57 protein-coding genes and 1 pseudogene (1 of these 58 cut by a window edge) are annotated in these 55,081 nt (G+C 67.8%); 31 read left to right on the forward strand and 27 right to left on the reverse strand.

Going from position 1 to position 55,081, the window contains the following annotated elements:
- From ACFUTX_RS00005 to ACFUTX_RS00030, 6 genes and pseudogenes are all read right to left on the reverse strand, one after another.
- Nucleotides 1–962, reverse strand: a pseudogene (locus ACFUTX_RS00005) (hypothetical protein); the annotation flags it as partial.
- A 71-nt stretch (nucleotides 963–1,033) separates the two neighbouring features.
- Nucleotides 1,034–2,527 (reverse strand): SCO6880 family protein, encoded by a 1,494-nt coding sequence (locus tag ACFUTX_RS00010; RefSeq protein ID WP_378860147.1) that lies wholly within the window; start codon nucleotides 2,525–2,527, stop codon nucleotides 1,034–1,036.
- Entirely contained in the window at nucleotides 2,524–3,987 is a 1,464-nt protein-coding gene (locus ACFUTX_RS00015) for a hypothetical protein (protein WP_378860148.1), read from the reverse strand. The genes ACFUTX_RS00010 and ACFUTX_RS00015 overlap by 4 nt, the downstream gene beginning before the upstream one ends.
- A gap of 1 nt (nucleotide 3,988) precedes the next feature.
- Nucleotides 3,989–4,288, reverse strand: coding sequence for a hypothetical protein (locus ACFUTX_RS00020; protein ID WP_378860149.1), 300 nt, complete (start codon nucleotides 4,286–4,288; stop codon nucleotides 3,989–3,991).
- A gap of 29 nt (nucleotides 4,289–4,317) precedes the next feature.
- On the reverse strand, nucleotides 4,318–4,878 hold the full coding sequence (locus tag ACFUTX_RS00025) for a M23 family metallopeptidase (protein WP_378860150.1): 561 nt from the start codon (nucleotides 4,876–4,878) through the stop codon (nucleotides 4,318–4,320).
- 58 nt (nucleotides 4,879–4,936) lie between these two features.
- Nucleotides 4,937–5,671: a hypothetical protein gene (locus ACFUTX_RS00030; RefSeq protein ID WP_378860151.1), complete on the reverse strand. Its 735-nt coding sequence runs from the start codon at nucleotides 5,669–5,671 to the stop codon at nucleotides 4,937–4,939.
- Nucleotides 5,672–6,047: 376 nt separating this feature from the next.
- Between ACFUTX_RS00030 and ACFUTX_RS00035 the strand changes: the two genes are divergently transcribed.
- The 3 genes from ACFUTX_RS00035 to ACFUTX_RS00045 all read left to right on the forward strand — a co-directional run bounded on the left by ACFUTX_RS00035 (nucleotide 6,048) and on the right by ACFUTX_RS00045 (nucleotide 8,005).
- Nucleotides 6,048–6,365, forward strand: a complete 318-nt coding sequence (locus tag ACFUTX_RS00035; protein WP_378860152.1) for a hypothetical protein — start codon at nucleotides 6,048–6,050, stop codon at nucleotides 6,363–6,365.
- Nucleotides 6,366–6,581: 216 nt separating this feature from the next.
- Entirely contained in the window at nucleotides 6,582–6,818 is a 237-nt protein-coding gene (locus ACFUTX_RS00040; protein ID WP_378860153.1) for a helix-turn-helix transcriptional regulator, read from the forward strand.
- The gene (locus ACFUTX_RS00045) at nucleotides 6,818–8,005 is read left to right on the forward strand and encodes a tyrosine-type recombinase/integrase (RefSeq protein WP_378860154.1); all 1,188 of its coding nucleotides are present in this window, start codon (nucleotides 6,818–6,820) and stop codon (nucleotides 8,003–8,005) included. Before ACFUTX_RS00040 ends, ACFUTX_RS00045 begins: the two co-directional genes overlap by 1 nt.
- Nucleotides 8,006–8,455: 450 nt before the next feature.
- Here the strand turns inward: ACFUTX_RS00045 and ACFUTX_RS00050 are convergent, their stop codons facing one another.
- Both ACFUTX_RS00050 and ACFUTX_RS00055 read right to left on the reverse strand, forming a co-directional pair.
- Nucleotides 8,456–8,683 (reverse strand): DUF6671 family protein, encoded by a 228-nt coding sequence (locus ACFUTX_RS00050; protein WP_378861029.1) that lies wholly within the window; start codon nucleotides 8,681–8,683, stop codon nucleotides 8,456–8,458.
- Between the two features lie 599 nt (nucleotides 8,684–9,282).
- A complete protein-coding gene (locus tag ACFUTX_RS00055) occupies nucleotides 9,283–10,248 on the reverse strand; it encodes a sodium-dependent bicarbonate transport family permease (RefSeq protein WP_378860155.1) in 966 nt (321 codons plus the stop codon).
- A 93-nt stretch (nucleotides 10,249–10,341) separates the two neighbouring features.
- Between ACFUTX_RS00055 and ACFUTX_RS00060 the strand changes: the two genes are divergently transcribed.
- The gene (locus ACFUTX_RS00060; protein ID WP_378860156.1) at nucleotides 10,342–10,620 is read left to right on the forward strand and encodes a helix-turn-helix transcriptional regulator; all 279 of its coding nucleotides are present in this window, start codon (nucleotides 10,342–10,344) and stop codon (nucleotides 10,618–10,620) included.
- Nucleotides 10,621–10,683: 63 nt separating this feature from the next.
- Here the strand turns inward: ACFUTX_RS00060 and ACFUTX_RS00065 are convergent, their stop codons facing one another.
- The gene (locus ACFUTX_RS00065; RefSeq protein ID WP_378860157.1) at nucleotides 10,684–11,193 is read right to left on the reverse strand and encodes a hypothetical protein; all 510 of its coding nucleotides are present in this window, start codon (nucleotides 11,191–11,193) and stop codon (nucleotides 10,684–10,686) included.
- A 266-nt stretch (nucleotides 11,194–11,459) separates the two neighbouring features.
- Between ACFUTX_RS00065 and ACFUTX_RS00070 the strand changes: the two genes are divergently transcribed.
- From ACFUTX_RS00070 to ACFUTX_RS00095, 6 genes are all read left to right on the forward strand, one after another.
- Nucleotides 11,460–12,506, forward strand: a complete 1,047-nt coding sequence (locus tag ACFUTX_RS00070; protein WP_378860158.1) for a TerC family protein — start codon at nucleotides 11,460–11,462, stop codon at nucleotides 12,504–12,506.
- A complete protein-coding gene (locus tag ACFUTX_RS00075; RefSeq protein WP_378860159.1) occupies nucleotides 12,499–12,969 on the forward strand; it encodes a hypothetical protein in 471 nt (156 codons plus the stop codon). The genes ACFUTX_RS00070 and ACFUTX_RS00075 overlap by 8 nt, the downstream gene beginning before the upstream one ends.
- 2 nt (nucleotides 12,970–12,971) lie before the next feature.
- Complete coding sequence (locus ACFUTX_RS00080; protein WP_378860160.1) at nucleotides 12,972–13,502, forward strand: hypothetical protein; 531 nt, start codon at nucleotides 12,972–12,974, stop codon at nucleotides 13,500–13,502.
- A gap of 5 nt (nucleotides 13,503–13,507) precedes the next feature.
- Nucleotides 13,508–13,795, forward strand: a complete 288-nt coding sequence (locus ACFUTX_RS00085) for a zf-TFIIB domain-containing protein (protein WP_378861030.1) — start codon at nucleotides 13,508–13,510, stop codon at nucleotides 13,793–13,795.
- A gap of 57 nt (nucleotides 13,796–13,852) precedes the next feature.
- Nucleotides 13,853–14,716, forward strand: a complete 864-nt coding sequence (locus ACFUTX_RS00090; RefSeq protein ID WP_378860161.1) for a hypothetical protein — start codon at nucleotides 13,853–13,855, stop codon at nucleotides 14,714–14,716.
- A gap of 1,073 nt (nucleotides 14,717–15,789) precedes the next feature.
- Nucleotides 15,790–15,942 (forward strand): hypothetical protein, encoded by a 153-nt coding sequence (locus tag ACFUTX_RS00095; protein ID WP_378860162.1) that lies wholly within the window; start codon nucleotides 15,790–15,792, stop codon nucleotides 15,940–15,942.
- Between the two features lie 652 nt (nucleotides 15,943–16,594).
- On the opposite strand, the gene ACFUTX_RS00100 is transcribed toward ACFUTX_RS00095, so the two are convergent.
- A complete protein-coding gene (locus ACFUTX_RS00100) occupies nucleotides 16,595–17,959 on the reverse strand; it encodes a diguanylate cyclase (RefSeq protein ID WP_378860163.1) in 1,365 nt (454 codons plus the stop codon).
- 213 nt (nucleotides 17,960–18,172) lie between these two features.
- Here ACFUTX_RS00100 and ACFUTX_RS00105 point away from each other — a divergent pair, with 213 nt between their 5' ends.
- Nucleotides 18,173–18,889, forward strand: coding sequence for a TetR/AcrR family transcriptional regulator C-terminal domain-containing protein (locus ACFUTX_RS00105; RefSeq protein WP_378860164.1), 717 nt, complete (start codon nucleotides 18,173–18,175; stop codon nucleotides 18,887–18,889).
- Nucleotides 18,890–19,627: 738 nt separating this feature from the next.
- Nucleotides 19,628–20,179, forward strand: coding sequence for an alternate-type signal peptide domain-containing protein (locus ACFUTX_RS00110; RefSeq protein WP_378860165.1), 552 nt, complete (start codon nucleotides 19,628–19,630; stop codon nucleotides 20,177–20,179).
- A gap of 153 nt (nucleotides 20,180–20,332) precedes the next feature.
- Here ACFUTX_RS00110 and ACFUTX_RS00115 read toward each other — a convergent pair whose 3' ends face one another.
- Nucleotides 20,333–20,533 (reverse strand): helix-turn-helix domain-containing protein, encoded by a 201-nt coding sequence (locus ACFUTX_RS00115; protein ID WP_378860166.1) that lies wholly within the window; start codon nucleotides 20,531–20,533, stop codon nucleotides 20,333–20,335.
- Nucleotides 20,534–21,091: 558 nt separating this feature from the next.
- Here ACFUTX_RS00115 and ACFUTX_RS00120 point away from each other — a divergent pair.
- Nucleotides 21,092–21,424: an ATP-dependent DNA ligase gene (locus ACFUTX_RS00120; RefSeq protein WP_378860167.1), complete on the forward strand. Its 333-nt coding sequence runs from the start codon at nucleotides 21,092–21,094 to the stop codon at nucleotides 21,422–21,424.
- A 446-nt stretch (nucleotides 21,425–21,870) separates the two neighbouring features.
- Here the strand turns inward: ACFUTX_RS00120 and ACFUTX_RS00125 are convergent, their stop codons facing one another.
- Nucleotides 21,871–23,067 (reverse strand): hypothetical protein, encoded by a 1,197-nt coding sequence (locus tag ACFUTX_RS00125; protein ID WP_378860168.1) that lies wholly within the window; start codon nucleotides 23,065–23,067, stop codon nucleotides 21,871–21,873.
- Between the two features lie 1,339 nt (nucleotides 23,068–24,406).
- Here ACFUTX_RS00125 and ACFUTX_RS00130 point away from each other — a divergent pair.
- A complete protein-coding gene (locus ACFUTX_RS00130) occupies nucleotides 24,407–24,727 on the forward strand; it encodes a hypothetical protein (RefSeq protein ID WP_378860169.1) in 321 nt (106 codons plus the stop codon).
- A 49-nt stretch (nucleotides 24,728–24,776) separates the two neighbouring features.
- Here ACFUTX_RS00130 and ACFUTX_RS00135 read toward each other — a convergent pair whose 3' ends face one another.
- Nucleotides 24,777–25,598 (reverse strand): response regulator transcription factor, encoded by an 822-nt coding sequence (locus ACFUTX_RS00135; RefSeq protein WP_378860170.1) that lies wholly within the window; start codon nucleotides 25,596–25,598, stop codon nucleotides 24,777–24,779.
- A 325-nt stretch (nucleotides 25,599–25,923) separates the two neighbouring features.
- Nucleotides 25,924–26,352 (reverse strand): MarR family winged helix-turn-helix transcriptional regulator, encoded by a 429-nt coding sequence (locus ACFUTX_RS00140; protein WP_378860171.1) that lies wholly within the window; start codon nucleotides 26,350–26,352, stop codon nucleotides 25,924–25,926.
- Nucleotides 26,353–26,481: 129 nt separating this feature from the next.
- Here ACFUTX_RS00140 and ACFUTX_RS00145 point away from each other — a divergent pair, with 129 nt between their 5' ends.
- The 7 genes from ACFUTX_RS00145 (at nucleotide 26,482) to ACFUTX_RS00175 (ending at nucleotide 32,894) form a co-directional block, all read left to right on the forward strand.
- On the forward strand, nucleotides 26,482–26,913 hold the full coding sequence (locus tag ACFUTX_RS00145) for a hypothetical protein (protein ID WP_378860172.1): 432 nt from the start codon (nucleotides 26,482–26,484) through the stop codon (nucleotides 26,911–26,913).
- A gap of 741 nt (nucleotides 26,914–27,654) precedes the next feature.
- On the forward strand, nucleotides 27,655–27,999 hold the full coding sequence (locus ACFUTX_RS00150) for an ATP-dependent DNA ligase (RefSeq protein WP_378860173.1): 345 nt from the start codon (nucleotides 27,655–27,657) through the stop codon (nucleotides 27,997–27,999).
- A gap of 91 nt (nucleotides 28,000–28,090) precedes the next feature.
- Complete coding sequence (locus ACFUTX_RS00155; protein WP_378860174.1) at nucleotides 28,091–28,972, forward strand: helix-turn-helix transcriptional regulator; 882 nt, start codon at nucleotides 28,091–28,093, stop codon at nucleotides 28,970–28,972.
- 80 nt (nucleotides 28,973–29,052) lie between these two features.
- The gene (locus ACFUTX_RS00160; RefSeq protein ID WP_378860175.1) at nucleotides 29,053–29,910 is read left to right on the forward strand and encodes a helix-turn-helix transcriptional regulator; all 858 of its coding nucleotides are present in this window, start codon (nucleotides 29,053–29,055) and stop codon (nucleotides 29,908–29,910) included.
- 657 nt (nucleotides 29,911–30,567) lie between these two features.
- A complete protein-coding gene (locus ACFUTX_RS00165; protein ID WP_378860176.1) occupies nucleotides 30,568–31,482 on the forward strand; it encodes a hypothetical protein in 915 nt (304 codons plus the stop codon).
- A gap of 87 nt (nucleotides 31,483–31,569) precedes the next feature.
- Complete coding sequence (locus tag ACFUTX_RS00170; protein ID WP_378860177.1) at nucleotides 31,570–32,163, forward strand: 1-acyl-sn-glycerol-3-phosphate acyltransferase; 594 nt, start codon at nucleotides 31,570–31,572, stop codon at nucleotides 32,161–32,163.
- 140 nt (nucleotides 32,164–32,303) lie between these two features.
- Nucleotides 32,304–32,894, forward strand: a complete 591-nt coding sequence (locus ACFUTX_RS00175) for a hypothetical protein (protein WP_378860178.1) — start codon at nucleotides 32,304–32,306, stop codon at nucleotides 32,892–32,894.
- 90 nt (nucleotides 32,895–32,984) lie between these two features.
- Here ACFUTX_RS00175 and ACFUTX_RS00180 read toward each other — a convergent pair whose 3' ends face one another.
- The 5 genes from ACFUTX_RS00180 to ACFUTX_RS00200 all read right to left on the reverse strand — a co-directional run bounded on the left by ACFUTX_RS00180 (nucleotide 32,985) and on the right by ACFUTX_RS00200 (nucleotide 36,445).
- A complete protein-coding gene (locus ACFUTX_RS00180) occupies nucleotides 32,985–33,668 on the reverse strand; it encodes a hypothetical protein (RefSeq protein ID WP_378860179.1) in 684 nt (227 codons plus the stop codon).
- 62 nt (nucleotides 33,669–33,730) lie between these two features.
- Complete coding sequence (locus ACFUTX_RS00185) at nucleotides 33,731–34,222, reverse strand: DNA alkylation repair protein (RefSeq protein ID WP_378860180.1); 492 nt, start codon at nucleotides 34,220–34,222, stop codon at nucleotides 33,731–33,733.
- 189 nt (nucleotides 34,223–34,411) lie between these two features.
- Nucleotides 34,412–35,653, reverse strand: coding sequence for an RNA polymerase sigma factor (locus tag ACFUTX_RS00190; protein ID WP_378860181.1), 1,242 nt, complete (start codon nucleotides 35,651–35,653; stop codon nucleotides 34,412–34,414).
- A 25-nt stretch (nucleotides 35,654–35,678) separates the two neighbouring features.
- Entirely contained in the window at nucleotides 35,679–36,098 is a 420-nt protein-coding gene (locus tag ACFUTX_RS00195) for a YciI family protein (protein WP_378860182.1), read from the reverse strand.
- Nucleotides 36,099–36,199: 101 nt separating this feature from the next.
- The gene (locus ACFUTX_RS00200; RefSeq protein ID WP_378860183.1) at nucleotides 36,200–36,445 is read right to left on the reverse strand and encodes a hypothetical protein; all 246 of its coding nucleotides are present in this window, start codon (nucleotides 36,443–36,445) and stop codon (nucleotides 36,200–36,202) included.
- Between the two features lie 200 nt (nucleotides 36,446–36,645).
- Between ACFUTX_RS00200 and ACFUTX_RS00205 the strand changes: the two genes are divergently transcribed.
- From ACFUTX_RS00205 to ACFUTX_RS00215, 3 genes are all read left to right on the forward strand, one after another.
- Nucleotides 36,646–37,266, forward strand: coding sequence for a hypothetical protein (locus ACFUTX_RS00205; protein ID WP_378860184.1), 621 nt, complete (start codon nucleotides 36,646–36,648; stop codon nucleotides 37,264–37,266).
- Nucleotides 37,267–37,361: 95 nt separating this feature from the next.
- Entirely contained in the window at nucleotides 37,362–38,063 is a 702-nt protein-coding gene (locus tag ACFUTX_RS00210; RefSeq protein ID WP_378860185.1) for a hypothetical protein, read from the forward strand.
- 148 nt (nucleotides 38,064–38,211) lie between these two features.
- A complete protein-coding gene (locus tag ACFUTX_RS00215; RefSeq protein ID WP_378860186.1) occupies nucleotides 38,212–38,640 on the forward strand; it encodes a CBS domain-containing protein in 429 nt (142 codons plus the stop codon).
- Nucleotides 38,641–38,673: 33 nt separating this feature from the next.
- Here the strand turns inward: ACFUTX_RS00215 and ACFUTX_RS00220 are convergent, their stop codons facing one another.
- From ACFUTX_RS00220 to ACFUTX_RS00245, 6 genes are all read right to left on the reverse strand, one after another.
- The gene (locus ACFUTX_RS00220; RefSeq protein ID WP_378860187.1) at nucleotides 38,674–39,456 is read right to left on the reverse strand and encodes a LacI family DNA-binding transcriptional regulator; all 783 of its coding nucleotides are present in this window, start codon (nucleotides 39,454–39,456) and stop codon (nucleotides 38,674–38,676) included.
- Nucleotides 39,457–39,541: 85 nt separating this feature from the next.
- On the reverse strand, nucleotides 39,542–39,784 hold the full coding sequence (locus ACFUTX_RS00225; RefSeq protein ID WP_378860188.1) for a hypothetical protein: 243 nt from the start codon (nucleotides 39,782–39,784) through the stop codon (nucleotides 39,542–39,544).
- Nucleotides 39,785–39,880: 96 nt separating this feature from the next.
- Nucleotides 39,881–40,924, reverse strand: a complete 1,044-nt coding sequence (locus ACFUTX_RS00230; RefSeq protein WP_378860189.1) for a CorA family divalent cation transporter — start codon at nucleotides 40,922–40,924, stop codon at nucleotides 39,881–39,883.
- Between the two features lie 193 nt (nucleotides 40,925–41,117).
- Complete coding sequence (locus tag ACFUTX_RS00235; protein ID WP_378860190.1) at nucleotides 41,118–42,032, reverse strand: carbohydrate ABC transporter permease; 915 nt, start codon at nucleotides 42,030–42,032, stop codon at nucleotides 41,118–41,120.
- Nucleotides 42,029–43,009, reverse strand: a complete 981-nt coding sequence (locus ACFUTX_RS00240; protein ID WP_378860191.1) for a carbohydrate ABC transporter permease — start codon at nucleotides 43,007–43,009, stop codon at nucleotides 42,029–42,031. The genes ACFUTX_RS00235 and ACFUTX_RS00240 overlap by 4 nt, the downstream gene beginning before the upstream one ends.
- Nucleotides 43,002–44,312 carry an ABC transporter substrate-binding protein gene (locus tag ACFUTX_RS00245; RefSeq protein WP_378860192.1) on the reverse strand — a complete coding sequence of 437 codons (1,311 nt, stop codon included), beginning with the start codon at nucleotides 44,310–44,312 and terminating at the stop codon, nucleotides 43,002–43,004. The genes ACFUTX_RS00240 and ACFUTX_RS00245 overlap by 8 nt, the downstream gene beginning before the upstream one ends.
- A gap of 142 nt (nucleotides 44,313–44,454) precedes the next feature.
- On the opposite strand from ACFUTX_RS00245, the gene ACFUTX_RS00250 reads away from it, so the two are divergent.
- Genes ACFUTX_RS00250 through ACFUTX_RS00260 form a run of 3 tightly spaced genes read left to right on the forward strand, consistent with a single transcriptional unit; the run spans nucleotide 44,455 to nucleotide 48,236 of the window.
- Nucleotides 44,455–45,459 (forward strand): LacI family DNA-binding transcriptional regulator, encoded by a 1,005-nt coding sequence (locus ACFUTX_RS00250; protein WP_378860193.1) that lies wholly within the window; start codon nucleotides 44,455–44,457, stop codon nucleotides 45,457–45,459.
- A 42-nt stretch (nucleotides 45,460–45,501) separates the two neighbouring features.
- Nucleotides 45,502–47,349, forward strand: a complete 1,848-nt coding sequence (locus ACFUTX_RS00255; RefSeq protein ID WP_378860194.1) for a glycoside hydrolase family 2 protein — start codon at nucleotides 45,502–45,504, stop codon at nucleotides 47,347–47,349.
- A gap of 2 nt (nucleotides 47,350–47,351) precedes the next feature.
- Nucleotides 47,352–48,236 carry a phytanoyl-CoA dioxygenase family protein gene (locus ACFUTX_RS00260; RefSeq protein WP_378860195.1) on the forward strand — a complete coding sequence of 295 codons (885 nt, stop codon included), beginning with the start codon at nucleotides 47,352–47,354 and terminating at the stop codon, nucleotides 48,234–48,236.
- A 99-nt stretch (nucleotides 48,237–48,335) separates the two neighbouring features.
- Here ACFUTX_RS00260 and ACFUTX_RS00265 read toward each other — a convergent pair whose 3' ends face one another.
- A complete protein-coding gene (locus ACFUTX_RS00265) occupies nucleotides 48,336–48,656 on the reverse strand; it encodes a hypothetical protein (protein ID WP_378860196.1) in 321 nt (106 codons plus the stop codon).
- 111 nt (nucleotides 48,657–48,767) lie between these two features.
- Between ACFUTX_RS00265 and ACFUTX_RS00270 the strand changes: the two genes are divergently transcribed.
- Genes ACFUTX_RS00270 through ACFUTX_RS00280 form a run of 3 tightly spaced genes read left to right on the forward strand, consistent with a single transcriptional unit; the run spans nucleotide 48,768 to nucleotide 51,426 of the window.
- A complete protein-coding gene (locus ACFUTX_RS00270) occupies nucleotides 48,768–49,493 on the forward strand; it encodes an ABC transporter ATP-binding protein (RefSeq protein WP_378860197.1) in 726 nt (241 codons plus the stop codon).
- Nucleotides 49,490–50,788: an ABC transporter permease gene (locus ACFUTX_RS00275; protein ID WP_378860198.1), complete on the forward strand. Its 1,299-nt coding sequence runs from the start codon at nucleotides 49,490–49,492 to the stop codon at nucleotides 50,786–50,788. The genes ACFUTX_RS00270 and ACFUTX_RS00275 overlap by 4 nt, the downstream gene beginning before the upstream one ends.
- 17 nt (nucleotides 50,789–50,805) lie before the next feature.
- On the forward strand, nucleotides 50,806–51,426 hold the full coding sequence (locus ACFUTX_RS00280) for a TetR/AcrR family transcriptional regulator (RefSeq protein ID WP_378860199.1): 621 nt from the start codon (nucleotides 50,806–50,808) through the stop codon (nucleotides 51,424–51,426).
- Between the two features lie 4 nt (nucleotides 51,427–51,430).
- Here the strand turns inward: ACFUTX_RS00280 and ACFUTX_RS00285 are convergent, their stop codons facing one another.
- Complete coding sequence (locus tag ACFUTX_RS00285; protein WP_378860200.1) at nucleotides 51,431–52,567, reverse strand: L-dopachrome tautomerase-related protein; 1,137 nt, start codon at nucleotides 52,565–52,567, stop codon at nucleotides 51,431–51,433.
- Nucleotides 52,568–53,279: 712 nt separating this feature from the next.
- On the opposite strand from ACFUTX_RS00285, the gene ACFUTX_RS00290 reads away from it, so the two are divergent.
- A protein-coding gene (locus ACFUTX_RS00290) for a right-handed parallel beta-helix repeat-containing protein (RefSeq protein ID WP_378860201.1) crosses the window boundary here: on the forward strand, nucleotides 53,280–55,081 show its 5' portion. 646 nt of this gene lie beyond the right edge of the window; the window shows 1,802 of its 2,448 coding nt (coding positions 1–1,802); the start codon lies at nucleotides 53,280–53,282; its stop codon lies beyond the right edge, outside the window.

Here is a 55,081-nt window from a genome sequence, read left to right on the forward strand (position 1 = left end):
ACCACCGCCTGAATCCACGCCGTGGTGCACACCTGCGTCAGCTGCGCCACCAGATCCCCCCGCGCGAACAACTCGCTGGTATCGACAACGACGATGGGGGCGTCAGCGTCGAAAGCGACGGTGGATTCGTCTTCGAACAGGCCGGAGAGGTCGCCTTCGACAAATCGGCGCAGCACGAACCGGGGCTGCACCGCGGCTTCGGCGAGCCGGGTGTCGGCGCCGGGGTCGGTGGTCATGCGCCCGAGTGCGTCGTAGACGCCGCGCAGCGTCGGGTGATCGGCGGTGTCCTCGATGCACTGCTGCAAGGCGTCGTGAAGGCAGGCGTGCTCGACGGCGGTGAGGCGCTGTCCGCCGAGGGCGAGTTCGATCAGCGCAATCAGGGTGGCGATGCGGCGCTGGCGGACCATCTGTTCGTGCTGCTCGTCGGTGGCGTCGGAGCGGCGGGGTCCGCGGTCGAGGGGGTTGAGGCGGGCGGTGGTGCCGCCGCCGAGGGTGATGACCTTGCCGCCGGGGATCGCGTCGGCCACGATCGCCCACTCACCTTTGGCATCGCTGGGGACGACGGCTCGGTGGCCGAAGGCGAGGGAGCGGGTGACGAGGGTCTTCACGGCGGCTGACTTCCCGGCTCGGTATGCGCCGAGGACGAGGATGTTGGTGGATAAGGTGCCGCGTTCGGTGGCGTCGACGTAGGTCTCCCATGGGGAGAAGTGCCAGAGGGCGTCGGCGTTGAGGTCGACGCCGATGATGGGGCCGCGGTGGCCGAGGCCAGCGTCGGCGACGAACGGGTAGATCCCGGCGAGGTGCTGCGATGTCGCTTGATGTGCCGGCACCCACGCCGACGCGAGGTTCCAGTAGCCGCCCTCGATCAGTCCCGGTCCGAACGGACCGCGTACCGCCGGTTCGGGGAGGCTGCGGTCCCGGCGCGACTTCTTCCCGTGGTGGTCGGTCGTGTCGGCTGTCATGGCGCGTTTGAGAGCGCGGCGCTGTTTCCCGGTGAGACCGGCGGGTTCGAAAAACGGGGCGGGTCGGGGCATCACTTCATCCCCAGTCCGACCGGGAGGGCATTGACCATGAGGGCTTCGGCTTGCTGGCAGTACAGGATCTGCGCCTCCATCCCGGCGCGCGAGAGTGCGTTGCGCATCCCTGCGAGCGCCTGATCGAGCTGCTCCTCGTCGGGGGCGGTGACGGTGAGGTACGCGCCGTAGCGGAACTCGCCGTGACCGGCGACGATCTCCTGCTCCTGCTTCTCCAGTGCCTCCCAGTCCGCGGCATCCGCCGCGGATCCGTCGGCGCCACGCTTGGCGCGCAGCTTCTCGTTGCCCCGCCACACCTTCTTCTCATCCCGGATCCGCTTCAGCGCCTTCGAGACAGGGACAGGACTGAGGACGAGGGAGAAGATGTGGGTGACGGCCCCACCCGTGTGGGGGTGACGGGCGAACACCACCGGGGCGACGAACCCGACCGGCGCGTCCGACCGCGGCCATTCGTGGACCCACATGGTGGTGTGCACGCCGGAGTCGGTGATGACGATCCCGTTCTTGCCTTTCGGTTCCTGCAGGTGCATCGGTCCGAGCGCGGCCGGGTCGACGCCAGCGTGGGCGTCGTCACGGTTCTGCACAGCCGGCGCGAACTCCGGGTCGAATGTGACCCGGGCGAGGGCCGCCAAGTCGCGGGGGCTAAGCCACTTGCGGACGGTGACCTTCGCAGCCCGGAGTGCGTCGGCGAGGTTGCGGGCCTCGAGGTACGCGAGGGTCTGGATTGCGTCCTTTCCGCCGCCGAGGGACTTCAGTTGCGGGCCGAGGGCGATGAGGTCGAGGGTGAAGGTGAGGTAGTTGCGGTGGGCGACGGCGAACCGCTCGGACCCGTTCATCACATCCGCATAGTTGGACGCGACCGGGGAGGCGGCGTCGAGCTCCCGGCGGACACGGACGACGTCGTAGTGGTCCCGCGCGGCCCGGATGGTGGTGGGGAGGGTGCGTTCCTGCAGGGTGACGCGTTTGATGCCGGGGCGTTGGGTGAAGGATGCCAGGACCTGCGCCCACTGCTGGGCGAGGTCGTACCGGTCCGGGGTGTCGTGCATCAGAAACCCCTGCACCTCCAGCTCCGCGGTCACCGACACCGTCCGGTCATGCGGGTTGTACAGGCAGGCGACGTCGTTGACATCCCAGAACTGGATCGACGCCCGCACCCCCGGCAGATTCAGCGTCCCCACCAGCTCTCGCCGCTCCGGGCGGAACCGCTGCTCCGTCGCCCCGGTCAGATGCCTCAGCTGCTTCATCACCCACAGCGCCCCCATCCGTGGCGCAGAGATCCCATGGATGGTGGCCACGGCGGTGCCGCCGAGGGCGAGGTAGATCGGTGCGGCGTAGAGGAGCCCGGGAGGGCCGAACCGGTTCACCGCGATCAGGACGGTTGCCGCCGCGGCGGCGAGGAGGGTCAGCTGCCACCCATCCATCCCCATCACGATCCCCTGACGCGACCGGCGCGGCAGTCGGACGGGGCGGCTGAGATCGGGTGTCGTGGTCATGACGGTGTCCTCTCCACTTGAGGCGCCGACGGAGCGGCCGAGGCTACGGGCGGTTGCGCTGCTGGAGACGCCGCTCGTGCTGTCGAGGGTGCAGCGGTAGAAGCTACGGGTCGGTTCGCGGGCGCTCCTGCACCGCGGGGGACGGAGGCCTTCAATCCTGATGCGGGGCGTGTGGCGCTCGTGGTTGCTCGGGAGGTGCGGGAGGCTGCGCTCGTCGCGATGCCAGCGGGGGCGCTGCCGAGGCGGGTCGGGATAGCGACCGCAGTGCGGGCGGCGCGACCGCCGAGGTTGCCGGCATGGCTACCGAGGCGGGAGCCGACGCCGTCGGCGGCAACTGCGCCGACGAAGCTGAACAGTCCAAAGATCGCGAACGGGGCGAACGCGACCAGCGCGAGCCCGAACAGCAGCGGCCACGCCTGCGGATCCCATATCGTACTCACCGCCGACAGTCCATTGATGATGAGCGTGACGAACCCGATGGTCAGCGGTCCCGTCAGCAGGAGCACCACGACGGCCGAGACGTAGCGGACCACCCACTGCGGTCCGACGCCGCGGACCGGGAACAGCATCCACGCCACCGGGCCCACAGCGATCAGGGCGGCCAGCACGATGTTGCGGAACGTGAACACCAGCATGAGCAGAAGCATCCCGACCATCAACAGCCCATGGATGAGGAACGCGAAGAAGTAGTTCGCCTGCCCGCCCGCCCACATCACACCCTGCAACGTCGCGAACAGCGTCGTCGGACCGTCGCGGTTCATGATGTACCAGGTCAGGTCATCCACCGCGTTGAGCAGATGCCCCGTCGCCCACAACGTGATCGGCACCGCCGCCACCGCGACGAAGGATCGTCCGATGGCGCCGATGACCTCGCCACGGTCACCGGACACCACCGCGGCGGTCACCGCCCAGATCATCGACCCGAACGTGACGATCAGGATCGCCCACGCCCAGAACGACCACTCCCCGGTCGCGGCATCCCACAGCAGCGACGACGTATCGAACCGCATGTTCGCCGCGACCGCGTACATCATCGCCGTCGCCGACATCGCCATCCCGCGACCCGCGTTCTCGAACGTGACGCAGGCGACATCTCCGAGACTGCAGCCGTACTCGACGAGCGCGATCTTCCCGCCGTCTGCCTGGATGGCGGCAGCGTGGTCCTCGAAGGTCGTGCACACGGTCGTGCGTTCGCCGCTAACCAGCACTCCGAGGTAACAGGTCTGCGCGGTGACGTCGGCTGGATTGGCTGGAGTGCAGGTTACTTGGTTGCTGGCGGCGCGGCAGTCGACGGGATAAGCCGGGGCCGACCACGGCTCGTTGGTCACGGAGCTCGTCTCAGTCGCCATAGCTGCGGTCGGTGCCACTGTGTCGGCGACTGCCTGGGCCGGTGCGTGCGCGCCGATCGCCAGCCCCGCGCCGAGCGCGAGAGCAGCGAGCAGGATGCGCGCGGCGTGCATGTCAGAACCCGAAGTCGAAGTTGACGAAGAAGGCGAACAGGCCGCTCGCGGCGCCGAGGACAGCGGCGGCGAGGAAGATCCACATGATGCTTTCGCCCGCCCAGGTGCGGACGCGGTCGGAGGCGAGGCCGCGGAAGGCGAGGGCGGCGCCGGCGATGATCAGCATCACCAGGACGACCAGCATGGCTACGGCGAGGATCCAGGACGCGATGACTTGGAAGCCCTCGAAGAACGGGGCGGAGTAGTCCGGTTGGATGTCGGGGACATCGACATCCAGGGGGATGCGCAGTGGGGTAGCCATGATCGTTCCTTCCGGTTGGGACTGCTATCTCATGTCAGCGGCAGGCCGCGGGCGGCCATGAACGGCTGCGGGTCGACCGGTGCGCCGGCCTGCTGTACTTCGAAGTGCAGGTGGCATCCGAATGAGCGCCCGGTGTTGCCTTCAGCGCCGAGCGGCGTGCCGGCAGTGATCGAGTCGCCGCTCGCGACGCTGAGCGAGTTCCACTGCATGTGGCCGTAGAGGGTGATGAGCCCGTCGCCGTGGTCGATGCGCACCGTGTTGCCGTACCCCTGATAGACACCTGCGGTGATCACCTGGCCCGGTCCGGCGGCGTAGATGGTGGCGCCGCAGGCTTGCGCCATGTCGTAACCCTGGTGATCGGTGGAGCAGTAGCTACAGCCGACGACGGGGTTGTATCCGAAGCCGCGCCCCTTTGTGTAAGCGCCCGCCAGGGGGTACCCCCAGTCACCTTTCACGGCGGGAAGCTGCCCCGCGGCCTCGGCGGAGGGGAGGCGAGCGCTCGCGCCGGCGACGACGAACGGGACGGCGATCAGAGGGGTCGCCGCGACGGAAACAACCAGGAGCATGGCAATCAGGACGCCGATCACCACCCGGCGGCCCGTCCTCGTTCGGGCGAGGGCAGCGGCAGCGGCAACCGGGGCGGGCATATCAGGGCTCCACTGGCTCCGTGAAGAAGCGCACCACCTTGCAGTCCCCAGCCTGCTGCGGCGAGTCAGGAGTCGGAACCGACCCTTCACCGCAGAGCACCTGCACGCTCACCCGCACCGACTCCTCGTAGGAGGACTCGACCCCAGAACCATCCGCACGCGTGAACGTCAGCACGACATCCGTCGTCCCAATCGCCATGTCACCTGACGCGTCATCCGTGACCGGCCCCATCGCAATCGATTCGGCCTCCGCGACCATTCGACCATCCTCCGCGGCGAGCGAATCCCACTCCGCCTGCGGGAGAACAACGCCCTGGCGCAACTCGAGGCGCGCAGCTTCGAGCTCAGCCTCCCGATCGCCTTGGGACGTGTAGCGAGTATCGGGTGTGAACCAGGAGTCGAGGTACGCCAACCACTCGTCGCGCGAAGCCCGGGTGGTGTCGAACGTCGCAGCGGCCTCAAGGGCGGCGGCCGCGTAAAGCTCCGGGTCGGACGTGATCGGCTCACCGCGCCACCCCTTGGCCCCGGCATCCGGATCCACGACGGCGTCGCCCGGATCGGGCGGAGTGCTGCTCGGATACCCCGTGGGCTGCGGCGTGCCGGTCGGGTCAGGTTCCGTTGCCGGCTGACTCGACAGCGCGACGACGATGATCGCGATGATCCCGGCAAGCAGGATCGCCCCGCCGGCGATCGCCCAGCCGCGAGCGCGGCGCGCTGCCGAACTAGGTGTCGTCATGACCCGCACCTCCCGGCAACCGGGCGGCCCCGATCGATGCGAAGTGCGACAGGTGGGGGACACGCCGTGGTGGGCATCCTACGCACCAAACGAGCGAACCGAAAAGGGGCCCGTGGATGGTTACGGGTGGAGTGCAAACCGATACAGCGCGAGTTGCCTCCTGACGGGCTCGTCGCGCTTGGGTCGCACCTTACGCCCGCCCAACACGTGCTGTCTGTAGGGACTTCGGCGGACACCATATGCGAGAGTCTCGCTGCGCAGGGCCAGTGTTCCGCCGTTGACATGAGTGTAGATTACATGGATACACTCAATATGTGTAGAACTGATTCATACGGTTTGGCTGGACGACGGCATCCCGACCGCGAAAGAATGAGGTATGCCGAGAGTCGCCCGCCCCGCGAACGCAGACGCCGCGGAGGATCCCATCAAGGCATTTGGCAGCATGCTCAAGGCCGGCATCATCGGCCATCTCCGTGCGCACCCGAACTCCGGCCGCAAGGAGATATCCGACGCGCTCGGCCTGGCGGAGCAGACCGTTATCACGGGCATCGACGAACTGCTCAAGTTCGGGCTGCTCATCGCTGATCCGCCCCGCGGAGTCGCTGCCCGGGGCCAGCGGGTGCGATACCGCGTCAACGACGAGGCTGTTACGGAAATGTACCTGCGGCTTGGTATAGCGATCGGCGAGATTTGAACTCACATCGTGAGGTCGCGGGTTCAAGCCCCACTCCTGCTACCACGTAACCTTGGCTGATCAGCACTTCTTGTCCCATATGAAGGGACAGAGAATCGGTGCGTTCAGCATTTATCCATCAGGTATCGGCCGACCGCGGCAACATCAACGCTTCGCGCCGGAAGGTGCTCGGCCCCACCTCGCCTCATCTCGGTCCACCTAGAGCACCTTGCTGTCTTGAACAGCGAACAGCTCTCCGGGCTGGGCCTGGAGCCGATGGTGACCACCAGTGAGCTCGCGGAGTACCTCCGCGTCGACGTGCAGGCGATCTACGACCTGCGGCTGCATGATCGCGGCCCGAAGGGCGTGCGTGCAGGCCGTGAACTGCGATTTCGAGTCTCCGACGTGAAGCGATGGCTTGACGCTTTGCATGAGCCCGACGCCCATCCGGCCATCGCTGGTGGTGACCGGTGATGGCGGGGCGACCGCGCACGCCGATCGGGACGTTTGGTGAGATCTCGATTCGGGAGATCGCGCCGGGCAGAGCCCGGGCTGCAACCAGGTTCGGCGATTGGGGCGGTCAAGCTCGTCAAGTCAGCGCCACGGCGGACAGTCGGCACGCCGCCGGTGCGGAGCTCAAAGCGCGGCTCGCCGAGCGTCAGCAACAGGCCGCTGTCGGATCACTGTCAGCCTCCTCGTCCTTCCGCGACCTCGCCGCGGCGTGGCAGGAGGACATGCTCATGAATGCGGATCTCTCCGAGGGGACGAAAGAGACCTATGGGCGTGAGCTGCGCACACTGGTGATGCCGACCTTCGCGCACCTCGCCGTGCAGGAGATCACCGTCGGTCGCGTCGAGCGTTTCCTCAAAGTTCAACGCGCGAAGTCCTATCCGCAAATGAAGCACTCTCGAACGATCCTGGGCATGGTGATGAGCTTTGCGGTGCGTCGCGAGATCATCCCGCGCAATCCGGTCAAGGACACGTCGCGGATGAAGAAGCCCAAGAATATCCCGAAGGCTCTGACGGACGAGCAGCTGGCATTGATTTGGCGAGCGGCGCGGGAGTGGCGAACCCGAGAACACCTGTTTGGCCCGCGTCCCGACGGCCAAGTCCGCGATGTCATCGAAGTCATGCTGGGGACAGCGACCCGCATCGGGGAAGTGCTCGCCATCCGCAAGTGTGACCTCGACATGACGGCCCGCCCTCCTCGGGTGGACATCAACGGCACCCTGGTCGTCCGCACCGGCGCGGGTGTGATTCGGCAAGCCAAGCCGAAGTCGGACAAATCGAACCGTATCGTCGCCATCCCGGCGTTTGCGGCCGAAGTGATCCGCGCCCGGCTTGCTCGTATCGGAGGGGCGTCCGATGACCATCTGCTCTTTTTCACTCGGAATGGCACTCCACTTGCGCCGCACAACGTTCGGGGTAGCTTTCGAGGAATGCTCGAGTCAGTCGGACTCGATGGCACCGACAACACGCCACACGCGTTCCGGAGAACAGGGGCGACCCTGATGGCAAACGAAGTCGACATGGCAGCGGCCGCGGAAATGCTGGGGCACTCCTCGCCGGCGATCACGCGAGCACACTATGCGGAGCCGTACCGCAAGGTGGATCCTCGATCTGCTCAGGTGATGCAGCGCCTCGCGCCGGAGAACAGTTAGTTCGTCGCTCCCGAGAGAGATTGAAGATAGCCACGCCACTACTTCGCTCAGTAAGCAGGTCCCGTGAGGCGAACTGCATCCGGCACCGACCGACCCGCCTACACGAGCGCGGCGAGCGCGCCTGCCGCGAGATCGTGGCTGGCGCCGAATAGGCGGTCGGTGTCGGGATGCCGATCGCTGGGCCTCGCCTCGCGAACGCGCGCACCTGTCTAGCACGGTCTGGGCCCGACCCCCTCACCCCTTCGGCGTGAAGCGGGATCCGCAAGCACACCCCACCCCGCCGAGGCCAACCTTTTCTTGGCGCCGCGTCCCGCCGACCGCGCGAATGGGAGTGAGCGTATCTGCACATCCGCAGTACTGCGGGAGGTCCGGTTCGCGCGTCGTGTCCAATAGCATCGCCGCGTGACGGCGGACCGCGCGTCGGCTGTCGGCGCTCGCGACACGTCCTGGCTACGGGTTGCATTGGTCACAGGTGGCGGGATCGGCGACCGGGTCGGGCCGTGCGATGTGTGCGCGGTGGTCGCAGCGTGAGCAGCCGAGGACGTCGGCGAGTGGCTGCCGGGTGGGCGCGGCGCACTGGGCGCAGGGCAGGCCGGCGACGATTCCGGTTTGCCCGAATCCTGGGGTGTCGCAGGAAGGGCAGGGGTCTTGCAGGCGGGCGGTAAGTTTCCAGGCGATACGTCTGAGGGCTCGGCGCCGGCGGGGGTTTGCAGTGCGCGAAGAGGTCCTGCTCGATGATGACCGGGCCGCGGGCTATCGTGGCGCGGACCTCCTCCCAGCTCGCCACCCCCTTCCGCGCCGGCTCCCCATCCATGCGGAGTATCAGGGCTTGCTGCGGGAATCCCAGGCGGGACAGGTACGCGCCGGCTTCCTCGACCGAACGGACCTGCCGGGCCGGCAGCACCGTTGCATAGGAGCGGTGCGTCTCGACGGCGCGAACGTCGCGTACCGTGTCGCGGAACACGGCGACCTCTTCGTGAATGCCCGGTCCCATCCCCGCGAACGTGGAGGCGTAGGAGGCTTCGGTGGCGATCCCGAACGGGGTGGCGAGCTCGGTGAGCACGGCGCGTGCCTTGGCTGTGGCGGCGTCGGTGGGGGTGAGCGTGCGGGGCGTTTCGCCGGTGAAGGTTCCCAGCGCGTCGGTGTCCAGGGCTTGGGTGGCCCGGATAGTGGCGCGGTGCCAGCGGTGAAACGCGGGCCGGAACTGGTCTTCCTTGCGGTGGATCGTTCCGACCGCGATGAGGTGTCTGAGTACGGGAGGTCGCTGATGCTGGTGCTCATACGGCTGCGATCTGTTGTGCGAGCCAGGTGAGCAGCGGGATGCCGATGATGAGGTTGAGGGGAAAGGTGATGCCGATGCTGGCGGTGAGGGAGAGTGCCGTGTTGGCGTCGGGAAGGGCGAGGCGGACCGCGGCGGGCGCGGCGATGTAGGACGCGCTGGCGCAGAGGGCGCCCAGGACGACGGCGCCGCCGACGTCCATTCCGATCACGGTTCCGCTGATCACGCCCAGGGCGCCCGCAGCGAGCGGGAAGACCAGTGCGAAAGCGACCAGCCCGAGTCCGCCTTCCCGGATGGTGCCCAGGCGATGGCCGACTTCGAGGCCGAGGGCGAGGAGGAACAGCACCAGGATCCCCCGGAATGCGTCGGTGAAGACGGGAGCGATGGGCGCATAACCGTCGGGTCCGGCGATGAGGCCAATGAGGAGGCCACCGACCAGCAGCAGGACCGATTTGCCGGCGAGGACCTCGTGCAAGGTGGGGCCCCATCCGACGGTTCGGGCGAGGTGGCGGCGGGCGAGCAGGATGCCGATGAGGATGCCGGGCACCTCCAGCACCGCCAGAAGGGTCGCCGAGTACCCCGGGTAGGCGATGCCTGCCGTGTCGAGGAACACCAGTGCGGCGGTGAAGGTGACCAGGGATGTCGAGCCATAGTGCGCGGCGATCGCACCCCGATCCACCCGTCCCAGCTGGGTGGTGAGGCGGAGGGCGCCGTACGCGGCGGCAGGGACGACCACACCCAGCACCAGGGCGAGCGCGACCGGCCCGAGCACGGCGGTGGCCGTCTCGCCGCGCAATGCCACCCCGCCTTTGAGGCCGATGGCGAGCAGCAGGTAGATCGACAGTCCGCGCATCATCGCGTCCGGCACCCTCAGGTCCGACTTCACGGCCGCAGCGAGGATCCCGAGCGCGAAGGCGACGACCGGCGGGGAGAGCAGGTTGGTCAAGGCCGCGTCGAACATCATTCCCCGGTTCAATAGGTGAAGTTTGCTTCTGCTGTCGAAGCATAGCGGAAGTGTTTTTCACCAAACGTCGTGAGGGCTTGGGAGGATAGGGGGATGGCGAAGTGGACCTTTCTCACCCATCATGCGCACGTGCTGTTGGCCGTTGCGCAGAACAGCGACGTACCGCTGCGTGACATCGCTGCCGTGGTGGGCATCACTCCGCGGTCGGCGCTGACGATCTTGAACGATCTCGAGTCGGCCGGGTATCTGGAGCGAGAGAAGCGCGGCCGCCGCAATCACTACGTGCTGCATCCGGAGCGGCCGCTGCGTCACCCCTCCAACGCCACCCACACCGTCAATGACCTCATCCGCGCCCTGCTGGACGTCACGTGAGCCCCTATCGCTTCACCAGCGCGGTGCGAGTTCTCGCGGGCCGCCTGGCCGTCTCTTCCGTTGTCAGTGAACGAGGGCTTTGAGCACGATGAGGGCCAGTCCGAGGCCGGCGGTGCCCGCGGACGTGAGGATCTTGGTCAGGGCGGGAGCGTTGCGTTGCCGGGCGGCCCACCATCCCAGGAGTGCGAGGGTGATGACGGCGCCCCACAGGGAGACGTCTACTGCGGCATCCAGTGAGAGCTGGAGTGCTGCGGCGACGCCGAGGCAGCCGATGGGCACGATCAACGCCCACAAGAGCCCTGCGGAGCGTTGCAGCGCCTCACGGATTGCTTCTGGCCAGCTCAGGTCGCGGTTGCCGACGATCTCGGCGTACACGTGCGCACCCCAGAACACCGCCACGGTGGCCACGGTGCGGGCGATCAGCGCCGGCAGTCCGGGGTCGTACAACGAGAACGCCGAGATCAGCCCCGCGGTGAGGACGGTGCCGTACACGGCTTCCGCGTTCAGCGCCCGTGACACCCACGGGTACCGCCGCAGCCCCGCATCCAGACCAAAGCCACCGCCGCTGGACAACCGTCCCTCCTCCTCGATCTGCCGAAAGATCGGTCGCCATTCGCCGACTATGCCGCGGTATGGGATCACCACAACCTAGCGGCATCTCGAGACGGGTTCTGACAAATCTGAATCTCGACTTGACGTGAAGTGTACTTCTCCTGTTTCATAGTTCTCGAAGGGGAGTAATCCTCGCTCCGCATCGTCAGTACGTTCCCGCCGCGGGATCCGGTGCGCAGGGCAAACCGCCGATGAGACCTTCACGAGAACTCGTGGAGGTCTTTGTCATGACTGTCCCCTTGTCGGCATGGTTCGCCGTACTCGGTGTGATCCTGGTGATGCTCGCCGTCGATCTGGTGGCCCACCGCAAAGCGCATGTCATCGGCGTGCGGGAAGCAGCGGTCTGGTCAATCGTGTGGGTGACCCTCGGTGTCGCGTTCGGTGTGCTGGTCTGGTCGCTGTGGGGGGCGGAGTTCGGGCAGCAGTACTTCGCCGGCTACCTGATCGAGAAATCCCTCGCCGTGGACAACGTGTTCGTGTGGGCGATCATCTTCGCCGCGTTCGCCGTCCCCCGCGAGTACCAGCACCGGGTGCTGTTCCTCGGCGTGCTGGGCGCCCTGATCTTCCGCGGCATCTTCATCGCCGCTGGCGCCGCGCTGATCGAGAACTTCTCCTGGATCCTGTATGTGTTCGCCGCGTTCCTGATCTACACCGGGTGGCGTATGTTCCGCTCCCGCAAGGACCATGTCCACCCCGAGAAGTCCCGAATCCTGAAGGTCTTTCGCCGGTTCGTGCCGATGACCGACGCCTACCACGGGCAGAAGTTCCTCATCCGCAAGGCCGGGATCGTGGTGGCCACCCCGCTGCTGGCGGTGCTGGTGCTGGTGGAGATCACCGACATCATCTTCGCCGTCGACTCCATCCCCGCCATCTTCGCCGTCACCAGCGAACCGTTCCTGGTGTTCACCGCCAACGCGTTCGCGATCCTGGGACTGCGGGCGATGTACTTCCTCCTCGCCGACCTCATCCACCGGTTCATCTACCTCAAGGTGGGACTGGCCTTCGTGCTGATCTGGGTCGGCATCAAGATGCTCCTCCTCGACGTGCTCTACATCCCCACCACCATCAGCCTCGCGGTTGTGGCCACCATCATCACCGTCTCGATTGTCGCGAGCCTCCGCGCCACCCGCGGCCAAGGCCGCCGCGAAGTGCGCACCGAAGCGGCCGGCGCCTTCCGCATCGCCACCCCCGAGGAGCTGGCCGCGGTCGAGCCCGTCTTCCGACGCCGCAAGCGCGTGGCCGTCGGTGGAAGCAAGGACGGCTCCGATGCCTGACCTAGACCCCTCGGCGGCCCCGACCCCCGTGCCCCCGCGAGTGAGGAGGGGTCGCCGAGGCCTCCCCTGGTACCTGTTCGTGCTACCTGCCATCGCTGTGGCCGGTGTGCTCGGCGTCGCCTGGATATCCGGGGTCACCGATGCGTGCGGGGGACCGGTACCCGGGTGCGGCAGCATCCGCAACACCGGCGAGCACCCGGTGACCGTGCGAGCTCTCACACCGGCAGACGGGAACCAGGCCATGACGTACCAGGTGCCGCCCGACGACCGCGCACTGCTGCTCGGTGCCGTGAATGAGGTGTGGGTGGACGCCGGGCAATGCCTCCTCGCCGATGGCGGACCGTTCTGGAACGTCCCCACCATCATCGACCGGACCGGCGACGAAACCGGGGCCTGGCACCCGGTGGACGACTGGGGCGCCCGCGTCCATCTCCACGACGGCCCGTGCCCAGAAGGGGACTGACCGTGGACACGTTGACGATGGACCCGTGCCAGCTGCGACTGCGCGACCTGTCCGCGCCGATGGGGCGCGCCGTGCTGGAAGCCCCCGTCTGGCCGAACGATCTGCGCGGTTTCGCCGAGCACGCCGACCTGTGCGTGCACGCGGTGCTCCCGGCCGAGCCCGCCCGCTGGGGCGGCCTGTTCACCGGCGTGCGGGCACTTGCCGGGCGCACCGCCCACGTACGCATTCACGTGCAGCCTGCGCGCGGCGGGTTCACCCTCGATCCCACCGTGCTGATCCTCTCTCGGAGGCGACGCCACCGGGAGGCCCTCACCGCGGTGATGACGGCGGCTGCCACCGCCGGCGTCGAACTCACACCCCCGCAAGTCATCGTCGAACCCTATTCCCGCACCCGCGCAGGCCTTCGCCTTCCGCAACCCAGCGACCACGCCGCGGCCTGGGGGGTCATCAGTGTCGCATGGTTCCCGCTCGCCCGGCGGCGCGGTCCGGCCCCCGCCCTCCAAGGAATCGCCGTCACCGAGGAACAGCGATGACAAGGATGAACTGCCCCCATGACGGGATCGAGTTGCTGGTCGCTCACCGGTCGGGGATCGAGATCGACATCTGCCCCACCTGCCGGGGGGTGTGGTTGGACCGCGGCGAACTCAACAAACTCATCACTCTCGCCACCGACCAGACCAGACCCTTGCGCCCTCCCTCCTTCCGCCCACTGCACACCAGAACCTCACGCTCCGCCCGTCCCGACGGGCCGACGACATCTCCGACCGAGAACTGGCTGGCCGATGTGTTCGACGACACCGACCCTCCCCTCGATCACCGCCGCTGACCCGAGACCCGGCATGAAGCGCTCGCGCCGGCCCACACCCTTTCGAAAGGAACGCTGATGAGCATCCTCGACCGCCTCACCCAGCTCGCCTCCCATGCCCTCGGTCAGGCGCCGACCAGCACCAACGTGACACCTCGTGGAGGACGGCCGACAGTCAAGGGCGTGGTCGCCTCGGTGATCGGCGCGCCACAACCCACCGGCACCACTAGCGCGGCCCCAGCGAACCGGGCCGCGCCGCTTAACCCTCCCGCGAGGGGAGCCGAGGCCCGCACGGATGTCCCTGGCCTCACCCCGCCGCCCGCTCCCGAACCCACCCACCGCGCAGCCCTCGGCCGCTACACGTACCTCCTGCAGACGGCCACCCCGACACAACTGAAACGCATCCACACAGAGGCCTTCACCCGCCTCGACCCCGCCGACCGGCGACGACTCCAAACCCAGCTGACACTCGAACTGCCACCAGACCAGCGACCGCGAACCTCTGACCCCGCCGACCTCGCCCAAGCCTGCGGCCGGGCCCAAGTCGCCCGGCCAGGGATCCTCGCCCGCATCCTCACCCGCACTCCAGGAACGACCACCACCGCGACGGGAAGAAGCCCGGCCGTCGGCACGGCCGCCGCCGCGGGCGGGCTCCTCACCGCGGTCGCCAGCAGCGCCATCCTCACCACCGCAGCCGCCCCACTCCTGGCCGACGCGCTCACCGCGGGCGTGGACTTCAGCGCCCTCGCCGACACCATCACCGTTCCCGATCTCGGCGTGGATCAACTGACCACCGGCGTGGAGGACCTCGCCGGTGAGGCGACAGGCGCGAGCGCTGGCGCCGCAGAGCAGCTGACGGGTTGGGAAGAACGCATCGCTGGGTTGCATTCTGAGCTTTCCAGCCTGGAGTTCCCCGGATTCGGCGGCGTTCTCAGCAAGTAGGATCGACCTCGACGACGAGAACACGTTTGCAGCGGCATGGTAGTCGAGGCGGAAGTGCGGCGGTCCGGTTGCTGCCACGCGCATCTGCGGACTGGAAGGCCGTCGGTGTGCCGGCCGCCATCGTTGTTGAGTGAATCCGCGCCGAAGGCAACAAAGGGGATGCGGACGGGATCGTAACCGCGGGTGAATTGACCGGGTTCGTGTTGCTGGGGGGGCACCCGAGGTGGGGACCCGACCTATAGGGTTTAGTCGGGCGTGAGCGGCCGGGCGACTGGCAGGAGGGTGCGCCAGGTGCGAGAGCGGGTCCAGCATCGCTAGCCACCGCCGCTTTCGGTGAGGTTCCGCGATGAGGTCCGCCGCTCGCCCGCCGTGCTGCTCCTTACGGGGAGGCCGCCGGATGCAATCATCTCCGCCGCGGTGCACCGGCCCGCAGCGGTTCGCGCCACCTCCGCCTTTCGAATCAGGGTGTGCCCTGGCCAGATCGCGAGCGGCGATCGCAACCGGGCGAGCTTCGGAGACGCCATCCCTCGTCCCTGCGCGACCGACGAGCGCGCGATCCTGCCGCTGGCGAGGGGAGGGCGCGATGCGGGCGACGTGTGAGTCTCGCCGTCAGAGTTAACATCGGTCGATCATTAGCTTGACATGGCTAAGGGTCGCCGCGTTCCGCACCCGGGCGGTGTGGAGTGACCGCCCTGATCCAGGGGGGTGTCCGACGAGAGCAGTTGCTTGGGTCGGGCTCTCGCCACCGCCTGGACCTCGTGTGGCAAGTCGAGTCGTGAGTCTGCGGGGAAGCAACGTGTGGAGCCGGCGCCCTCCACGCCCCACCTCCCGGTCACGCGTCGGGGCGGCTCCAGTCGGTGGACAGCATGCATCGCCTGTCCGCCCGACGCAATGCCCGAGACTGATCCTCGCGTCGGTTCGTACCGTGTGGGTCGGGAGCCGAGAGGACGTAAGTTAAGTGGCGCATGCGACGGAACTGACGATTGGTGGTCGAGCGTAAGTGCTCTTGGCGGGGACTGATGAGCATGAAGTGCTTGCGCAATTGACGGAAGCGGTGCGCAGGCGGCGGTGTAGTGGATCTGCCGGTGGGACGCGGAACCTCGGCGTCTGTCCTGATCAGCCCCGGCGTGCCCGTGTTCATCGACCATCTGACCATCCCCGACGATGATCGTGGACTTGAAGGTAACGGCATCGAAGAGGCGCTTGGTTGCGACGAGTGGCCTTGATCTCCCGACGTTGCACTCTCGTATCGACGCCGATAACGGCTCACGCCTGCTCGTCTGATGACCAGGGTGCTTGTCGGATCTCTCAGGATCCGCGTGAAGCGGCGGCGCGACCGACGGGCTGACGGCGATGGGTCCGGCAGCGATCGTCGAAATCGCCGTCAGCCCGGGTTCCGGGCGCTGGGGACACCCGGAACCCGATTCGGCCATCGCCAGGCGTGACGGCCACTGGGGAAACGGCTCTTGGGATTGCGTTCCCGCGGGGGTGCTGGGGACACCCACGGGCAAGATAGCGCCGGGTCGGTTCAGAGTCTTGGGGTTGACATCGATGATCGTCGGGGCTAGTCCGCGTCTGTTTGCCCCGTGACGCCCTAATCAACCCGTGTGCGGTCTAAGTCCGGGAACAAGGGGGTTGTAACTTTGTGAGCAGAGGGATAGACCGGCTCCACCGCAAGTCGACGCTGAGATTCGGGCGTCATGGGAACGCGAACCGGCGGACAGCGGGGGCCGCCCTCGGGTGGGAGCTTGTTGGCAAGCCACGCTCCCCCCGAGGGCGGATCTCTAAGCCACCTGGTGCCTGTCCGGCCATGTGGACGGAGCCATCCATGTTCGATCGAACCGGTTTGCCGGCTCGAGCACTTCGGGCGAGGAGCGCTTACAGGGCGTCGACGGTGACGCGGTTCTTTCCTGCCCGCTTGGAGTCATACATCGCGGCGTCAGCGCGGCCGAGGAGGTGCTGTGCGGTGACGGCCGGGTCCACCCCGGGACGGTAAAGCGACACGCCCACGCTGACCGAGGCGGTGACGAACCCTCCGGCGACGTCGATAGGGAGCCGGCAGACCGCGAGGATGCGTTCTGCGATGGCCTCGGCGGCGGCCTCGTCGGCGCCCGGGCAGAGGGCGACGAACTCGTCGCCGCCGATGCGTCCAACGATGTCACCGGTGCGCACGGCGCCGCGCAGTCGGGTGGCGAGTTCGACCAGGACCATGTCCCCGGCGGCGTGACCGTAAGCGTCGTTGATGGATTTGAACTCGTCGACGTCCAGGAACACCACTGACAGCGGCTGGGAGGCGGCCGCGGCGGAGGTGATGGCGCTGTCGAGGGTGACTTGGAGTAGCGGCCGGTTAGCGACACCGGTGAGTTGGTCGTGAAGCGCCAGCTGCGCCAGCCGCCGCTGCAGACGGACCCGCAGGAGCGTTTGCGATGCCTGTCGGCCGATGGCCTGCTGGAGGTCGTAGAAGTGCGTGTCGAAGTCGGTGCGGCCGCGGTAGAAGCAGACCAGCACGCCCAGTCGTTGACCGTCAGCTAGAAGTGGCATCACGCTCAACGACGCCAGACCGATGCCGCGCATCGCCGCGGCAAGCTCTGCGTAGTCCTCGTTGTCGTCGTGCACGACGGTCACCGCCGTGGTCTGCCGCAGTTGAGGGACCGGCGCGACCCGACCTTCCAGTGGGTTGGTGCCCCCAGCCAGAAGAAGGTCCCCGTCGTCCTGGGTGAGGAACACCGCGGTGTCCTGGGCCTGAAACGCCTCCCGCGCGACGCTCGCAAAAGAGCGCGCGACATCCGAGTCCGTGGCGCTGACATCGAACGCGGTGGACACGTCCTGCAGGATCCGCACCCTCCGCTCGGACAGCTCCGCTGCGTGCCGGGCGGCGAGAAGGGCTTCCTCGTATCGCACCCTCTCCGTCGCGTTGAAGAAGGCAAAACGAACGACGTGTCCACCGTCATCCCGTCTCGCATTGACCAGCGCCGGCAGCGCCGTCCCCGACGCGGTCCGCAGGGTGAGGGCGACCTCTTCCACGACACCAGAAGCGGTAAGGACCTGGGCGAGCAGCGTCTCGAACACCGCGCGACTATCCGGCGTGAGCAGGTCGGCGACGCGGGTTTGCTCGAGCTGCAGGCGGGAGTGGCCCGTCCACGCCGCCAGGGTGTCGTTGACACGCACGACGACCCCGTCCACGTCCGTGGCGAGCAGCCCGCACGGGGCACCGTCGAACCACTCATCAACCACCGCCATCATGACTCACGACAGCCGGTGGGAAGCTCCGACATGGACCGGGAGAACGGGCGCTGGAAGCGCGGGCGAGGGACGTCGACCATCGATGGCCTTTCGGGCGGGTTCGCAAGGCGGGATCGGCACGTGCTTACAGTGTAAGCACGTGGTTAGCATAGTACGCGGCCCTCCGGCGAGAAAGCCCTCGCGGCGACGGCTGCCGCGGGGGAGGATCGGAAGGTGGCAAAGCGCACCGAAAGCACCCCAGAAGGAGCCGTCGCGCCGCGGTTGACCCGTGAGCTGATCATCTCGACGGCGTTGCAGCAGATCGACCACTCGGGGGCCCAAAGCCTGTCGATGCGCTCACTCGCCCAGCAGCTCGGGGTGGAGGCGATGTCGTTGTATCGGCACGTCCACGGCAAGGAGGACATCCTCGAAGGGGTGGTCGCGCTGCTGATGGACGGTCTGCTGGCCGATCTGGACGCAGAGCTCGCCGAGCACTGGCAGGGCTACCTGCAGACCACGGCGCACCAGATTCGACGGATCGCCGTCGAACACCCCAAAGTGTTTCCGCTCGTGGCGACCCGGCACCCCGCCGCACCGTGGCTACGCCCGCCGCTTCGCAGCATCGAGGTAGTCAATGCTTTTCTTGCAGCGCTGATCGGCCACGGCTTCACGGACCAGCAGGCCGTCAACACCTATCGGTCCTTCAGCAGCTTCCTGCTGGGACAGTTGTTGCTGGAGTCGGCCGTGCGTGGCGCGGAGACGGCTCCGATGGGGGAGTCGCTGGACGAGGGCGGCGCCCCGATCCCCGAAGGTGACGGTCGACGCGGCCTGCAGGATGCGCCGGAGGTGTACCGGCTGCGCAACATGCTCAGCGAAGACCGGAGTGACGAAGAGTTTGAGGTTTCCCTCGAGGCACTCCTCGACCGGCTCGCGCAGGAGCTGTCGCAGTAGGCCAAATCATGTCGGAGCCAATGGCGTCGATCAGGCTACCCCACGGAAGGCCCCGGATCTCCGTCGCCGGAGCGGTCGCGTGGCATGCCGCTCAACGTCCCCAGGGGTTCCGATCCGCCCGTCGTAGCCACCTCGCTGTTGACCGACACGCCCTACTCGGCGCGCGGATCACTGGACCTCCGCCCGACAGTTGACCTGCACGCCCTCACCGATTGGAACGCCAGTTGACGCGGGCCGACCAAGTGGAAGGGTCGGACGACACGCTCGACAACTGGAAGGGCGGTCTGTCGATGGCGGACGCTTGAGGCGCGCCGAGGGTCCGCGGAACTGTATCGTGGCGTTCACACCGCTGTTCCCGCGAGGTTCCGGCGGTGGGTCGGGCGCTCGCCCGCCCGACCGCTCATCGCGCCACACGGACAGCTGCTCGAATCGCTTGGTGCGCCGACCCTCAAGGTTGTTACGACGTGAACACAGGGCGAGATCCGCCCCGAATAGTGGTCTCGGATCAGCCCCTGGGCTTGCGGCCGGCGAGAAGTTGACCCTGGGGATGTGATTGGGAGCGGCCGCAGTGCTGGTCGTCCGATCTGCCTGCTCGCCCCGGGCGCCCCCGAATTCTGCGCCGGTCTTGCGCGAGCATTGCGGCTATCAAGCGGGTCTCTCGAGGTGCGGCGTCCAGGCTTGTCCGCAGAGCCGAGAGAGCAGGCGGGCCCCAGCCCGCCCAACCGTGGGAGAACAGCCATGAAGAAGTCCATGAAGGGCACGATCGCCATCGCCGCCGGAATCGCACTGCTGCTGGGCGGCGGCGGATCGCTCGCCTACTGGCAGGGCAGCGCGTCGACGACGTCGGCCACCATCCAGACCGGCGAGCTGAGCGTCGCCCTGACCTCGGGTGCCAAGTGGGAGGTCAAGCGCGGCAGCACGACGACCGACATCACCAGCACCCTCTCGTCGTACAAGATGGTCCCGGGCGACCAGATCATCTACACGGTCCCCTTCCAGACCAAGGCCAACGGCACCAACCTGACCGCCAACGGCGCGATCAACTGGGGCGGCTTCTCGGCCGTTCCGGCGCACCTGACCTCGAGCGTCGCCGGCACGTACAACGCCGGCGCCATCGCCGGGACGTCGTTCACCGTCGCCAGCGGCACCGCCAACGGGCAGCTCGTCTTCACGCTGACCTGGCCCTTCGGCTCCAACGCCACCAACGACACGGCCGCGACGATGAACAAGAACTGGAACCTCGGCGCCACCACCGTCACCGTCACGCAGACCGCCAACGGCGCGAACTGAGCCGTCCGCTTCCGGGCGAAGCTGTGCTGAACCCGGGCAGATCGAGGTGTCATCGAAGCGCTTTTCGACCGCCTCACCCGAAGCACTTCTGAGGATCGACGCCACCTCGGCAGGCGGGGACCGGCCGGGGTGGCGCTACGGTGAGGGGTGCCGCTACGGAGAGGGTCGCGTGAGTCGGTAGCCGGCGCCTGTGACCGTTTCGATGTACCGGGGGTGCGCGGCGGAGTCCCCGATCTTTCGGCGAAGGTTCGCGATGTGCGTCTCGACCGCGCCTTCGTCGGCGGCGGTGACTGAGTCGGCGGTGATGTCTGTCTGGTTCCGTATCGCCCGCGCCAGGGGCGGCTTGCTGACCACTCATCCTTTGGACTGCAGGATGGCCATCAGAAGGTCGAATTCAATGCGAGTGAAGTTGAGCGGGTGCTCGCCGACGAAGGCAAGTCGATGCTCCGCATGGAGCTGCAGCCCGCGGTGGGAGACCCACCCGTCGACTGGTTGAAGGCGTCGGAAGCATTCGATTCGTCGGCGTGGGTGGCTGAGCACGCGATTCGGCTGGCACGCGGGTATGGCTGTGACTGATTGCTCTTCCGTGCGCTCGTCGCATCCCGCCTCCAGGGGTGCGTGACGTTCCAGGTATCGGCGCAGCCTCCCGATCGGCGACAGGGAGGACTGCGCAGTGTGTAGCGGACCGCGGGCGCGTGACGGCGAGACGATGTCGCTGTTCGCGAGGTTTCGCTCACCGATACATTGTCTGTGGTTGGCCGGTACCGCGCGGCGAGGTGTCGCTGCCCATTGTCCGGCCAACGAAGGGAACCGGCGTGCGCCCACCAAGCGCTGATGATGTAGCCACCGTCGAGGCGCAACGGATCTGCCTCAGGCGCTCGCGGCGCCGATCCCTCCGCTTACACTGTAAGCATGGGGAGGTTCATATACGACGCGAGCTCCAACTCGGTGGACATCGAGGATCGGACGCTAGCGCACATCCGGCTGGTGATCATGAACAAGCTCCGCCGAGGAGAGCCATTCATGTTTGATGTCGACATGGGAGACGGCAGCGGGCGCCGCAGTTACTGGATTCATCCAGCGATTCCGCTACAGTTCCACTTCTTCGGCGGTCGGCAGCCGCAGATCAACCGGCGATGGTTGGAGGCGATGATGCAGGCTGCGAGCGGCCCGCGAGGCCTGACGATCATCCCGGAGCTAGAAGAGCCGATGGCCCCCTCTCGACAGATCGCCGCGCCCGAGTGAACGCTGGAGATCCTGGTGGCAGGAGCGGTGCCTTCTATCGTCCCATGTGACGCTGTGGGCCTATTGAGATCAACGTGATGCGCAGCCGCGGGGGCTGCCGCGAGGACCGGCACCCCTCCGCGCCGTTCGCAGCTACAGCACCACGTGCCTAACCGATGCCACGCACTGCTCTCAGCTGACAGATGCCTAGCCTCCCGACGTCGATCCAGCGGGCATCAGCCGGAGCTGCGGCTGGGGCCGAGTACTGCAGCAAACCCCTGCGGCGGATGTCACGACACCCACCTTTCGAGGCTGCGGGGCGTGCGGGCGACGAAGGCTGGTTCGATCGGGGCTGCAGGGGAGCCAGAGCTCTCCCGTGCGTTCACGGGTAGGTCATTTGCGACTCGAGCCGAAGCTCCACGTTCATGGTGATCGCAATGCCAGACCGGTTAACCGCGAGTTCGCGGTCACCGCGCACCGCCGGTCAGAACGTGCATCCAGGCGCTCACGGTGTCGTTGTCAAAGGCCTGCGCCCATCCGATGCCCCACAGGATTACGGACGTCGCGCAGACCACCGCCACCATGGTCACCGTCGTGGGCTTGGGCACCACAGCGACGGCAAGGAGGAGCATCAGGAGGTAGTTGATGCCGGCGAGGCCTGGCGGGGTGAGCCCGACGATGTAGGCGAGGAGGATCATCGCCGTCATTAATGGCGCCACCGCCCCGACCCCCGGATAGCGCAGCACGATCGCGGTGAGCACCACCACCGCGGTCGGCACAAGGTAGAGGACTCCCGACGGTGTTGCCAGGAACTGCGCGACGTCGGCAGCCCGCGCGGTGTCCCAGTGGAGGTCGCCGCGGATCATCGCGAGCGGGCCGAGCCGGAAAGCCACGCCGAGAACCATGAGGGAGCCCAGCAGGGCAAGGGTGGGGAAGACCACGACGATCGCGTTCGCGAGTCGCGACGCGGCTCGGGATCGGACGATGAGGGCTGCCGCGATCGCGGCCACCATCGCGACGAAGAGCCCGGTGAAATCCGACAGCGCCGAGCAGGCGAAGAGAAGTCCCGCGCGGAATCCGGCCTGCGTGTTGGCGTAGGTGACAAAGCGGACCAGGTCGATCATCCCCAGGCCGAAGAATGTCAGACCCAGGGCCGCCTCGAAGCTGGTGGTCACGACGTAGGCAAACATTGGCGTCAGTGCGAGGGTGAGGATGAAGACGATTCGTACCGGGAAAGGGAATTCCTTTCGCTGCATCGACTGGATGGTCAGCTGAATCAGCAGCCCGCCGACGAGCGCCCCCGCCACGCCCAAGCCGAACGCCCCTCCGGGGATGATCAGCGCCGCCACGCTCGAAATGATCGGGTAAAGTTCCGCGAGCGCGGCCACATCTGACGAGCCCCACGGCAGAGTGGAGACCCGTTCGGCGAGCGCGCCGTTCGCTGTTCCGTCCCAGTTGCCGCCCGAGGCGAGGTGGAACCACACCGCAACGCTCACGAACGGCAGCGCCGCGACCAGGCGCAATCCCCACCGTAACCAGACATTGCGTGGGTACCGGTCAATCTTCCCGGACTCGCTCTCCAGATAGAGCGGCCGGTCTCTCGCGAAAACGCTCTCAGCCGATGTCACCGTTTGCCCTACCACCTCGCGCTGACCCATCGCCACGCTGGTCCGGCTTCGCCGTCCGCCCTCCCACGGTAGCCGATGCGATCCGCCGTACGACTCTGGATCGGGGCTTCGCGATCCCGGGATCGGAGGAGCGGCTCTGGCGTCGTGGCCGTGGGAGATGGCCCGCCTGCGCTCTGCCAGAGGCAAAGGATGAAACGTGACTCGCTCGGCGCTTCGGGGCGTCGTGGTGAGCCCGCTCGTGGTGGTTGCTAGTGCAGCTGTGGTCTTGTCGCATCTGCCCCGCGAGCGGCATGGCCGACCTCCTAGGCTGACTGTAGGCCTTGCCTCCGTATCAGTGCGTTCTCGCCGCCTGAGAGCCAGCCAACCATCGAGGTACGGTCTGCGAAAGCAGTGTCCGCAATGCGCTGGGCGGGCCATCCGAAAAACGGTTCCCGTATTTGAAATGTGACGGGAATCGTCCAGTCGGACCCCGCGCGCCCGCACAGTGACCTGACCGCACCGGCTCGCTGTGGCGCGACATCGCTTGGTTCGTGATCCAGCAACGAGTTCGGCGGGCCGAGGCGTCCTCGAGTTGGCGGGCACACGAATGCGCGCGCGGCGACCCCGCACCGAGCCGGGCGGACCTGGTCGCACCCCCGAGCGCAGCCCCGACCGCCGAACTCGATTTCTCTGACCTCGACCGGTTCAACATCGACCCGAAACGCGCCCGGACGCTCATCGGCGTGGGACGGTCCCTCCCTTCTTGGAAAGGCTGTCGGCCGAGAACGATCACTCCGTCCTTCGAACGTTCGGCACCATCAGCGGGATCGGACCCTGGACCCTAAGCTGCATCGCCAGTCACACCTATGGGCGGGCAGATACGGTGATCATGGGTGACGCGCACATTCCCTCGATGGTCTCCTGGATCGTTGCCGGAGAGCCCGTGCCTCCAAGCTCGGGCGGAGCAACCATTCGCGGTGACCTGCCCGGCGGGGAAGTATCGGAGAGTGGCGAAAAGAACCGGAGGACCCCCGCCGAAGCGGCGCCGCCGCGCTTGACCCGCGAGCTCATCATCTCGACGGCGTTAGGGCAGATCGATGAGTCGGGGCGCAGAGCCTGTCGATCCGGTCTCTTGCGCAGCAGCTCGGGGTGGAGGCGATGTCGCTGTACCGTCACGTGCACGGCAAGGAAGACACCTCGAAGGCTTCGTCGCGCTACTGATGGACGGCCTGCTAACCGACCTGGACGCCGAACTCGCCGAGCACTGACAGGGCCACCCGCAAACCAAGGCCGGATTCGCCGGATCGCCATCGACCACCCCAAAGTGTTTCCCCTCGTGGCAACCGGTCACCCCGCCGCGCCATGGCTTCGCCCACCGTTTCGCAGCATCGAGGTGGTGAACGCGTTCCTCACCGCTCTCATCGGCCACGGCTTCACCGACCAGCAGGCCGTCAACACGTATCGGTCCTTCAGCAGCTTCCTGCTAGGACAATTGCTGCTGGAATCCGCCGTCCGTGGCGCGGAGACCGGCCCGGTGTGCGAGTCGTTGGACGAGGGCGGCGCGGCGATTCCCGAAGGCGACGGCCGGCGTAGCCTGCAGGACGGGCCGGAGGTCTACCGGTTGCGGAACATGCTCAGCGAAGACCGCAGCGAAGGGGAGTTCGAGGTCTCCCTCGAGGCGCTCCTGGACCGCCTCGCCTTGGAACTTTCCCAGTAGCCCGCGCCAGCCCGACCTGCGGCATGGCCCGAGGTCGCCGCGGCTGCCGTTAGCCCGAGGGTGGGGTCAGGCGGTAGCCGACCCCGGTGACCGTTTCGATGTAGTTGGGGTGCGTGGCGGAGTCGCCGAGCTTGCGGCGAAGGTTTGTCATGTGCGATTCGACGGCCCGCTGGTCGGCGGCGGAAACCGTGTCCGCGGTGATGTAGGTCTGGTCGCGCAGCACTCGTGCCAACGCGGGCTTGCTGACAACTCGCCCCTTGGACTGGAGAAGTGCCGCCAGCAGGTTGAACTCGGTGCGGGTGAGCGCAAGCTGCTGCCCACCGAGAGAGGCGAGCCGGTGCTCGGCATGAAGCTGCAGATCACGGTGGATGACCCACCCACCCGCCCCATCGGCTGCAGGAGGATCGCTGGGGTCGGCGGGATGGTCACGCGCATCCTCGCGGGTATCCCCGGACACGGGTTGAGACGATGGAGTGGTTGTTGTGCGGTGCGCGCGGCGCAGCCCCGCCTCCACCCGGGCGCGCAGCTCGCCCGGCCGGAAAGGTTTGAGCAGATAGTCGTCAGCACCCGATCCGAGCCCGGCAATCACATCCGCCTCGTCGATGAGACCAGTGAGCATCACGATGTAAGTGTCTGACCCTGCCGCTCGGATGCGGCGGGCCGTCTCCAGCCCGTCGATCCCCGGCATCGCGACATCAACGGTGGTCAGCACAGGAAGGTGCGTGAGCACCGCCTGCACACCGTCCGCACCGTTGTCGACGGCCACCGTGGTGTACCCCGACTTCCCGAGGACCGTGGAGATTAGCGAGCGGATATCCGGGTCGTCCTCGATGATCACGACCTTCTGGGGTTGCGCGTTACCCGTGCTCATGATGGGGGTCCCGGGCGTGTCGGCCGGTCTGTGCCCCTATTCCTGCTTCCCCGGGCGAGCGCGCTCAAGCCTAGGGAAGCAGGCGGCACGGACGCCTGCCGCGCACGAGACCCGAATTCGTGACCATCCGGCGCGCTCCGTACCCCATCATCATTGTGCGCGAAAGACCGATCAGGCGGGGGTCGAAACCCCGGTTCTGTCAAAAGCGACACGGGCGGGCGGGGAGCCGCAACCCTCCCACTGTCCGAACCCGGGCCGGCACCCTTCGCGGCCGACCGCCCGCCACAGTCGAGCTCCCCTCGGCCCTGGTGTCCAAGCGCGCCCTTCATGCTCTGCCCGGGCGGACCGACGCGAGGAGGCGCGCAAGTTCCGCAAGATCCGCGTCGTCCAGTTCCGCAAACCACGGGTCCACCTGGGCCACGATGGCGGATTCATAGTCCGACACCATGTCTGCTCCCTGCACGGTGAGCGCGAGGAGCCGAGTTCGCCCGTCGGTCGCCGACGGCTGCTTCTCCACAATCCCGCGGGTAATGAGACCGTCCACCGCCTGTGTGACCGCGCCCTGCGTCAACCGGAGAGTACGGGCAAGGACAACCAGCGACGGCTGCTCGGGGGCATGGGCGACGAGGGAGAGGATCTGCAGCTGCGTGCTGGTGAGCGATCCGTCCCCGAACTGCACGTCGGTGGGGGGCAGGAGGTGCCGGGCGAATTCGACCACCACCCCCAAGACGCTCTCGATGTCCGCGTGTCGCACGTCTCGAATGTAGCGGCTGAGACGACGGGTGTACTTTAGCGATTGAAGGATCTGTTCCGCGCTCGCCCGCAGTCAAAGACCGGTCCTCGACAGTGATGGATCGTCGAGGTCCGACGAGTGGGAGTCGTAATGGGAACCATCTTCTATGGCAACGCCGGTCACCCGATACACCTCGAGGACCGCGCCCTCGCACACCTCAAGGTGGTCATCGCGGTCAAACTGCGCCGGAGCGAGAGTTTCACCGTGTCATGGAATCATCCCGACGGTGAGCGCCCAGGCAAGTCCACGATCTGGCTTCACCCCTCCATCCCGCTACGGTTCGTGCTCGATGACGCAGAGCCCATCGAGTTGAATCGTCAGTGGATCGACCAACTCGCGCAATCCGCCCACTCGGCGGCGGGGGTTCAGCTCACTCCCGAACAGGTGCAGGCCGTCTCCTCAGACGCCGCGACGAACGAATCGGCGGCGATGACGCTGGGAACTGTAGAGGTCGAAGACCTCGACGTCGGGAAGCTGACCGTCGGGGGAACGGAGATCACCCCGGAGCTCACCAACGGCTGAATCCGCCACCCCCCGCCGATCCTGTCTAGAACGTCGCTCCCACGTTGCGAGCTTGCTTACTAGCGCGTCGATGGTCGAGCTCAGCGCGTCCGTGACGAGAAGCGGCCGGAACGTGACCGTCGCCCGCTCGCTGATTCCCGCCGAATCGACCCAGTCGTCAAACGTGTCTGCTGGAAGTCGCGGCCGAAATCAGGCCGGTAGTCAGGCCCGTAGACAGCGCTGTGTAGAGACGGCCGCGGTCGTCTGTGCCCGCACCGCCGAATCGGTCATCCCCGCCCGGACCCGTCGCACCGCAGTCGGCGAGATTAGTTCCGTGGCTGATGCCGCCGCGGGGTTGACTCCCGCAGAGGCGAGCATCACGGGGCTGGCCGGCTCGAGGGTGCCGCTGCCACTCGGTCGGGAGTTGAGTGATGGAAACAGGGATGCCGGGAGCAATCAGGAGCCGGTATGGTGCGCGGGCGCCGTGGCCGTCGAGGGCTTCCAGCCAACCCGATGCGCCCAGGGCGAGGACGTCGATCTGCTGTTGCACGTCGTCGAGCGAGCGCCCGGGAACGCGGTACGACTCGCCCCGTACACCACTTCGACCGTCCCCATGACCTGCGCCTTCCGCGTCCCGCGACCACGATAAGGCCGCGCCCGACCCGCCGAGCGTGCGCGTGCAGGAAACGGATGGGGTGTTGCGTGATCCGGATCAGGCATACCGTTAGCTGCAGGAAGACCTGACGCGCCTAGGAGGCAGGAATGGGGAAGTTCACGTATGAGAACGGCGTGAAGGTCGACTTCGACGACCGGACGCTCGCGCATCTGCAGGTCGTAATCGCATCCAAGCTGCGCCGTTCGGAGTCGTTTCATTTCTCGTGGAAGGACGACGCCAGTATTGGTGATGGTCGCACTACGGTGTGGGTGCATCCGTCGGCGTCGCTGGTCTTCAAGTACTACGGCTCCCGCCCTCCTAAGCTGAACCCGGCGTGGCTGAACGCCCTCATGTTTACCGCCAACTCGGGGAGCGGGCTGTATCTCGTCCCAGAGCCTGCCCCGTCTGAGCAGAGCGCGGAAGCCCGTCATCTGGTCGACGCGGACGCGTGACTAGCCCCGGAGCGATGACATGGCGACGATTCAGACTGTTGCCGGCGAAAGTGAGATGGCAGTCGCCGCCCTGGAGGCCTACTTTCCCGGCGTGCAACTGGGATCTGATCGGGGCACCGAGCTGACGTTCGCGATGAGGGCGTCAAAGGTGTCGCACGGGGTCAGCCTGCTTAGCCTTGCCATCGCCGGACCACCGGTGACCACCGGCGTCACCGCGACGGCGGGGTTCATGTTCGGCCGGGCAGTCCTTCTCGACGGGAACATGGCTGTAGGGCGGGAAACTATCGACGCGGCACAGCCATATGTCATCCACCCCGGGATGCGGAGCCGCCATGACCTCGCCAACGCCCAGGTGCTCACCGTCGATTCGGCCGCCTTCCTGGGACGACTGGAGGGGCGCGTGCGGCGACCGGCGCACAGCTTCCAGTTCACCGGGATCGGACCGCGCACCCCCGAGTACGGGGCTTACTGGGACGCGGTGATGGGCACCGTTTCGCGCGCGATCCGCACCGGTGCAGCCGACAATCCGGTGGTGGCTTCCAGCCTGCTCGACCTCGTTGTCACCTCGAGTCTCGCCTGCTTCGCCCACACCTGGGATGACGCGCCGTCCGAGATCATCCCGGTGGGTCATGCCGCCGTGCGGCGCGCCCGGACCTTCATCGACGACAACGCGCATACCCCGATCTCGCTGGCCGACATCGCCCGAGCTGCTCGGATGAGCGTCCGCGGCATCCAGTACGCGTTCGCGCGCGAGTTCCAGATGACCCCTTCGGAGTATCTCCGCCGCGTCCGATTGACGCACGCTCGCGTCGCACTCGTGCAGGGGCATCCGTCGGCAGGCGACACGGTCACCGCGATTGCTCGCTCGTGCGGGTTCGCGCATCCCGCCCGGTTCGCTGCCACCTATCGCAGCGTGTACGGGGAGAACCCCTCCGACACCCTCACCCGCGCTCAGAGCGGGCAACCATCATGACTGGCGTGTACACGGAGAAGGCCGTCGACTTCACCGACCCCGACCAGACGGAACAACACCTGCACGACTCCTACGGGCCGGTGGCGATCGGCCGCGCGTTCCATCACTTCCACCAACATCTGGCGGGGGACGAGAACATTCAGCTCCACTCCGGCCGGTTCGAGGGGTCGTATTCCGTCGCCATCGAACTCACCCAGTTCGTCGTCGCCTCCGCTGTCACCTCCTGCCGGTGGGAAGAGGGCCGCGACAGCGGCGACATGGCGCTCGAACCCGTGCTGTTTCGCCCGCACACGCCGTACATCAATCACATGACCGACAACGAGAACCGCGCCGTCGTCTTCGAAGCCGAGGCCGTGCAGACAACCGCCCGCCGACTTTACGGGGATGACCGCCTCATCCTCACGTTCGACGGACCCCGACCAGTCTCACCACAAGCGGGCGAGATGTGGTTGAGCGTCCTGGAACTCGCCCGCGCCCAGCACAAGGCGGGACTGCTCCGCAACGACCTCGTGCGAGCGAGCCTCTTCCGGCACTTGACCGTGACCATGCTGGAGTCATTCCGGCTGGTCGCTGACAGACCCGCACTGCGAGCGTCAGCAGCGCGCCAGCACGCCATTCGTCGCACCGCGGTCGACTACTTCCACGATTACGCGTCCCTCCCCATCACCATCGACGACGCCGCCGCTGCCGCGAACGTCTCCACCCGCGAACTAGTCACCGCATTTCGCGCCGCACATCCCGACAACATCTCACCAACGGAGTACTTGCGCACCGTGAGACTCGCGGCCGCCCTCGAGGACCTGCGCGCCGCCGACCCGACCAGCGGAGCCACGGTCAGCGAAATCTCCCGCCGATGGGGCTTCACCTCACCCAGCCGATTCGCCGCCCTATTCCGAAGTGCCTACGGTGTGTCGCCAGCTCAGGTGCTGCGAAACTAACGCAGCCGGATTCAGTCCTTCCCAGCCACGGAGCACCACACACCCACGAGACCCGCTCGCCGACCGAATCCGCACGCGCCGTAGGCCCCCGTACCCCGGCCAGCCGGGAACAAGAGCGGGAACAAACGCATGAAACGGCTGAGACTCGAACGCATGGCTGAGACCTCGGAGGGTTGATCTTATGCGGTTCTGAGACCCTAAGTGATCCCTGTGACCGCATACCGTATGCGTTCAAATCCCACCGTCACCGCCATGAAAACCCCCGAAGATTCGGGGGTTTTCGCATTCTGAGGGAGCGCGGCGCAGTCGCGGTGCCAGGTACGCTCCTGGCGGCTCACTGCGGTCCGACCTCAGCGACGAAGGCGGGTGCTCCGGGGAGCGGTCGACGCACTCTTCGCACGCTGTGACTGGATGATCTTCAGGGCGACGGGGAGGATCACGGGCAGATACTTGATGACATTCCGGAGCATCGCCCGAGTCTCGCCCGCCTTCGGGATCGACGCCCTGCCATTGTCGGACCTGGGGCCCTGTGATATGCGCCGCCGTGCGCCGGGACGGGCAGGTCGGCGCGCGATCAGCCACCACTGTTGATGTCACCCAGCTGGCGATACGGTCGGTGGTGACAGGCGCGACCACGGTTCCTGGGGAGGACGGGCGATGTCGACGGAACTCTCACCGGCCCCCGTGCGGGGGATTGAGCACGGCTCCCCGCCTCCGCGACGGGGTCGCCGCGCCGGTCTGGCGGCGCTCGTCGTCGCGATCATCGTTCTGATCGGCGTTGGTCTCGTGATCTTCGGATGGATGGTCAACGAGACGCACTTCAACCGGCCGAGCCCGGAGCTCGAAGAGTTCGCCACGGAGATCGACCGCCTCCCCGGCGTCGCGAGCGTCGACACGGAGCGGTGGGTCGAGGCTCCCACCTTCTCCAACCCGACGACGACGGTCGCGGTGGCGGTGGATCGCGCGGGGCTGCCCGCGCTGCTCGACGCTGCCTGCGCGACGGACTACCCCGACGGAGTGACGTGGGCGATCCGGGTGGTCACCCCGTCGTCGACCGAGGTGTCGCTGCACGCGTCGTCGCCGCCTGACTCCGAGGCCGCCTCACGGTGTCTCGACTTCGGTTTCGACGCTGCCGGACTGATCGATGAACTGGGCCGCGTCGGCCCCGGTCTTTCCCTGCAGCCGTCGATCTTCGAGCCCGGACGGCTCACTGTCGTCGAGGTCGAGGAGGCGCGTGCCGGATTCACGCACTTGCTGCCACTCGTCGCGTACGCGCCGAACCTGCTCGCGGCCGCGGGGCTCGCATTCGAGGATGACGTCGAGATCAATGCGGCGACGCTGGGGGTGAGGCTTTCCGGGGGCGAGGCAGCGGAGTACCTCGCGCTGCTCAGGGAGCTCGCGGACGACCGCGGGGTGACCAGCTTCTGGGCCAGTGACGCGACTCAGCAGACCGACGGGGTGGCGAAGGTCCAGCTCGTGGCCCCCGCGCTGCAGCAGACGGCCATCGAGAGGGCGATCACATCCTCAGCCCTGCCGATCGCGGCCTACTCGATACGTTTCATCGAGCAGTAGGCGCGGACCGGCCTCGACGACGCGCGCCGACACCAGGGCGGTCGACGAGAGCCGAGATCGGTGCGGAGGGGCGGGTAGGGTAGCCGGATGCTCCGCCTCATCGCCCGCGTCTATTGGGCGTTCAGCAGATGGACGCTCGTCACCGAGCCGGCGCCGACCCGGCCCAGTGTCGTGCTGGGAGCGCCGCACACCTCGAACTGGGACTTCGTGCTCATGCTCGGCATCGCCTGGCGCCTGGGAATGCGATTCCGGTGGCTGGGCAAGGAGAGCCTGTTCCGCGGCTGGCGGGGCCCGATCATGCGGGCGATCGGCGGCATCCCGGTCGACAGGTCGAACCCCGCCGGGGTGGTCGACGCGCTCGTCAGCCGTATCCGGGCCGGGGATGTCTTCGGCCTCGTGGTCACGCCCGAAGGCACGCGCGAGGGAGCCACCCACTGGAAGTCGGGCTTCTACCGCATCGCGCGCGATGCCGGCCTCCCGGTCACGCTCGGGTACGTGGATCGCACCACGATGACCACCGGGCTGGGACCCACGATCACGCTCACCGGCGACGTCGGCGCCGACATGAAGGCCATCCGCGCCTTCTATGCCGACAAGTCGGGACTGCGCCCGCACCTGCGCGTCGAGCCGCGCCTGCGCGAGGAGGACGACGCCGGCCGCCACAACAGCGGGCGCGATTGATAAAGAGATCGGGCCACGACCCATCCTGACGGGCCAGCGCGTGCCGAGCCGGTGTTGCCGGCGTCGGTTCGGCGGTGTCGCGGGACGACGCATGACACGCGACGCGTGCGTTCCGCTGTCGCGGGCACGATGATGGGTGGATGAAGAGATCGACGCGCGCTTTGGTCCTCGCCGCGGCCGTCGCAGTGCTCGCGACGGGATGCACGGCAACGACGACGGATGCCGCGTCGCCGTCCGCCACTCCTGCACCCACACCGACATCGACCCCTGAACCCGCCGAGTGTCTCGTCGGCTCATGGTCGGTCGGGGCGGATGAGCTCCAGCCGATCTACGACGCGCTGCCCGGAGGTCTCGAGTACCCCGACGCGGTCATCGACGTCGAGGCATCCGCCACCATCTCTTTCGCGCCGACGGGAACGTTCGAGTTCACGCAGGACGTCCCCACCTCCGTCACCTGGCTGGGCCGCACCGCGTCGGTCGCGCTCGCCGGCACGATGACCGGGGAGTACGAGGCCGACGGCGACGCGCTCGCCCTGACGGCGCGTGAGAACGACCTGACCGTCGTCCCGACGGACGACGGTCGGGCCAGCGCGATCTTCGCGGACGAGACGGCGGACACGCTCGCCGAATGGCCTGTCTCGGCGTCGTCGTTCTCCTGCGACGGCGACGCCCTCGTACTGCAGCTGGACACTGAGGGATACGAGGCATCCGTTCCCTTCGTCCGCGGGTAGCACCCGGTAGGACCGTCAATCCCAGCCGCGTCGCGTCAGTTGATGGCGAGGATCGCGCATCGTGGCTGACACGCTGCCGATGTCGCCGCTTCAGATGTCGCTGAAGTCGTTGCCGGGCGACTGGATCTCGCTCACCGTGTCGCCGGTCATCCGCAGCACCACGAACATGGTGCCGACTTCTCCGGGATTCACGAGTGAGTTGGTGCCGGGTACCTCGAGCTCGCCGATCGCCAGTTCATCCGCGACACGATCGCCGTCGGCATCCCATCCGTCCCGCGCTCCGGCGGCGACGGCGTCGGCCCGGGCGGACCCGATCGAGAGTGCACCGTCTTCGGTCACGACAGGGACGCCGCCGATGGCGGCAGCAGTCACCGCGACACTGACGCGGTCGGCGTTCTCGCCGGTGACGACGACCCTGATGCCATCCCAGCTGTAGCCCGTTCCCCAGAAGCCCCCATACGGTCCCTCGATCTCCTCGCCCGCCCGAGGTTGCCCCGTGATCTCCTCCACCGCGGCGAGCAGATCCTCGGCCTCGCTCGCTCCCTCGAAGAGGAAGTCCTCGGTTACGCCGTCGTGGTCGTACGTGATCCCGTCGATTCCGATGGTCAGCTCGTCGGTCAGCGTCGGCGTCGGCGTCGGCGACGGGGCCTCAGCTGCCGGCGTCGTCACGCCGGGCGTGTTCGAGGCCGCCGACGTCGGAGTGGCGGGCGAGGCGCATCCGCCGAGGAACGCGATCGAGGTGAGGAGGAGGCACGAGGCCAAGCGGGCATGCACAGCACGACCGTAGCGGGCATCCCCGCCACTCATGCGCTGCCGCCAGGATCGGCGCGGGAACGTCATGCGCCGGGCGCTTTCAGCAGCGCGGCCGCAGCTCGGAGGGACTCGGCGTCCGCTTGGGCCCAGCGCGCGACGATCCGGCCGGCACGTTCTGCTTCGACGCCGGTGAGGCGGTCGAGCAGGGGCCGCACGACATCTCGGGAAAGCGGCTCGATCAGTGCCGTGATCCGCGCGTCGCGAAGAAAGCCCTCGATGCGCGTGAGGTCATTCGCCGTCAGGGACTCGACCATTCTCTGCAGCAGGACGACCGCGGCGAGGCGGCGCTCGACGACAGGCGCCGCCCACAGCTCGGACGCAAGCGCCACGATGTCGTCGTGCCCGAGGTCGCGATACCGCCGAAGCGCGTCACGGACCGCGCCGCGTACCGCGCCCACCGAGGCTCCGTACACGCGCATCCCGCCGACCGACGCGTCTCGGTCCGCCCACGTGCGCCACTCGGATGCCTCGGCCCGAAGCGTGCGGTCGATGAAGGCCGCGGCGGGTGATTCCACCTCTCCATCCTCCCCGCTGACGGGTGCGGCGGCGCTTGCGAGACAAGGGCGCCAGAGGCGGCTGACCCGGATGCGGGTGCGACCGCGCCACTTCGCTGCGAGCGCTGCGTCGTGATGCGCAGCGCTCGCAGGAAAGTGCAGCGCTCCGCGGTGAAACGTCGGAACTGGCGACGCGTCGCACCAAACCCCTCAGCGGAGCGCGTCCGCCTTGGCGCGCAGCACCTTCTGCTGCGCCGCGTTCGCCGTCAGGCCTGCCGCGGTCAGCAGTTCGGAGCGCGCCTCGTCGGCGCGGCCCAGCTGCGCCAGGAGCTCGCCGCGAACGCTCGGCACGAGGTGCGAGCCGCGGAGCGCCCCCGACGCCTCGAGCTCGTCGACGATCCGCAACGCGTCGGCGGGGCCGGTCGCCATTGACACCGCCACCGCCCGGTTGAGCTCGACGACGGGGCTCGGGGCGATGCGGCCGAGCACCTCGTAGTGCAGCACGATCTGGGGCCAGTCCGTGTCCTCGACGCTCGGAGCGACCGCGTGGCACTGGGCGATCGCGGCCTGCAGCGCATACGAGCCGCGGCCCATCCCGCGGGCGGCGGCTGCGGCATCCGCTCTTCTCAGCGTCTCGACGCCGCGGAGGATCTGTCCGCGATCCCAGCGCGAGCGGTCCTGATCGGCGAGCAGCACGGGCTCGCCCGCGCGCGTCTCGCGAGCGGCGAAGCGGGAGCGCTGGAACTCCATGAGCGCGACGAGCGCGAGCGGCTCGGGCTCTCGCGGCAGGAGTCCCGCGACGATCCGGCCGAGGCGCAGCGCTTCGTCGGCGAGGTCGGGCCGCACCCAGCGGTCGCCGGCGGTGGCAGCGTAGCCCTCGGTGAAGACCAGGTAGACGACCCCCAGGACGGCCGAGAGCCGGTCCTTCCATTCGGCGGGGTCGGGCGTCTCGAACGGCACCCGCGCGGCGGCCAGCGACTTCTTCGCCCGGGTGATGCGCGCCTGCACCGTGGTGACGCTGGTGAGCAGCATCCGTGCGATCTCTTCCGTTGTCAGGCCCGCGACCACCCGCAGGGTCAACGCCACCTGAGACTCGCGCGACAGCGCGGGGTGGCACGCCGTGAAGATGAGTCGCATCACGTCGTCGTCGATCGGCCGCCACTCCTCGTCGACCGCCTCGTCGAGCGTGTGGGCGATCGCGGCATAACGTTCGTCGAGCCGCTCCCGACGCCGCCACGCGTCGATCACGCGACGCTTCGCCACGGCGGTGAGCCACGCGCCGGGATTCGACGGGACGCCGTCCCTCGGCCACGAACCGAGGGCCTCGACGAGCGCCTCCTGGGCGACATCCTCGGCGAGGCCGAGGTCGCCGGTCATCTTGGCGACGGATGCCACGATCCGCAGTCCTTCGATGCGCCAGACGGCCTCGACCGTGCGCCGGGTGTCGCTCATCGTCCCAGTTCTCTCGGGGCGGAGGTCACTCGGTGCCGAGCTCGGCCCGCCAGCCCTTCTCCTTCTCGAGGTACTCGTTGCCCTCGAAGGCCTCGAAGTCGGCCTCGTCGTTGACGCGCCGCACCTCGAGCTTGTTGCCGGGCGTGAGCGGAGCGCGCTTCGCCCACTCGATGGCCTCCTCGGCCGAGGCCGTCTGGATGATCCAGAAGCCGTTGAACAGCTCGTGCACCTCGCCGTAGGGGCCGTCGCTCACGATCGGCGTATCGCCCGCGAAGTCGACCACGTAGCCCGGCTCCTGCGCGAGACCCTCGCCCGCGACCAGCACGCCCGCCTTCATCATCGACTCGTTGTACGCGCCCATCGCGTTGATGACGGCCTCGAAGTCCATGTTCGCGTAGTCCTCGAAGGCCTGCTGGGTGGCCCGCATGATCAGCATGTGCTTCATTTCTCGCTCCTTGTTCCGATTGCTTCGAGGTGACCGTTCGTCCCTCTCACTATCGCGTCGAACGGGGCGAGCGGAGATCGACACGGGTGCGAGAAATTCTTTCAGCCGTCGTCGGCCCCCGCGTCGACGGGGCTGAGTTCGAGGATGCGGGCCTCCAGCGCTCGCAGGAGCGAGGTGCGTCTCGTGGTCTTCAAGACCTCGGCGATGTAGGACTGGGCGAGGCCCGTCGCCACTAGCCCCGCGTACGCGCTGTCTTCGATCTCGACGACGAGGTGACTGACGGCGTCCACGTCATCCGCGACCATCGCACGCAGGAGTCGTGCTGCGAGCAGCTCTGGCCCATCCATCTCGGAACGCTCCCTTCGCTGCGAAATTGTACGAATCTGTGCGGCATGGCTCAAGGCGCGGCTCGTGGACGAAACCGCGCCACTTTCCGGCAACCGCTGCGTCGGGATCCGCAGCGGTTGCCGGGAGGTGCGGCGATCGCCCGCGGCCTGCCGGATGATCCCGTCGCGGGGTAGCCTGAGCGCGAACGCGGAGGTCGCTCATGGGCATTTTCACGAGGTTCCGGCGCAAGCGGCGCTTCGAGGCGCTGACCGACGAGGAGCGCATCGGCCGGTACGTCTACCTGCTGAACACGCTGCCGGCGTCGGTGATCGAGAGTGCGCACGCCACTGCCTTCAAGGATGTTCCGGCCGAGCGCCGCCGCGAGATGTTCGAGCAGCTGCGACCCTTCCTCTCGGAGAAGGAGCGGGATGCGGCATCCGACGACCCCACCGTTCTCGCGAAACTGGTCAGGCGTGCCGAGGAGCGTCGTGCGAAGCGCGCGGAGGGCTCATCGACGGATGGCGCGCTGCTCACCGACACCCGCGAGGAGCGGGATCCGCGGGATGCTGTGGACTCGCGCGCTCTCTTGATGAACAGCGGCGTGGCGGTCATGGTGTCGCAGAACTTCCTTCTCTCGGCTGCGGTCGTCGCCTACTTCAGCGCGGGCGGCGGGTCGCTGGCGCTGGCATCGGAACCGGCCTGGGTCGGCGAGACGTACGACCCCGGTTCCTCGGGCGGCTTCGACGGGGGCGGATTCGGCGGCGGCTTCGACGGCGGCGGTTTCGGGGGAGGCTTCGACGGCGGGTTCGGGGGAGGGTTCGACGGCGGCGGAGGCGGCTGAAGCGGCCGGCCGGCGCGACCGCGCCACCTTCCTGCAACCGCGACGTCGACATGCGCAGCGGTTGCAGGAAAGTGCAGCGGTCGCCTGTGCGGCGGGTGGTGAATACTGAGACGGTGCTGACGGCGGAAGAGGCTGCAGAGCTGGCTGCTCGCGAACTGCGACGCGACTCGGGCGCTGCGAACGAGGACGTCGTACCCGGGACGCCGCTGGAGACCCCGCGCTTCTGGGTGTTCCACCCGAACAGTGCGCGGTACTTCGCCTCCTCGCTGTCTCGCGACTCGGTCGGCGCTCAGGTTCCCCCGATCGTCGTGAGCCGTGTCGACGGCACCGTGACGCGCCCGGTCCGCGCCGGCTCACGGGTGCGGCCGTCCGATCTCGGGGAGGGCGAGTGGTTCATCGCCTCGCCGAGCGCACCCCCGGCAGTCGACGCGGCGGATGGTCTGCAACTGACCGATCGCGAGCTGACGAACCTCGACGCGCTGCGCCGCTTCCGCCTTCGACGCGGTTCCCGCGACGCCGGCGATGCACTCGAGGCGACGATCGTGGCCGAGGCGCCGTCGGTGATCGATGCGGGGCTGCGCCGCGCCGGGCTGACGCCGGGACCGGGTGGCTGGAAGGTCGGGGACGCGCATCGGGTTCATGGGTGGATCGACCCGGACTGGGCCACGGTGCACCTCAGCGTCGCCGGGAACGGCGACCACGCGAGCCCTTGGACCGTCACCGGAGACGACATCGATGTGGCCGCGCTCGTGGAGGAGCGTCTCGCGGACGCGGCGTGGATCCGCTTCTGGGCCTGAGCGATCCGGCCGCGCCGGCATCCGACGGCTCCGGCGCCTGAATCGAACCGCTGCCGCGCCTGCTACGGCCGAGCACCGACAGTGTCAATCCCCCTTGGCAGAAGGGAGCGCCCTCCTTATCGTGGCGACCCCAGGCGAGGAGCAAGCCATGACCACCGCACGAGAGATCATGACGCCCGATGTGCAGTGCATCGGCGAGAACGAGACCATGGCCCGGGCCGCCCGGTTGATGGCGGACCTGGATGTCGGGGCCCTGCCCATCTGCGGAGAGGACGGGCGCCTGAAAGGCATGCTCACCGACCGCGACATCGTCGTGAAGTGCCTCGCCGAGGGCGGCGATCCGCGCGAGGCGCACGCCGGCTCGCTCGCCCAGGGCAAGCCCGTGACGATCGGGGCGGACGACGACATCCGCGACGCCCTCACCACGATGGAGACCCACCAGGTGCGGCGACTCCCCGTCATCGACGGGCACGACCTGGTCGGGATGATCAGCCAGGCCGACGTCGCGCTCGCGCTGTCGGCCACCGAGACCGGCGAGGCGGTCCGCGAGATCTCGAGGGACGACACCGACGGCTAGGCGCTCGTCAGCCCTAGGCCCGGCCGCGATCCATCATTCTCCTCGAGAGGGTTCGCTCGCCCGTGCCTTGGCGAGCGCGCGGGCGGCCAGATTCGGGCGGTACTCCAAGGCGTCGATCGCCGTCTGCACGCGGGCGCGCATCCGGTCGCTGACGTGCGGCGCGTCGTTGACGACGTTCGACACCGTCTTCGTGGAGACCCCGGCGCGGATGGCGACATCGAGGAGGGTGACCGGACGCGGCGCCTCACCCGACAGCGGAAGAGCGTCGCCGGCCGCCGACGTGGACCCGTTGCGTCGCCGCATCTTCACGTAGTTGCCGCACCCCTCCATCGAGCACCACCGCTTGGATGAGTTGCGGCTCGGATCCCAGTACGCCCACCGGCACGTGTCACGGGAGCAGGCCTTGAGCCGGTGCCACCCCGGGTCGCGGGTCGCGGCGTCCACGGCGACGACCAGCGGAGCAAGCGGAGAACGAGCCGCTTCAACCGCAGAGGTCGTCACGGCGGGGCGCGGCCCGGCGAACCGCAGGGCGACCGGCACGTGGCGCAGCGCATCGTTCAGATCGTCGAGGGCCCATTGCCGCGCGTCGTGCCCCGCATGGTCGAGCAGCACCTCGCGGAGCCCCTCTCGGATCCGCCGGGCGAGCACCAGGTCGTGCTCCGTCGGAGCGGCGATCTCGCCCCACCGGTCCGCCAGCCACGCGCCGAGCGCCGCCGGCGTCGCCCACGACTCGTCGTCCTCCTGCCACTCGACCGTGTTCACGAGGTCGCGCACCACGAGAACGTCGGGGGGAGCGTCAGCGTCATCGTCCTGCATGACACCAGTAAAGCCGTGACGCTGGTGTCACCGCTACCTCGCTCTCGATTCCGCGCGGGTCACAGAGACACGGGGAGGGGATGCCTCACCCCGCGTCGTCGCGGAAGTCTCCTGCGGCGATCGCATCCGCGTAGGTGCGGATGTCGGGCCCGGGCTGATAGTCGATGAACCGGTCCTTCAGCAGGGCGTTGAGCTCGGCGAAGGCGTCGTCCGACGAGATGCCGTTCTTCTGCGCGACGGTGCGGACCGCCTCCCGCAGGACGCGATCCGCGTCATCCAGGATCTTCGCTCGCGCCGGCTCGTTCCATGCGACCTCTGAGATGTCCATGGGACGACGGTACGTCGGCGGGCCGCGACCGCGAGGGGGCTTGTGCCCGTGCGGCGCGGCCTCTACCGCAGCAGCGACGCGAGGGGATGGCTCAGGTCACAGCCATCCCCGCTTCTTGAAGAGAACCCAGAGCACGGCGTCGATCGCGATGATCGCGCCGATGATCGCCGCCCACCCGTACTGCCACTGCATCAACGGGACGTCATCGAAGTTCGTGCCGTACAGCCCGGCGATGACGGTCGGAACGGCGAGCAGCGCAGCGAACGCCGAGATCGTCCTCATGTCCTGGTTCTGACGCGCCGTGACCGCGTGCTCGTAACTCGAGAGGATCGCATCGACCGCCCGACTCTGGTTGCTGATGAGCGCTGCGGTGCCCGCGGCGTCGTCGAGCAGATCGTGCAGGTAGGGCAGGATGCGCTCGTGGCCCACGGTGATCGAGTCGAGATGATGGGTGCTCTCGTTCAGGGACGCGGTGATGCTCGAGACGGCACGGTCGATGCGGCCGATGTCTTTGCGCACGCGGTAGATCCGCCGGTGGTCCTCGCCCCCTTCCTCGCGGAACACCTGCTCCTCGAGATGCTCCAGCGCCGACTCGACCTTCGCGGCCGCCTGGGCATAGCCGTCCACGATCTGCGCCATGATGAGGTGCGCTGCGGGCATCGTGTCGGAGGGGCAACCGGATGCCGCGCCCCCGAGCAGCTCGGGAAGGTCGACCAGGTCACCGCCGTTGGCCCGCTGGACCGTGAGAAGCCATCCGTCGCCGATGTAGAGGAACGTGTCGCCGAGCACCAGCGTGTCGTCCGGTCTGTGCAGCACGTTCCAGAGCATGACGGACAGCTGCTCGTCGAAGGTCTGCACCTTCGGCTGCTGCAGGCGCGAGAGCACATCGGTGACCGCGGTGGGATGGATGCCGAGCATTGTGCGCGTCCGGTCGATGGTGCGCTCGACGGGCTCGAGGATATGCAGCCAGACGAACCGGTCTTCGTCCCCGCGCGCGCCGAGGAGCCCAGGGACGTCGTCGAGCGAGCCGCCCTCGAGAGGATCGACCCCTCGTGCGCTCACCTCGAAGATCCGGATCACCTCGGCAGCGGCATCCGTCGATCCTCGCTCGCCCGGCGGGTCATGAGGGTTCTCGCGCATGGCTGTCCCTTCGGCGGCCACCCGCTTCGGGGGACGTGACAGCGGGCGGCGATGCCCGACGGTAGGGAGCCGCGATCGGCGGGTCGTAGGGGCTTGCTGGGCGAGCGATCCTGTGCTTCGGGCGCGTCCCGCACGCACGGGAGGCGCGGACCTCGAACCGTCCGCGCCTCCCGTGCCTGTCATGGCGAGACGGTCATCCCTTCACGGCGGAGCCTGCGACGGATTCGACGATCTGCTTCTGGGCGATGCCGAACAGGATCAGCACCGGCACCGCTGCGATCACCGCTCCGGCCATGACGATCGCGAAGTGGGTCGAGTACGCGCCCTGCAGCTGGGAGAGGCCAGGCTGGAGGGTCAGGTTCTCGGGGCTGAGCAGCACGTACACGGGCCACAGGAAGTCGTTCCAGTTGCCGAGGAACGACAGCACCGCCAGCGTCGCGAGGGCGGGCTTGGCGAGCGGGAGCACGATCTGCAGGAAGATCCGGATGTCGCCGGCCCCGTCGATCCGGGCCGCTTCTTCGATCTCGGGCGGCAGGCCGATGAAGAGCTGCCGGAGGAAGAAGATGCCGAAGGCCCCGGCGGCCCCCGGGACCGTGATCGCCCACAGCGAGTCGAGCCACCCGAGGTTCTGCACGATGAGGTAGTTCGGGATGAGGAACACCACGGGCGGCACCAGCAGGGTGGCGATGATCGCGCCGAACACGAACTTCTTGCCGGGGAACTCCAGACGCGCCAGCGCGTACGCACCCATCGACGCGGTGACGAGGATCAGCACCGTCTGGACGGTGGCGGCGAGGAAGCTGTTCCACAGCCACAGGAAGATGGGCTGCTGACCCGAGGTGAGGGGGGTGCTGTACGCCTCGAGCGAGATGGGGTCTGGGAGCGAATACGGGTTGCGGATGGCGTCGGCGTCGGTCTTGAACGACGTGACGACCATCCAGACGAGCGGCAGGATGATGACGAGCGCGAGCGCGCCAAGGATGACGTACAGCGCGACCTGCGCCGACACCTTTCGCGCCGGCATCCGCCGACGACGCCGCGGGGAATCGAGGTCGCCTTCACGGGGCGTGACGGCCGCGTCGAGGCTCGCCATGGAGGTCACGGTCATTTCAGTCCCTTCTCGACGCGCTCCCGCTGCAGCCGGAAGTTGATCACGCTGATGACGGCCAGCGCGGCGAACAGCACATAGCTCATCGCGGCGGCGGGAGCCATGTTGTTCTGCGACAGGCCCTGGTCGGCGATGTACATGATCGCGGTGCGGGTCTCGTTGCTCGGACCGCCCTTGGTGAGCAGGTACGACTGACCGAACATGTTCGCGGACGCGAGGATCGTGGTCGTCGTGATGAACGTCATCACCGGGCGGAGGCCCGGCAGTGTGACGCTCGTGAACTTGCGGAACGTGCCTGCTCCGTCGATGGATGCCGCCTCGTACAGGTCGGTGCTGATGCCCTTGAGTCCCGCGAGGAAGATGATCGTGTTGAGGCCCATCGTCCACCAGACGGTCACTCCCACGAGCGTCACCCAGACCCAGGGGGTATCGACGGTCCACGGGATGTCGGACGGCAGCCCGACGAGGCCGAGCAGGTGATTGAGGATGCCGGACTGGGTGTCGAGGATGTACCCCCAGATGACGCCGATCACGGCCACGCCCAGGACGAAGGGGGCGAAGAAGATGGTCCGGAACGTGGTCGCTGCGCGGATGCGCTGGTTCAGCAGCATCGCCACCAGCAGCGGGATGACCACGAGGAACGGCACGCTCACCACGATGAAGATGCCCGTGGCGGCCATCGACTTCCAGAAGTCGTCGGACGTCACCGAGCCCGGCGTGAAGAGGTCGATGTAATTCTGGAGTCCGACGAAGTCCTGCACGTCCCGGAAGGGGCTCCAGTTCGTGAGGCTCATCCAGAGGCCGAAGATCGCCGGCGCGACCACGAAGGTCAGGAACAGGACGAGGAACGGCGCGAGGAACAGGTACGCGATCAGCGCCCTGCGGCGCGCGGCGGGCCTGCCCGCGGACGAGGGGCGGGCGGGCCGCCCCCCAGCGCGCGAACGCTGGGGGGCGACCAGGGTGGCGGTCTCAGTCACCGTACTTCGCCCGGTTCTGCTCGAGGATCTGGTCGGCTTTCGCCTTCGCGTCGTCGAGCGCCTTCTGCGGGGTCTTCTTGCCGCTCAGGGCATCCGCCAGAGCGAGCTGGATCTGCGCGTTCGCCTCGGTGATGCCGGGAGCGACCGTCTCATAGCGCGCGTACTCGAGCTCGTCCATGAAGGGCTGCAGGTTCGGGTAGGTCTCGAGCAGCGCCGGGTCTTCGCGGACGCTGTTCGCGGCCGGCAGTTCACCGGTCTCGGCCCAGCCCAGCGAGTTGTCGTTCATCCACTTGACGAACACCGCTGCGGCCTCGGTCTTGTTCTCGTCCTGGCCCTTGTTCGACGGGAACACCCAGTGCGTGGAGCTCGACCAGACGGCCTTCTCGCTGCCGATCTGCGGCACCGGGGCGGCAGCCCAGTCGAGACCGTCGAACGCCTCGTTCGTGGTCTGCCAGACGCCGTTCCAGTTGAACGCCGTCTTGTTCGCCAGCAGGGCCTTGATGTTGCCGTCCTGCGCCACGTTGGCAGGGCTGTAGCCGTCCTTCACCAGGTCGGTCATCCACGTGAGGGCCTCAACGCCGGCTTCGGAGTTGAAGGTCGCCTCGGTGACGTCCTCGTTGTACAGCTCGCCGCCGAACTGCCAGATGAGGCTCTCGAACTCGAACGTGCCGGTGAAGACGTAGCCGTCCACCCACTCGCCCTGGACGCCGACGTCCTTCAGCGCTTCGAGCGCCGCGAGGTAGGACTCCTGATCGGTGGGGATGTCGGTGATGCCGGCCTGTGCCAGCACTTCCTTGTTCACGTAGAGGCCGAGCGGCGTGACGCTCCACGGCACCGCGTACTGCACGCCGTCGTAGTTGCCCTTGTCGTAGACCCCGGGCGGGAAGTCGTCGGCCGTGTAGCCGAGGCCCTCGACGATGCCGTCGGCGTTCAGAAGCAGGTTCTGAGCCGCGTACGTCGCCAAGTCGTCACCGTGCAGCACCGCGACGTCGGGCCCCTTGCCGGCCTTGATCGCGAGGGGCATCTTGGCGGCGATGTCGCCCCACTCCTGCGGGACGGCCTTGACGGTGATGTTGTCGTGCTCGGCATTGAACTCGTCGACCAGTTCGGGGACGATCTTCGGCGCCGCGCCACCGGTCCAGCCATGCCAGAACGTGACCTCGACGTCGGGCCCGGTGTACTCGCCATCGCCGGACACTCCGCCGCCGCCATTGTTGCCACCGGACGCGCATCCGCTCACGGTGATGCCGACTGCCAGGGCGATGCTCGCGCCGAGTGCGCGTCGTGCCCATGCCTTCTTCATGCGATTGCTCTCCTTTGAGTGCGTCCGGTGCTCCGGACCTCGACAGCCGCGGGGACGGCGGCTGATGAGCGAGAATTTACAGCGCTGAACATGAGGTGTCAAGGTGTAGGGTTCCCTCAGGTCGGACACAGAGAGTGGGCGCATGGGGGTACGGCTCCAGGACGTGGCGGATCTCGCCGGCGTGTCGATGAAGACGGTGTCCAACGTGGTGCGGGGCTACAAGCACGTCAGTCCCGCGATGCGCGAGAAGGTCCAGGCGGCGATCGACGAACTCGGCTACAAGCCGAACATGATGGGCCGGCGGCTCGCGACGGGCCGCACCGGCCTGCTGGGTCTGGCCTTCTCCAACGTCACCGTCCCCTACTTCGCCGAGCTCTCGCGCGCGGTCTCGGCCGCGGCGGCCGACCGCGGCTACCGCGTGCTGCTCGAAGAGACCGACGGCACCCTCGAGGGCGAGCGCGCGGTGGTCTCCAACTCCGAAGCGGGCCTGGTCGACGGCATCCTGTTCCAGCCCGCCATCATGTCGTCGACCGAGATCTCGCGGCATCGCGGCGACCTGCCGATCGTGATCCTCGGTGAGAGCGCGGCCCCGCTGCCGCTGGACCGCGTCATGGTCGACAATGTCGAAGCCGCGCGGCGCGTGACGGCTCACCTGCTGGCGTCGGGCCGCCGCCGCATCGGATTCGCCGGGCACGAAGGCGCCGCCCTGTCGGCGACCTCGACGCAGCGGATCATGGGATACCAGCAGGCACTCGAGTCGTACGGCATCCGCCCCGACCCTTCTCTGCTGATTCCGAGCGAGAGTATCTCGGCTGCCGACGCGGTGGCGGGGGTCGGCAGGGCGCTCGACACCGGCATCGAGCTCGACGCGCTGGTCTGCCGCGATGATCTCGCTGCCGTCGGGGCCCTGCGCGCGCTCCAGGAACGGGGCCTGCGCATCCCCGACGACGTGGCGGTCACGGGGTGGGACAACATCGAGCTCAGTCGCGTCACGTACCCGAGCATCACCACCATCGCGCCCGACCTCGACCAGCTCGCCGGTCGCGCCGTCGAGATGCTTCTCGAGCGGATCGACGGCTACGAGGGGATCGGGCGCCACGAGCTCATCGACTACGAACTCCTGACCCGCGAGAGCGCGCCGGGCTGAGATCTCGAAAAAAGGGGTTTTGCAGCGCTGGACAAATGGTGCATGCTTATCGGCATGATCATCGAGGACAGTGCCGTACTGCTGCGCGCAACAGACCAGGACGGTCGCCATCCCCGACCGCAGCTGGTGCGTCCCGACTGGGTGGATCTGACCGGCGAGTGGTCCTTCGGGTTCGACGACGACAACCGGGGGCTCACCGAAGGATGGCAGCGGCAGCCGTCGCTGCCGCTGACCATCACGGTTCCGTTTCCGCCCGAATCGACGGCATCCGGAGTCGCCGACACAGGCTTCCATCACGTGCTCTGGTATCACCGCGAGATCTCGCCCGAGCAGATCCGCCGGGCCGGCCACCACCTCGGGCGCCGGCTGCTGCTGCACTTCAGCGCGGTCGACTACCGCGCCGAGGTCTGGGTGAACGGCCGCCAGGTCGGGGCGCACGAGGGCGGGCACACCCCGTTCACCGTCGACATCACCCATGCGGTCGACCCCGAGCAGGACAACGACCTGGTCGTGCGGGTCGAGGACGACCCGCGCGACGTCGCGCAGCCTCGCGGAAAGCAGGACTGGCGCGAGCAGCCGCACGTGATCTGGTACCACCGCACCAGCGGGATCTGGCAGCCCGTCTGGCTGGAATCCGTCCCCGGGCTGGCGGTGGACTGGCTGCACTGGCACTCCGACCTCGTCCATGCGCGCGTGCACGCCCGGATCGGGCTCAGCGAGGCGCCCGCGCTGCCCGCCGATGTGGACGTGGAGCTCCGCTACGACGGTGCGCTGCTGGCTCGCGCGAGCGTGGTGACCACCACAGCGGAGTTCGAGGTGGTTCTGTCGGTCGCTCGCCAGTCCAACGGCCAGGCGTACGAAGAGCTCCTCTGGACCCCCGACCACCCTCGGCTGATCGACGCGACCGTCGTGGTGCGGGCCGCAGACGGCGGCGTCGATACGGTGGCGTCCTACCTCGGCCTGCGGTCGGCGGCGGTCGACCGTCGGCTCTTCCTCCTCAACGATCGTCCGCGCTTCGTGCGGGCGGTGCTCAATCAGGGGTACTGGCCCGACTCTCACCTGGCAGCCCCGTCGAGCGACGCACTCCGCGACGAGGTGCAGCTGATCAAGGATCTCGGCTTCAACGCCACCCGGCTGCATCAGAAGTTCGAGGACCCTCGCTTCCTGTACTGGGCGGATCGGCTGGGTCTCATGGTCTGGTCGGAAGCTCCTGCGACCTTCACGTTCACCACCACCGCCGTGGAACGCACCATCCGGGAGTGGCTCGAAGTGGTCCACCGCGACTTCTCCCACCCGTCGATCGTCACGTGGGTGCCGCTCAACGAGAGCTGGGGAGTGCAGCACATCGCGCACGACGCGCGGAAGCTCCATTACGCCCGTTCCCTGATCCACATGACGAAGGCTCTCGACCCGACCCGCCCGGTCGTGTCGAACGACGGCTGGGAGCAGGTCGACACCGACATCGTCGCGATCCACGACTACGAGGGCGACGGCGACATCGTGCGTGATCGTTATCGCGACCGGGCCGCGATCGACGAGATGATCCACGGCGTGGGTCCCGCCGGTCGCAGGCTCGTGCTCGGCGGCGATGTGAGCGACAAGCCGGTCATGCTCACCGAGTTCGGCGGCATCTCGTTCGACGTGCATCGCACCGAGGACGCCTGGGGGTACACCGACGCCAAGACCGCCGACGAATTCCGTGCGCGGATCACCGCGCTGATGTCGGCGGTGCATGACAGCAGCGCGCTCGCGGGCTATTGCTACACGCAGCTCGCCGACACGCTGCAGGAGACCAACGGGCTCGTCGGTGCGGACCGGGTGCCGAAGCTTCCCGTCGCGGAGCTGCACGCCATCATGTCGGGCCCGCGCCCGAAGCAACTCTGGGAGTGACGATGTCAGAAAGCAAGCTGCCCCTCACCGACTCCGTTCCCCGCGTCGTGCCCGCGGTCCCCGAGATCCCGCAGGGCGATCCCGAGATCGCCGCGACCGTCCGCGCGCTCTACACCGATGGCATCTACGGCAAGAAGGGCGTGTTCGACGCGGCGTGGGCCGACCGGCTGCGCGAAGACATCGAAGTCGCCTACGCGGATGCGCTGGGTCGCCCCGGCGGCGCGGTCGGGCGCGGCACCCAGCGGCACTACGTCGAGATCCATCCGCAGCAGATGCGCGGCTGGGTCGACCTGGTGGATCACCCGTGGGTACGCGGCGTCTGCGAGGCCGTCCTCGGTCCGGACTACCAGATCGTCGAGCTGGGCTTCGACGTCCCCAACCCCGGGGCGAAGGACCAGCCCTGGCACCGCGACTTCCCGATGCCCGAGACCACCCGGCAGACCGGCCGGCTCACCTCGCTCGCCTTCAACGTCACGGCCGTCGACACCACCGAAGACATGGGTCCGTTCGAGATCGCGCCCACGACCCAGTGGGATCTGCCCGAGGGCTTCGAGCACGAGATGTTCCCGGATGCCTCGCTCTACCCGCGCTTCCACGAACTCGCGGTGCGCAAGTACCCGCAGCGGGGAGATGTCTCGGTCCGGTCGGCGCTGACCATCCATCGCGGAACCGAGAACACCTCCGATCAGGCACGTCCTGTTCTGGTGCTCGGGATCGATGCGCCGGGGGCCGGCAACGCCGAGCACCACGACATGGCGGTCACGCGCGAGTTCTACGATCGGCTCCCCGAGACCGTCCGAGCCCACCTGGCATGCCCGATCGTGGACGAGCTCGAACCCATCGTGCAGAAGCACTCCATCGAGGGCCTGATGATGGGCGACGCCTGACGCGAGCGACGAACCGGCGATGAGGCCTCGCCGACGGTGCGCAGGCGGCACTCGACGCGCCGGTGGCGGCATCCCGTTCCGAACCGACCGAACGGCCGCTCAGTCGATCCGACGCGGCGGGATCGTCGGCAAGTGGGGGCTGTCGAGTTCGACCTCGAACGTCGGGGCGACGAACGAGCTGCGGTGGACGATCGACCGCTCCGCCGGTCTCGTGACGGCGACGTCGCTCTCGGGACGGTCGACAGCGCGCGCCCGAGCCGGCCGGTACATGCGGGCGCGCTTCTTCTGATCGGCGCGCTGCGTGTCGAGGATCAGCTCGTCCTCGGCCCGGCATCTCTCGCACTCGTCGTTGGCGACGGTGCGGCGGTAATTCGGCGACCACCCGCAGGTGTGCTCGAGGGGAGCCGGACTGCCGAACATGAGTCGAGCCTAAGCCCCCATCCGTGGCGGCCCACGACAACAGTTGTGATTGCAGTCGCTGTAAGTTAGTCTGCAGGGACTGTAGCTTCCACGTTCGAGAGAGGTCTTGGCATGTCACTGTCCACAACTCCGGAACCGGCATCCTCGCCGCCGGTTCTCCGCGCGGTGGGTCTCACGCGCACGTACGGAAAGGGCGAGGCTGCCTTCACGGCACTGCACGGGGTCGACCTCGACGTTCAGCGGGGTCACTCGCTCGCGATCGTCGGAAAGTCCGGCTCGGGCAAGTCCACCCTGATGCACCTGCTCGCGCTCCTCGACCGGCCCACCTCGGGCGAGATCGAAGTCGACGGCCGCGCGGCGTCCGGGCTCCGGGCGCGCGAGCTGAACCCGCTCCGCAACAAGACGTTCGGGTTCGTGTTCCAGCAGTTCTTCCTCACGGCGGGGCAGACGGTCTTCGAGAACGTGAGCCTTCCGCTCGTGATCGCCGGCCTCTCGCCGAAGGAGCGCAAGGAGCGCACCATGGCGGCGCTCGACGCGCTCGGTCTCGCCGACAAGGCGAACAACCGCGCGAACGACCTGTCGGGCGGTCAGAAGCAGCGCGTCGTCATCGCGCGCGCCCTCGTCAACGAGCCGTCGGTGATCTTCGCCGACGAGCCCACCGGCAACCTCGACACCGCCACCGGTGCGCAGGTGGAAGAGATCCTGTTCCGCCTCCAGCGCGAGCGCGGCATCACTCTCGTGGTCGTCACGCACGACCGCGACCTCGCGGCGCGATGCGACTCCTCGGTGACCATCGCCGACGGCCGCATCGTCGAGCGGACGGAGGTGGCGGCATGAGAACCACCGACATCGTGCGCATGGCGTCCCGCAACGCCTTCCGCAGCAAGCTGCGCACCACGCTCACCGTGCTGAGCCTCTTCGTGGGGGCCTTCACGCTCACGCTCACCACGGCGCTCGGGGCGGGAGTCAACGACTACGTCGAGCGTCAGGTCGCCACGCTGAGCTCCGGCGACATCCTGCTGGTCAGCCCGGCCGCCAGCGTCGACACCGGCGATGGACCGTCCGAGTACGACCCCGACGGTCGTCAGCAGGGTGCCGCGGGCAACCCGCTGACCTCCGGCACGCTCCTCAACGAAGACGACATCGAGACGATCGAGCAGATCGACGGCGTCACCCGCGTCGATCCCATCAGTCAGGTGACGGTCGACTGGCTCGCGGCATCCGATTCGGATTCCGACACGCGCTACGAGATCGACATCAACCCGACCTCGTCGATCGGGCAGAGCGACCTCGTCGCCGGCGAGCAGCTGGATCAGGATGCCTCGGACGAGCAGATCGTCCTTCCCGAGGAGTTCGTCGACGCGCTCGGATACGCCGACGCCGACGCGGCCATCGGCGAGACCGTGACGCTCGGGTACACCGACGCTGCCCAGCAGGAGCAACAGGTCGAGGCCACGGTCGTGGGCATCGCTCGCGAGAGCCTCTTCGCGGCCGGCGCGGGCGCCAACGCATCGCTCACCGACGTGATCGCCGAGGCGCAGGCGGTGCCCGGCCAGCCCGAGGCGTGGCCGCTCGCGGTCGCGCAGCTCGAGCACGACGACGGCGACACCGTCAGCGCCGAAGAGATCCAGCGCGTCAAGGACGAGCTCGCCGACGCCGACCTCGCCGGGCAGACGATCGAGGATCAGCTCGGGGTCGTGCAGACGGTGATCAACGGCATCATCCTGGTGCTCAGCGCCTTCGCCGTGGTCGCCCTCATCGCCGCATCCTTCGGCATCGTCAACACGCTGCTGATGAGCGTCCAGGAGCGCACGCGAGAGATCGGCCTCATGAAGGCGATGGGCATGTCGAACGGCCGGGTCTTCGGGCTCTTCAGCCTCGAGGCGGTCGTGATCGGCTTCCTCGGGTCGGCGATCGGCGCCCTCGTGGCGATCGGAGTCGGATCGGCGATCGCCGCGACGGCGGGCGAGACGGTTCTCTCGGCGCTGCCGGGGCTGCAGATCCTGCTCTTCGAACCGGGCAACGTCATCACCGTGGTGCTCGTCATCATGCTGATCGCGTTCCTCTCCGGAGTCCTCCCCGCGCGCCGCGCCGCCCGGCAGGACCCCATCGAGTCGCTACGGTACGAGTAACGAAGGAGCCGCAGATCATGTCGACCCCCGCGCGTAACCGTCGCCGAGACGCCGTCGAGAAGGCAGCGCTCATCGAGCGCGCCGCGACCGACCTCGTGCTCGAACACGGCTACGACCACGTGACGGTCGACATGATCTGCGAGCTCGCCGGCGTCAGCCAGCGGACCTTCTTCAATCACTTCAAGACGAAGGATGCTGCGCTCCTGGGGGCGGAGCAGCCGACGATCGACGAACGGGCCGCACGCAGCTTCGTCGTCTCCACCGGGCCGCTCCTGGCGGAGGCGGCGCAGCTCGTGCGGGTCGACCCCGGCGATCTGGTCGCGGACCCGGAGTTCCTGTCGCGGCGCATCCGCGCCATCGGTTCGAGCCCCGCCCTCATGGCGCGTCAGCTCGATCGCATCGAGTCGCTCGAAGCCGAGGTGCGCGAGATCGTCCTGCTCCGGCTGCGCACGCAGTACCCCGACGAAGACGAGGCATCCCTCCGCACCCAGGCCGCCCTCATCACGCATCTCGTGGCCGGTCTGATGCGCTTCATCGGCCACCACTGGGCCGAGCAGGCGTCCGCGGGCGTGCTGCCCGACGTCGACCCGACGGTGATCGGAGTGATCCTCTCCCGCACGATCGAGAAGCTCGGCTGATCACTCAGCGCAGCAACACGGGACCGCCGTCGATCTCGAACCGGAACAGGTAGTACGGGTACACCCGCAGATCCTCGCCCTCCTGGTACTTCGCCTGGCGGTGGAGCTGGTTTGCGGTGACGTAGAGGCGCCCGTCCGTCGCCACCGACATGGTGTCGGGCCACAGCATCCGCTCGTCGTGGACCAGCGTCTCGATCGTCCCGTCGGGGAGGCGCCTCGTGACCGCGTTGTGCTCCCAGTTCGTCGCGTAGAGCCGGCCGCGGTCGTCGCTTTCGAGCCCGTCGGCGGCGCCCCCTTTATCGCCCTCATCGACCACCGTGGCGGCGACCTCGTCGTCGGTGACGGATCGGTCCCGCAGCGCCGAGGTCGACACCGAGTACCAACGCCGGCTGACCAGCGGGCAGTACCAGAGCCTCTCGCCGTCGCTCGAGATCGCGATGCCGTCCGATCCCATGGTGACCTGCTTCGGCGGCTGGTCGGGGGAGCGCTCCGCGAACACACGACCCTCGGCCATCGGCACCATCTCGAACGGGTCGGCCGCCTTGGTGCTGGGGTCATCGTGCAGTCTGCGCCACGATTCGCCCGTCGCGAGGTCGACGACGATGATGCCGTTCGGACCCCGATCCGAGGAGTCGGTGATGTAGGCGACCCCGCCCTCGCCCTGCCGCAGGTCGAAGCGCACGTCGTTGAGGTAGGTGGTCGGAAACGCGACGTCCGGGTCGAAGAGGATCGTCTGGAACACTTCGTCGGTCGCAAGATCGACACCGACCAGCTTGGGTCCGCCGTGCGTCGTCGGCTGGAACAGCGGGCTGCCGGTGTCGAGGATCCACAGCCGGTCGGCAGGGTCGACCACGATGCTCTGCACCGAGACGAGTGCGTCCGGGTCGGCGTCGTTCGCCGGCTGGTTGATCGCCCGGTTCGGGTACGGCACCGCCTCCCCGTTGACGAGTTCCACGACGGTGGCCGGGACGTCGTCTCCCCACTTGGGGAAGTTGATGAAGATGCGCCCAGTATGCGAGACGCTGACCCCCGTCGGCATGGGCCCGTCGTCGAACGTGTGCACCACCTCGAGCCGTCCTCGTGGGGTGTCCGCACTTTCCTTCGCGGCATCCTGACCGGCACCGAAGAATCCGTTCGTCATCGTGCGACCTCCTTTTGTGTGCCACCAGGAGACGTGACCCACCGTCGATTCAGCGCGGGGCTTGACGCGGCATCCTTTCCCGGTATGCCGTGCGCCGCATCGCGGCTACACGGGCCGCCGGACGAGGGTCCACCGGTCGTGCTGCTCCACCGGCGAGAAGCGCCGTGCGTCGAACATCGACCGCGGGCCGCAGAACGACGTCGCGTCGTCGCCGAGCGCGGTGTCGGGCGACGGGCCGTCCCGCGAAACACTCGACCCACATCCGCTGCCTCCTCAGATCGCGCGCGGTCCGCGTCACGGTGCACCGGTCCTCGCCGCGAGTTCAGCGTCTCGGCTTCGCCAGGGCGACATCAAGGGGTTGCGGGAACCGGTCGCACAACCCTCGGGAGCTGGATTCGACAAAACCTCTAGCCAAGTTCATACATCATTCATATGATGAAGAGGCGAAGCAGCCCTGCTCGCCCCGTTCCACAGAGTCGTGATCGGTCGTAGCGCGCGTGTGAGTGCGGGAAACTCACCCCAGATTGGATTCCCCGTGAAGCTCAGCTTCCTCCGTGGCACCGCGCTGGCGGTGGTCGGGGCCCTTGCGGCGAGCCTCGCCGTCGCGGCCCCCGCTCACGCGGCCACAAGAACCCTGTACGTCTCACCAGAAGGGTCCGGACCTGCGTGCTCTGCTCCCCGGCCCTGTGATCTCGCCACCGCGAAGGAGCGGGTGCGCAAGCTTCCCACCGGGCCGGCCTCGCGGGTCACCGTCGAGCTCGCCGACGGCGTCTACCGCATCGACGAGCCGCTCGAGTTCCGGCCGGAAGACGCAGGCGGCGACCGCGGGCTGGTTCGCTGGGTCGCGGCCGACGGGGCGGAGCCCGTCATCTCCGGCTCGCAGCCGGTGTCGGGCTGGCGAGTCCACGACGCCTCGTCCGGGATCTGGGTCGCTGACACCCCCCAAGGTCTCGACACCCGTCAGCTGTACGTCAACGGCGTGTACGCGCAGCGGGCCCAGCGACAGATCGCCACGTCGGATGTGACGCTCAGCGCCGATGGCATCGCGCTGAAGAACCCGAATCTGGCCTTCATGAACACGCTCCCCGACCGGGACCGCATCGAGTTCGAGAGCAAGGGCGACTTCACTTACCGCTACTCCCCGGTGGAGTCCATCTCCAACAACCTCGTGACCATGACGCAGCCGGCGTGGGAGAACAACACCTGGGGTTGGGACACCCCGCAGTACGCCCTGCTCGGCGGATCGACGTTCTGGTTCTCGAACTCGCTCGCCTTCCTCGACGCCATGAACGAGTGGTACATCGATCCGGGCGCCGGAAAGCTGTACTACAAGCCGGGCGCGGGGGTCGACCCGAACACGCTGGACGTGCAGCTGCCCCGCACCGAGGCGCTTCTGAGCATCGGTGGCACCTACGACGAGCCGCTGCAGAACCTCGAGTTCGAAGGCATCACGTTCACGGGCACATCGTGGCTCGGGCCCACGTCGCACGGGTACGCGACGCAGCAGAACGGCTCGTACATCAAGGATGACTACGAGTACCGTCCCGCGGACGCCTTCACGTCATGCTCCCGCGGATGCGAACAGTTCGAACGTGCCCGGACGAGCTGGTACCAGCAGCCCGCTGCCGTGCAGGTCTCGGCCGCATCCGGAGTGTCGTTCGTCGGAAACCTGTTCACGACCCTCGGGTCCTCGGCTCTGGGCATCGGCAACGACTCCAACGCGGCGCTCAGCGGCGTGGGACTCGGAGCGAGCGACATCAAGGTGGTCGGCAACCGCTTCACCGAGCTCGGTGGCCACGGCGTGTTCGTCGGAGGGAATCGCCCGGATGCCCACCACCCGAGCGATCCCCGGATGATCAACCGCGACATCCTCATCGAGCACAACACCGTCACCCGCGCCGCGGTCGAGTACAAGGACAACTCCGGCATCCTGAGCACGTACGTCACCAACGCCCGGATCCTGCACAACGAGGTCGCCAACGTCGCCTACGACGGCATCGACACCGGCTACGGATGGGGCATGAACGACGCGGGGGGCTCGGGCGAGTACACGAACCGGGGCTACTACAACTGGAACACCCGCTACGAGACCCCGACGACGCTCAAGGACAACGCGGTGACCGGCAACCTCGTGCGCAACACCAAGTCGCAGTTCGCCGACGGCGGATCCATCTACAACCTGTCGGCGAGCCCGGGATCCGTGACGGAGCGAAACTACCTGTACAACGTGTCAGGGGTCGGGCTGTACCTGGACGAGGGCACGCGTTCGACCACGTACCAGAACAACGTGCTCCAGGGCACCAACCCGTGGGTGTTCACCAACGCCTACGGTGCGACGAACACGAGCGACAACCTCATCCGTGAGAACTGGTACAACTCGGGCGGCGCGCAGATCCCCAACGCCACGCAGAACCGCAACCAGCTCGTCGGCAATGTGCAGGTGACGGGAACCAACTGGCCCGCTGCCGCACTCGAGGTCATCTGCGAGGCGGGTGTCGCGCCCGAGCATCGGAC

Source organism: Microbacterium sp. NPDC057407, from assembly GCF_042803895.1.
Lineage (GTDB): Bacteria > Actinomycetota > Actinomycetes > Actinomycetales > Microbacteriaceae > Microbacterium.

What these genes read in the sequence shown, in the direction of transcription:
- ACFUTX_RS00260 (WP_378860195.1), top strand. Translation starts at nt 47,352, where the DNA reads ATGTCAGAAAGCAAGCTGCCCCTCACCGACTCCGTTCCCCGCGTCGTG.
- ACFUTX_RS00205 (WP_378860184.1), top strand. Translation starts at nt 36,646, where the DNA reads ATGGGCATTTTCACGAGGTTCCGGCGCAAGCGGCGCTTCGAGGCGCTG.
- ACFUTX_RS00285 (WP_378860200.1), bottom strand. Translation starts at nt 52,567, where the DNA reads ATGACGAACGGATTCTTCGGTGCCGGTCAGGATGCCGCGAAGGAAAGT.
- ACFUTX_RS00020 (WP_378860149.1), bottom strand. Translation starts at nt 4,288, where the DNA reads ATGGCTACCCCACTGCGCATCCCCCTGGATGTCGATGTCCCCGACATC.
- ACFUTX_RS00190 (WP_378860181.1), bottom strand. Translation starts at nt 35,653, where the DNA reads ATGAGCGACACCCGGCGCACGGTCGAGGCCGTCTGGCGCATCGAAGGA.
- ACFUTX_RS00175 (WP_378860178.1), top strand. Translation starts at nt 32,304, where the DNA reads ATGAAGAGATCGACGCGCGCTTTGGTCCTCGCCGCGGCCGTCGCAGTG.
- ACFUTX_RS00275 (WP_378860198.1), top strand. Translation starts at nt 49,490, where the DNA reads ATGAGAACCACCGACATCGTGCGCATGGCGTCCCGCAACGCCTTCCGC.
- ACFUTX_RS00090 (WP_378860161.1), top strand. Translation starts at nt 13,853, where the DNA reads ATGAGCATCCTCGACCGCCTCACCCAGCTCGCCTCCCATGCCCTCGGT.
- ACFUTX_RS00015 (WP_378860148.1), bottom strand. Translation starts at nt 3,987, where the DNA reads ATGCACGCCGCGCGCATCCTGCTCGCTGCTCTCGCGCTCGGCGCGGGG.
- ACFUTX_RS00030 (WP_378860151.1), bottom strand. Translation starts at nt 5,671, where the DNA reads ATGACGACACCTAGTTCGGCAGCGCGCCGCGCTCGCGGCTGGGCGATC.
- ACFUTX_RS00120 (WP_378860167.1), top strand. Translation starts at nt 21,092, where the DNA reads ATGGGGAGGTTCATATACGACGCGAGCTCCAACTCGGTGGACATCGAG.
- ACFUTX_RS00110 (WP_378860165.1), top strand. Translation starts at nt 19,628, where the DNA reads ATGAAGAAGTCCATGAAGGGCACGATCGCCATCGCCGCCGGAATCGCA.
- ACFUTX_RS00235 (WP_378860190.1), bottom strand. Translation starts at nt 42,032, where the DNA reads ATGACCGTGACCTCCATGGCGAGCCTCGACGCGGCCGTCACGCCCCGT.
- ACFUTX_RS00045 (WP_378860154.1), top strand. Translation starts at nt 6,818, where the DNA reads ATGGCGGGGCGACCGCGCACGCCGATCGGGACGTTTGGTGAGATCTCG.
- ACFUTX_RS00245 (WP_378860192.1), bottom strand. Translation starts at nt 44,312, where the DNA reads ATGAAGAAGGCATGGGCACGACGCGCACTCGGCGCGAGCATCGCCCTG.
- ACFUTX_RS00220 (WP_378860187.1), bottom strand. Translation starts at nt 39,456, where the DNA reads ATGCAGGACGATGACGCTGACGCTCCCCCCGACGTTCTCGTGGTGCGC.
- ACFUTX_RS00070 (WP_378860158.1), top strand. Translation starts at nt 11,460, where the DNA reads ATGACTGTCCCCTTGTCGGCATGGTTCGCCGTACTCGGTGTGATCCTG.
- ACFUTX_RS00150 (WP_378860173.1), top strand. Translation starts at nt 27,655, where the DNA reads ATGGGGAAGTTCACGTATGAGAACGGCGTGAAGGTCGACTTCGACGAC.
- ACFUTX_RS00255 (WP_378860194.1), top strand. Translation starts at nt 45,502, where the DNA reads ATGCTTATCGGCATGATCATCGAGGACAGTGCCGTACTGCTGCGCGCA.
- ACFUTX_RS00035 (WP_378860152.1), top strand. Translation starts at nt 6,048, where the DNA reads ATGCCGAGAGTCGCCCGCCCCGCGAACGCAGACGCCGCGGAGGATCCC.
- ACFUTX_RS00215 (WP_378860186.1), top strand. Translation starts at nt 38,212, where the DNA reads ATGACCACCGCACGAGAGATCATGACGCCCGATGTGCAGTGCATCGGC.
- ACFUTX_RS00100 (WP_378860163.1), bottom strand. Translation starts at nt 17,959, where the DNA reads ATGATGGCGGTGGTTGATGAGTGGTTCGACGGTGCCCCGTGCGGGCTG.
- ACFUTX_RS00270 (WP_378860197.1), top strand. Translation starts at nt 48,768, where the DNA reads ATGTCACTGTCCACAACTCCGGAACCGGCATCCTCGCCGCCGGTTCTC.
- ACFUTX_RS00225 (WP_378860188.1), bottom strand. Translation starts at nt 39,784, where the DNA reads ATGGACATCTCAGAGGTCGCATGGAACGAGCCGGCGCGAGCGAAGATC.
- ACFUTX_RS00145 (WP_378860172.1), top strand. Translation starts at nt 26,482, where the DNA reads ATGGGAACCATCTTCTATGGCAACGCCGGTCACCCGATACACCTCGAG.
- ACFUTX_RS00010 (WP_378860147.1), bottom strand. Translation starts at nt 2,527, where the DNA reads ATGACCACGACACCCGATCTCAGCCGCCCCGTCCGACTGCCGCGCCGG.
- ACFUTX_RS00055 (WP_378860155.1), bottom strand. Translation starts at nt 10,248, where the DNA reads ATGATGTTCGACGCGGCCTTGACCAACCTGCTCTCCCCGCCGGTCGTC.
- ACFUTX_RS00075 (WP_378860159.1), top strand. Translation starts at nt 12,499, where the DNA reads ATGCCTGACCTAGACCCCTCGGCGGCCCCGACCCCCGTGCCCCCGCGA.
- ACFUTX_RS00165 (WP_378860176.1), top strand. Translation starts at nt 30,568, where the DNA reads ATGTCGACGGAACTCTCACCGGCCCCCGTGCGGGGGATTGAGCACGGC.
- ACFUTX_RS00280 (WP_378860199.1), top strand. Translation starts at nt 50,806, where the DNA reads ATGTCGACCCCCGCGCGTAACCGTCGCCGAGACGCCGTCGAGAAGGCA.
- ACFUTX_RS00170 (WP_378860177.1), top strand. Translation starts at nt 31,570, where the DNA reads ATGCTCCGCCTCATCGCCCGCGTCTATTGGGCGTTCAGCAGATGGACG.
- ACFUTX_RS00085 (WP_378861030.1), top strand. Translation starts at nt 13,508, where the DNA reads ATGAACTGCCCCCATGACGGGATCGAGTTGCTGGTCGCTCACCGGTCG.
- ACFUTX_RS00250 (WP_378860193.1), top strand. Translation starts at nt 44,455, where the DNA reads ATGGGGGTACGGCTCCAGGACGTGGCGGATCTCGCCGGCGTGTCGATG.
- ACFUTX_RS00265 (WP_378860196.1), bottom strand. Translation starts at nt 48,656, where the DNA reads ATGTTCGGCAGTCCGGCTCCCCTCGAGCACACCTGCGGGTGGTCGCCG.
- ACFUTX_RS00230 (WP_378860189.1), bottom strand. Translation starts at nt 40,924, where the DNA reads ATGCGCGAGAACCCTCATGACCCGCCGGGCGAGCGAGGATCGACGGAT.
- ACFUTX_RS00135 (WP_378860170.1), bottom strand. Translation starts at nt 25,598, where the DNA reads ATGAGCACGGGTAACGCGCAACCCCAGAAGGTCGTGATCATCGAGGAC.
- ACFUTX_RS00060 (WP_378860156.1), top strand. Translation starts at nt 10,342, where the DNA reads ATGGCGAAGTGGACCTTTCTCACCCATCATGCGCACGTGCTGTTGGCC.
- ACFUTX_RS00195 (WP_378860182.1), bottom strand. Translation starts at nt 36,098, where the DNA reads ATGAAGCACATGCTGATCATGCGGGCCACCCAGCAGGCCTTCGAGGAC.
- ACFUTX_RS00200 (WP_378860183.1), bottom strand. Translation starts at nt 36,445, where the DNA reads ATGGATGGGCCAGAGCTGCTCGCAGCACGACTCCTGCGTGCGATGGTC.